Source organism: Streptomyces sp. NPDC050121 (genome assembly GCF_044460385.1).
GTDB lineage: Bacteria > Actinomycetota > Actinomycetes > Streptomycetales > Streptomycetaceae > Streptomyces > Streptomyces soliscabiei.
Genome location: NZ_JBITJV010000015.1, coordinates 1 through 57,671, shown reverse-complemented (window position 1 = coordinate 57,671; position 57,671 = coordinate 1). Strand labels below are relative to the sequence as shown.

General features: G+C 67.0%; 43 protein-coding genes, 2 tRNA genes and 8 pseudogenes (1 of these 53 running past the window's edge). 32 read left to right on the top strand and 21 right to left on the bottom strand.

What is annotated here, in order from left to right; genetic code table 11:
* The 6 genes from ACIBTS_RS23320 to ACIBTS_RS23295 form a co-directional block, all read right to left on the bottom strand.
* On the bottom strand, positions 1 to 1,775 hold the 5' portion of the coding sequence (locus ACIBTS_RS23320; RefSeq protein WP_399321810.1) for a glycosyl hydrolase family 95 catalytic domain-containing protein. The gene continues 1,111 nt to the left of window position 1, outside the view; 1,775 of the gene's 2,886 nt are visible here — the first part of the coding sequence; it begins with the start codon at positions 1,773 to 1,775; the stop codon falls past the left edge of the window.
* Positions 1,776 to 1,949: 174 nt separating this feature from the next.
* Entirely contained in the window at positions 1,950 to 3,434 is a 1,485-nt protein-coding gene (locus tag ACIBTS_RS23315; RefSeq protein WP_399321809.1) for an RICIN domain-containing protein, read from the bottom strand.
* 72 nt (positions 3,435 to 3,506) lie between these two features.
* A complete protein-coding gene (locus tag ACIBTS_RS23310; protein ID WP_399321808.1) occupies positions 3,507 to 5,042 on the bottom strand; it encodes an alpha-N-arabinofuranosidase in 1,536 nt (511 codons plus the stop codon).
* Positions 5,043 to 5,106: 64 nt separating this feature from the next.
* Complete coding sequence (locus tag ACIBTS_RS23305) at positions 5,107 to 5,979, bottom strand: carbohydrate ABC transporter permease (protein ID WP_399321806.1); 873 nt, start codon at positions 5,977 to 5,979, stop codon at positions 5,107 to 5,109.
* Positions 5,979 to 6,947, bottom strand: coding sequence for a carbohydrate ABC transporter permease (locus ACIBTS_RS23300; protein ID WP_399321804.1), 969 nt, complete (start codon positions 6,945 to 6,947; stop codon positions 5,979 to 5,981). The genes ACIBTS_RS23305 and ACIBTS_RS23300 overlap by 1 nt, the downstream gene beginning before the upstream one ends.
* Before the next feature lie 15 nt (positions 6,948 to 6,962).
* A complete protein-coding gene (locus ACIBTS_RS23295) occupies positions 6,963 to 8,234 on the bottom strand; it encodes an ABC transporter substrate-binding protein (protein WP_399321802.1) in 1,272 nt (423 codons plus the stop codon).
* A 270-nt stretch (positions 8,235 to 8,504) separates the two neighbouring features.
* Between ACIBTS_RS23295 and ACIBTS_RS23290 the strand changes: the two genes are divergently transcribed.
* The 8 genes and pseudogenes from ACIBTS_RS23290 to xerC form a co-directional block, all read left to right on the top strand.
* Entirely contained in the window at positions 8,505 to 9,737 is a 1,233-nt protein-coding gene (locus ACIBTS_RS23290) for an ROK family protein (RefSeq protein WP_399321800.1), read from the top strand.
* A gap of 134 nt (positions 9,738 to 9,871) precedes the next feature.
* Positions 9,872 to 11,845, top strand: a complete 1,974-nt coding sequence (locus ACIBTS_RS23285; RefSeq protein WP_399321798.1) for a glycoside hydrolase family 97 catalytic domain-containing protein — start codon at positions 9,872 to 9,874, stop codon at positions 11,843 to 11,845.
* Positions 11,846 to 12,285: 440 nt separating this feature from the next.
* Positions 12,286 to 14,340 (top strand): family 43 glycosylhydrolase, encoded by a 2,055-nt coding sequence (locus tag ACIBTS_RS23280; RefSeq protein ID WP_399321797.1) that lies wholly within the window; start codon positions 12,286 to 12,288, stop codon positions 14,338 to 14,340.
* Positions 14,341 to 14,351: 11 nt separating this feature from the next.
* Positions 14,352 to 14,501 (top strand): annotated as a pseudogene (locus ACIBTS_RS23275) (DUF6000 family protein); the annotation flags it as partial.
* 1,049 nt (positions 14,502 to 15,550) lie between these two features.
* Entirely contained in the window at positions 15,551 to 16,828 is a 1,278-nt protein-coding gene (locus tag ACIBTS_RS23270; RefSeq protein WP_399321795.1) for an ice-binding family protein, read from the top strand.
* A 168-nt stretch (positions 16,829 to 16,996) separates the two neighbouring features.
* Entirely contained in the window at positions 16,997 to 17,686 is a 690-nt protein-coding gene (locus ACIBTS_RS23265; RefSeq protein WP_399321793.1) for a DUF5819 family protein, read from the top strand.
* The gene (locus tag ACIBTS_RS23260; RefSeq protein ID WP_399321791.1) at positions 17,676 to 18,788 is read left to right on the top strand and encodes an HTTM domain-containing protein; all 1,113 of its coding nucleotides are present in this window, start codon (positions 17,676 to 17,678) and stop codon (positions 18,786 to 18,788) included. The genes ACIBTS_RS23265 and ACIBTS_RS23260 overlap by 11 nt, the downstream gene beginning before the upstream one ends.
* Positions 18,789 to 18,973: 185 nt before the next feature.
* Positions 18,974 to 19,375 (top strand): annotated as a pseudogene (gene xerC / locus ACIBTS_RS23255) (tyrosine recombinase XerC); the annotation flags it as partial.
* An 11-nt stretch (positions 19,376 to 19,386) separates the two neighbouring features.
* On the opposite strand, the gene ACIBTS_RS23250 reads toward xerC, so the two are convergent.
* Positions 19,387 to 19,821, bottom strand: coding sequence for a nuclear transport factor 2 family protein (locus ACIBTS_RS23250; protein WP_399321789.1), 435 nt, complete (start codon positions 19,819 to 19,821; stop codon positions 19,387 to 19,389).
* Between the two features lie 80 nt (positions 19,822 to 19,901).
* Positions 19,902 to 20,822 carry a zinc-binding dehydrogenase gene (locus ACIBTS_RS23245; RefSeq protein WP_399321994.1) on the bottom strand — a complete coding sequence of 307 codons (921 nt, stop codon included), beginning with the start codon at positions 20,820 to 20,822 and terminating at the stop codon, positions 19,902 to 19,904.
* A 126-nt stretch (positions 20,823 to 20,948) separates the two neighbouring features.
* Between ACIBTS_RS23245 and ACIBTS_RS23240 the strand changes: the two genes are divergently transcribed.
* The gene (locus tag ACIBTS_RS23240) at positions 20,949 to 21,908 is read left to right on the top strand and encodes a LysR family transcriptional regulator (protein ID WP_399321787.1); all 960 of its coding nucleotides are present in this window, start codon (positions 20,949 to 20,951) and stop codon (positions 21,906 to 21,908) included.
* A gap of 148 nt (positions 21,909 to 22,056) precedes the next feature.
* The gene (locus tag ACIBTS_RS23235) at positions 22,057 to 22,287 is read left to right on the top strand and encodes a hypothetical protein (RefSeq protein ID WP_399321786.1); all 231 of its coding nucleotides are present in this window, start codon (positions 22,057 to 22,059) and stop codon (positions 22,285 to 22,287) included.
* A 78-nt stretch (positions 22,288 to 22,365) separates the two neighbouring features.
* On the opposite strand, the gene ACIBTS_RS23230 is transcribed toward ACIBTS_RS23235, so the two are convergent.
* A complete protein-coding gene (locus ACIBTS_RS23230) occupies positions 22,366 to 23,343 on the bottom strand; it encodes a helix-turn-helix domain-containing protein (RefSeq protein WP_399321785.1) in 978 nt (325 codons plus the stop codon).
* Between the two features lie 128 nt (positions 23,344 to 23,471).
* Between ACIBTS_RS23230 and ACIBTS_RS23225 the strand changes: the two genes are divergently transcribed.
* The 4 genes and pseudogenes from ACIBTS_RS23225 to ACIBTS_RS23210 all read left to right on the top strand — a co-directional run.
* On the top strand, positions 23,472 to 24,518 hold the full coding sequence (locus ACIBTS_RS23225) for a saccharopine dehydrogenase family protein (RefSeq protein WP_399321783.1): 1,047 nt from the start codon (positions 23,472 to 23,474) through the stop codon (positions 24,516 to 24,518).
* A gap of 317 nt (positions 24,519 to 24,835) precedes the next feature.
* Positions 24,836 to 26,362, top strand: coding sequence for an SDR family oxidoreductase (locus ACIBTS_RS23220; protein WP_399321782.1), 1,527 nt, complete (start codon positions 24,836 to 24,838; stop codon positions 26,360 to 26,362).
* A 16-nt stretch (positions 26,363 to 26,378) separates the two neighbouring features.
* A pseudogene (locus ACIBTS_RS23215) lies at positions 26,379 to 27,737 on the top strand (cryptochrome/photolyase family protein); the annotation flags it as partial.
* Positions 27,738 to 27,762: 25 nt separating this feature from the next.
* Positions 27,763 to 28,109, top strand: a pseudogene (locus tag ACIBTS_RS23210) (DUF2797 domain-containing protein); the annotation flags it as partial.
* A gap of 674 nt (positions 28,110 to 28,783) precedes the next feature.
* Here the strand turns inward: ACIBTS_RS23210 and ACIBTS_RS23205 are convergent.
* Positions 28,784 to 29,056, bottom strand: a pseudogene (locus tag ACIBTS_RS23205) (transposase); the annotation flags it as partial.
* 243 nt (positions 29,057 to 29,299) lie between these two features.
* Between ACIBTS_RS23205 and ACIBTS_RS23200 the strand changes: the two are divergent.
* The 6 genes and pseudogenes from ACIBTS_RS23200 to ACIBTS_RS23175 all read left to right on the top strand — a co-directional run bounded on the left by ACIBTS_RS23200 (position 29,300) and on the right by ACIBTS_RS23175 (position 32,250).
* Positions 29,300 to 29,668 carry a hypothetical protein gene (locus ACIBTS_RS23200; protein WP_399321781.1) on the top strand — a complete coding sequence of 123 codons (369 nt, stop codon included), beginning with the start codon at positions 29,300 to 29,302 and terminating at the stop codon, positions 29,666 to 29,668.
* Positions 29,669 to 29,761: 93 nt separating this feature from the next.
* Positions 29,762 to 30,261: pseudogene (locus ACIBTS_RS23195) on the top strand (tyrosine-type recombinase/integrase); the annotation flags it as partial.
* Positions 30,262 to 30,761: 500 nt separating this feature from the next.
* The gene (locus tag ACIBTS_RS23190; RefSeq protein WP_399321779.1) at positions 30,762 to 31,043 is read left to right on the top strand and encodes a hypothetical protein; all 282 of its coding nucleotides are present in this window, start codon (positions 30,762 to 30,764) and stop codon (positions 31,041 to 31,043) included.
* Positions 31,040 to 31,438, top strand: coding sequence for a PIN domain-containing protein (locus ACIBTS_RS23185; protein ID WP_399321777.1), 399 nt, complete (start codon positions 31,040 to 31,042; stop codon positions 31,436 to 31,438). Before ACIBTS_RS23190 ends, ACIBTS_RS23185 begins: the two co-directional genes overlap by 4 nt.
* A gap of 169 nt (positions 31,439 to 31,607) precedes the next feature.
* Complete coding sequence (locus ACIBTS_RS23180; protein ID WP_399321775.1) at positions 31,608 to 31,808, top strand: hypothetical protein; 201 nt, start codon at positions 31,608 to 31,610, stop codon at positions 31,806 to 31,808.
* Positions 31,809 to 32,001: 193 nt separating this feature from the next.
* Complete coding sequence (locus tag ACIBTS_RS23175) at positions 32,002 to 32,250, top strand: hypothetical protein (protein WP_399321774.1); 249 nt, start codon at positions 32,002 to 32,004, stop codon at positions 32,248 to 32,250.
* A 561-nt stretch (positions 32,251 to 32,811) separates the two neighbouring features.
* Here ACIBTS_RS23175 and ACIBTS_RS23170 read toward each other — a convergent pair.
* Together ACIBTS_RS23170 and ACIBTS_RS23165 are read right to left on the bottom strand one after the other, a co-directional pair.
* A pseudogene (locus tag ACIBTS_RS23170) lies at positions 32,812 to 33,644 on the bottom strand (PIG-L family deacetylase).
* A 455-nt stretch (positions 33,645 to 34,099) separates the two neighbouring features.
* Positions 34,100 to 35,524 carry an aspartate ammonia-lyase gene (locus tag ACIBTS_RS23165; RefSeq protein ID WP_399321772.1) on the bottom strand — a complete coding sequence of 475 codons (1,425 nt, stop codon included), beginning with the start codon at positions 35,522 to 35,524 and terminating at the stop codon, positions 34,100 to 34,102.
* Between the two features lie 135 nt (positions 35,525 to 35,659).
* On the opposite strand from ACIBTS_RS23165, the gene ACIBTS_RS23160 reads away from it, so the two are divergent.
* The 3 genes from ACIBTS_RS23160 to ACIBTS_RS23150 are packed head-to-tail and all read left to right on the top strand — an operon-like array spanning position 35,660 to position 38,461.
* On the top strand, positions 35,660 to 37,003 hold the full coding sequence (locus ACIBTS_RS23160) for a dicarboxylate/amino acid:cation symporter (protein WP_399321771.1): 1,344 nt from the start codon (positions 35,660 to 35,662) through the stop codon (positions 37,001 to 37,003).
* Positions 37,000 to 37,740 (top strand): aspartate/glutamate racemase family protein, encoded by a 741-nt coding sequence (locus ACIBTS_RS23155; protein WP_399321769.1) that lies wholly within the window; start codon positions 37,000 to 37,002, stop codon positions 37,738 to 37,740. The genes ACIBTS_RS23160 and ACIBTS_RS23155 overlap by 4 nt, the downstream gene beginning before the upstream one ends.
* A 34-nt stretch (positions 37,741 to 37,774) precedes the next feature.
* Positions 37,775 to 38,461, top strand: coding sequence for a GntR family transcriptional regulator (locus ACIBTS_RS23150; protein ID WP_399321768.1), 687 nt, complete (start codon positions 37,775 to 37,777; stop codon positions 38,459 to 38,461).
* 924 nt (positions 38,462 to 39,385) lie between these two features.
* On the opposite strand, the gene ACIBTS_RS23145 is transcribed toward ACIBTS_RS23150, so the two are convergent.
* Entirely contained in the window at positions 39,386 to 41,338 is a 1,953-nt protein-coding gene (locus ACIBTS_RS23145; RefSeq protein WP_399321766.1) for an alpha-L-fucosidase, read from the bottom strand.
* An 878-nt stretch (positions 41,339 to 42,216) separates the two neighbouring features.
* Between ACIBTS_RS23145 and ACIBTS_RS23140 the strand changes: the two genes are divergently transcribed.
* The 4 genes and pseudogenes from ACIBTS_RS23140 to ACIBTS_RS23125 all read left to right on the top strand — a co-directional run bounded on the left by ACIBTS_RS23140 (position 42,217) and on the right by ACIBTS_RS23125 (position 45,967).
* Complete coding sequence (locus ACIBTS_RS23140; RefSeq protein ID WP_399321765.1) at positions 42,217 to 43,668, top strand: glycoside hydrolase family 43 protein; 1,452 nt, start codon at positions 42,217 to 42,219, stop codon at positions 43,666 to 43,668.
* A gap of 361 nt (positions 43,669 to 44,029) precedes the next feature.
* Positions 44,030 to 45,346, top strand: a pseudogene (locus ACIBTS_RS23135) (family 43 glycosylhydrolase); the annotation flags it as partial.
* A gap of 73 nt (positions 45,347 to 45,419) precedes the next feature.
* Positions 45,420 to 45,659 carry a hypothetical protein gene (locus ACIBTS_RS23130; RefSeq protein ID WP_399321763.1) on the top strand — a complete coding sequence of 80 codons (240 nt, stop codon included), beginning with the start codon at positions 45,420 to 45,422 and terminating at the stop codon, positions 45,657 to 45,659.
* Positions 45,653 to 45,967, top strand: coding sequence for a hypothetical protein (locus ACIBTS_RS23125; protein ID WP_399321762.1), 315 nt, complete (start codon positions 45,653 to 45,655; stop codon positions 45,965 to 45,967). Before ACIBTS_RS23130 ends, ACIBTS_RS23125 begins: the two co-directional genes overlap by 7 nt.
* A gap of 397 nt (positions 45,968 to 46,364) precedes the next feature.
* On the opposite strand, the gene ACIBTS_RS23120 is transcribed toward ACIBTS_RS23125, so the two are convergent.
* Positions 46,365 to 46,438, bottom strand: a tRNA-Gly gene (locus tag ACIBTS_RS23120).
* Positions 46,439 to 46,576: 138 nt separating this feature from the next.
* Entirely contained in the window at positions 46,577 to 48,085 is a 1,509-nt protein-coding gene (locus tag ACIBTS_RS23115) for a M1 family metallopeptidase (RefSeq protein ID WP_399321760.1), read from the bottom strand.
* Positions 48,086 to 48,696: 611 nt separating this feature from the next.
* Between ACIBTS_RS23115 and dcd the strand changes: the two genes are divergently transcribed.
* Both dcd and ACIBTS_RS23105 read left to right on the top strand, forming a co-directional pair.
* Positions 48,697 to 49,272, top strand: a complete 576-nt coding sequence (dcd, locus tag ACIBTS_RS23110) for a dCTP deaminase (protein ID WP_334578439.1) — start codon at positions 48,697 to 48,699, stop codon at positions 49,270 to 49,272.
* A 65-nt stretch (positions 49,273 to 49,337) separates the two neighbouring features.
* Positions 49,338 to 49,853, top strand: coding sequence for a phosphoribosyltransferase (locus ACIBTS_RS23105; RefSeq protein WP_399321993.1), 516 nt, complete (start codon positions 49,338 to 49,340; stop codon positions 49,851 to 49,853).
* 98 nt (positions 49,854 to 49,951) lie between these two features.
* On the opposite strand, the gene ACIBTS_RS23100 is transcribed toward ACIBTS_RS23105, so the two are convergent.
* Positions 49,952 to 50,233, bottom strand: a complete 282-nt coding sequence (locus ACIBTS_RS23100; RefSeq protein WP_399321758.1) for a hypothetical protein — start codon at positions 50,231 to 50,233, stop codon at positions 49,952 to 49,954.
* 269 nt (positions 50,234 to 50,502) lie between these two features.
* On the opposite strand from ACIBTS_RS23100, the gene ACIBTS_RS23095 reads away from it, so the two are divergent.
* Positions 50,503 to 51,201: a hypothetical protein gene (locus ACIBTS_RS23095; protein WP_399321756.1), complete on the top strand. Its 699-nt coding sequence runs from the start codon at positions 50,503 to 50,505 to the stop codon at positions 51,199 to 51,201.
* A 333-nt stretch (positions 51,202 to 51,534) separates the two neighbouring features.
* Here the strand turns inward: ACIBTS_RS23095 and ACIBTS_RS23090 are convergent, their stop codons facing one another.
* Positions 51,535 to 52,200: a hypothetical protein gene (locus ACIBTS_RS23090; RefSeq protein WP_399321991.1), complete on the bottom strand. Its 666-nt coding sequence runs from the start codon at positions 52,198 to 52,200 to the stop codon at positions 51,535 to 51,537.
* 242 nt (positions 52,201 to 52,442) lie between these two features.
* Positions 52,443 to 52,518 (bottom strand) — tRNA-Arg (locus ACIBTS_RS23085).
* A gap of 390 nt (positions 52,519 to 52,908) precedes the next feature.
* Here ACIBTS_RS23085 and ACIBTS_RS23080 point away from each other — a divergent pair.
* Complete coding sequence (locus tag ACIBTS_RS23080; protein ID WP_399321754.1) at positions 52,909 to 53,106, top strand: hypothetical protein; 198 nt, start codon at positions 52,909 to 52,911, stop codon at positions 53,104 to 53,106.
* A gap of 208 nt (positions 53,107 to 53,314) precedes the next feature.
* Positions 53,315 to 53,752, top strand: a complete 438-nt coding sequence (locus tag ACIBTS_RS23075) for a hypothetical protein (RefSeq protein WP_399321752.1) — start codon at positions 53,315 to 53,317, stop codon at positions 53,750 to 53,752.
* Between the two features lie 66 nt (positions 53,753 to 53,818).
* Here the strand turns inward: ACIBTS_RS23075 and ACIBTS_RS23070 are convergent, their stop codons facing one another.
* From ACIBTS_RS23070 to ACIBTS_RS23060, 3 genes are all read right to left on the bottom strand, one after another.
* Positions 53,819 to 55,348, bottom strand: coding sequence for a hypothetical protein (locus tag ACIBTS_RS23070; protein WP_399321750.1), 1,530 nt, complete (start codon positions 55,346 to 55,348; stop codon positions 53,819 to 53,821).
* Positions 55,349 to 56,328: 980 nt separating this feature from the next.
* Complete coding sequence (locus ACIBTS_RS23065) at positions 56,329 to 57,243, bottom strand: hypothetical protein (protein ID WP_399321748.1); 915 nt, start codon at positions 57,241 to 57,243, stop codon at positions 56,329 to 56,331.
* 303 nt (positions 57,244 to 57,546) lie between these two features.
* Positions 57,547 to 57,671, bottom strand: a 125-nt coding sequence (locus ACIBTS_RS23060; RefSeq protein WP_399321989.1) for an ATP-binding protein, incomplete at its 5' end; no start/stop codon positions are given.

Sequence of the window (57,671 nt, the reverse complement as noted above, 5' to 3'; positions counted from 1 at the left end):
GGGATCTTGTGCAGCAGGGCGGTCCAGCGGGCGACTCCCTGGCCGCTGCCCTGTTCGACGCCGAGGGTGTTGGCTGCGTCGATGGCGGCCTGCAGGGCGTGCTTGCCGGCCATGATGTCGCCGGTGGCGTTGATCGACAGGCACACGCCGGTGTTGCCGGGCGAGTTCTCCATGGAGAAGGACGGCACGAAGACCGCCTTGCCGCCCGAGTCGGTGCGGGTGAGGAAGTCCTCGTAGAACAGGGCCAGTTCCATCAGGGCGGGGCCGAGTTTGTCGCGCAGGAAGGCCTGGTCGCCGGTGACCTCGTAGTACTCCAGCATCGGATAGAGCAGCCAGTCGGCGCCGCCGGTCCAGCAGTGGCCCGGGAACGAGCCGTTGTTGAAGTGGAGCATGTGGCCGTACTCGCCGTCGGTGCGGGACGGGGCCAGGAAGCCGCGGGCGCCGTAGAGGTTGGTGGCGTTGGTGCGCCAGTCGTCGAGCTGGTCGAGGATCAGGCTGAAGTAGCCCTGCATGACGTCGGTGGTGTCGAGGATGCTGCCGCCCGCGACCTGGAGGTTGACGTTGGCGTCGGTGGTGAAGTCGTCGGCCCAGGCGCCGTTCCAGGAACCCGTCCAGATGCCGGTGAGCCGGGGTGGCAGGATGCCGCTGGAGCTGATGAAGAGGTAGCGGCCGGAGTCGTAGAGGCGCTCCAGCAGGGCGAGGTCGATGACGCTCCGGTTCGCGTTCTGGCGGGCTATCAGCTCGCTGACGGAGAGCTTGCGGTCTGCGTCGGAGACGTTCAGGTCGAGGCGGGAGCGGTCGTAGAGCTCGGTGTGGATGGCGGTGTGCGCGGAGCGCAGCGTCGTGTAGTCGGTGCCGAGCGCGGCCAACTGGGCGTGCAGTGGCTCAGAGTTCCAGGCCGTGGAGGATTCGTAGCGGTCCAGCTTGGTCAGCAGGATCACCCTGGTCGCCCTCGCCACCACGATGGTGGAGCCGCTGACGCTGACGGAGGCCCCCGATCCCATGGCCACGACCCGGGTGACTCCCTCGTAGCCGAAGGCGCCCTGCCCGGACGGGTAGGTACCGCGCAGGTTCAGGTAGCCGGATCCGTTGCTCGTGGTGGCGCGCGTGGTGAAAGCGACGCTGCTCGGCACCCCGTCGAGCGCGGTGTTGACGCTCAGGGTGGTGTCGACCGTGCGGCCGGGCGCGGGGATCAGCTCGTGGACGATCACGTTGTCGGCGCGGGAGACGAAGGCCCTGCGGGTCCAGGTGCCGTACTGGTCGGTCCAGCTGGAGCTGACCTCGCCGGTGCGGAAGTCGTTGACCCGGCCGTAGTCGTTGACCGTGGTCATGCCCGGGGTGGCGATGCGCAGTTCGTACGCGGGGTGGTAGGTCTGCGTCCAGCGCAGTGACCACCCGGAGGCGAAGTCGCTGTTGGCGCCGGAGTAGTCCCCGGCAAGTGCCTTGTCGCGTACGCCCTCCAAGCGGCCGGAGATCACGGGTGGCTTCACGGTGCGGGTGCCGTTCGGCAGCACCAGTCGGTGGTAGTTGAAGACCACCTTCTCCAGTGTGGCCGCCCCGTGGAGGATGGCTCCGTACTCGCCGTTGCCGGTGAGGAAGCCGTCGGTCCAGGAGGAGGCGGGGGAGGTGTCGTAGATGCCGCGGTCGGGGACGGTGATCTGCGGCGGGACGGCGGCCGCGGCCTTCCCCGAGAGGAAACCGCCGGGGAGGGCGGCCGCTCCGGCGGTCAGTGCGGCAGCGGTCAGGAAGCGCCTGCGATCCATGGAGTGGTCCATTACGTAAACTCCTTGTCTGCTGAGGGCTGTGCGGAATGCGGGAGTTGGGATGTAGGGGGGAGTCATTGGCGGACGAGCGGACAGCGTCCCGGTCCGCACCGGCCCGTGAGGTGATCCCCCGTATGGGACGTGCCCCGGCGGCCCGCTCGGTGTCGGGGTCGCCGGGGCACGCGGTCAGGAGAAGGTCCAGGTCTCGCTGTTGGCGCTCGCGCTGCCGCCGAGCTCCTGGTCCACCGCCGCTCCCTGGGTGGTCGAGCCCGCGACGCCGATGTTCAGGCCGCTGCCGATGCCCACAAGCATGTAGTTGCTGCCGGTCAGGTCGAGGGCCCACTGCTGGTTCGTCCCGCCGTTGCAGGTCCACTGGTGCAACTGAACGCCGGCGGTGGTCGACTGGTTCGGGACGTCCAGGCACAGGCCGCTCTTGACGCTCTTGAGCGTGTAGATGTTGTCCGCCACCCGGGTGAGGGTCCACTGCTGGTTGGTACCGCCGGCGGACGGCCACTGGATGATCTTGGCGCCGTTTGCCGTGGACCCGCTCGACACGTCCATCAGCATGGAGCTGCTGACGTTCTTCAGGGTGTGGACCCCCTCCGACGGGATCCCGCTGCCTGCCGTCCAGGTGCCCGCGTCCACGTCGAGGGACCAGGTCGGGTACTGGCCGAGGTTCACCGTCGTGCCCCGGATGGTCAGCGGCAGCCAGATCAGCTTCGACGCGCCCAGATTGGAGGTGTCCCAGCGGTCACCGGCGTAGATGTACGTGGTGCCCGCGGTGCCCTGGACGGTGATGATGTTCGCCGTCTGGCTGCCGTAGGTGCGGGTGCCGGGGGCGGCGAAGTTCCGGAACGCCGACCACGGGCCGCTCAGTGACGTGGCGGTGGCGTAGATGTTGTCGTTCAGGCTCCAGCCGGTCAGGTGGGAGCCGAAGACGTAGTACATTCCGCCGATCTTCACCATGGCGGGCGACTCGACGCTGCCACCGCTGCCGAGCACCGCCACCGCGCTGTCCACGGAGAGGTAGTCGGCGGACAGCTTGTAGATGCGCAGGCCGTTGTTGCGGTCCTCGCTCAGCAGATAGCCGGTACCGTCGGTGTCCTGGAACAGGCCGATGTCACGGCTGAGGTTGCCCATCGGCCGGAAGCTTCCCCGGTAGGTGTAGGGGCCGCACGGGGTGCTGCTGGTGGCCACGCCGACTCTGGCCTCGGCGTAGTTGGTGCTGTCGATGTGCATGTACATCACGTACGTGCTGGTCGACTTGTTGTAGATGACCTTCGGCCGCTCCACGATGCGGCTGGGGCCCAGGTCACCGCTGGCCTGCCGGCTCAGGGCCTGACCCCGGTAGGTCCAGTTCGCCAGGTCGGTCGAGGTGTAGCAAGGGATGTCCTGGAACGACGTGTCCGCCGAGGTCCTGCCGGTCTTGTCCTCGCCGAAGCCGTACCAGGTGCTGCCCACCTTGATGATGCCCAGGCCGTGCAACTGCAGTGTGTTGCCGTTCTGGTCGGTCCGGTCGGCACCCGTCGTGAACGTCACCGAGGCCGCTTGTGCCTGCGTGGCGGGTACAAGCAGGGCGGCGAGGCCGCCGAGCAGGGTCAGGAGTGTGGCGAGGGTGGTCCGCCATCGGGCGCGCGGTGGCGGTGTGCGGTGCGATGTGATGTCGGGCATGGTCTCGCCTCTCCGTTGAGGTCCGGGGATGGTGCGGGGGGTGCAGGTCGAGCGGTGGGATCCTGGGGCCGCTCAGGGGGCGAGCGGGATGGTGATGGTGTTCCAGGACATCGGTGGCAGCAGGGCGCTCAGCCGTCCGCCGTCCGTGACGGTGCCGGTCACCGGCTTCGGCGTCACGCGGTCCTGGTGCTGGAGCGTGTTGGCCGCGTGGCGGTCGGGGTCGGCCAGGGCGGTGTGCGTCACCTGCCCGGCCACCGGGTTGAACGCCCGCAGGTCGGCGGTGAGTTCGAGCGGCCTCGTGGTGTCCCGGTTGACGGCGAAGACGGTGAGCGTTCCGTCCTCCTGCTGGACGGCGGTCGCGTGCAGCAGGGGCACCTCGCCGTAGCGGGCGGTGTCGTGGACGGGGCTGTCCAGGGCGAGCCGGAGCACCTGGCCGCGGCCGTGGCGGGCCGCGTCGGCGAAGGGGTGGAAGATGGTCTGCCGCCAGGCGGGGCCGCCGGGCTCGGTCATGATGGGGGCGATGACGTTCACCAGCTGGGCGAGGCAGGCCGCGGTGACGCGGTCGCAGTGGCGCAGCAGGGTGATCAGCAGGCTGCCGACCACGACGGCGTCGGTGACCGTGTAGACGTCCTCCAGCTGGCGCGGGGCCACGCTCCAGTCCGGGGTGTCGGTGTTGTTGACCGGCCGGCTCTGGTACCAGACGTTCCACTCGTCGAAGGAGAGGTCGATCCGCTTGCCGGAGCGGCGCTTGGCCCCGATGTGGTCGGCGGTGGCGACCACCCCGTCGATGAAGGCCTCCATGTCGGCGGCCGAGGCGAGGAAGCTGTCGACGTCGCCGTCGCTCTCCTCGTAGTAGGCGTGGCAGGAGATGAAGTCGACGAGGTCGTACGTGTGCTCCAGGACCGTCGCCTCCCAGGCGCCGAAGGTCGGCATGGAGCGGTTGGAGCTTCCGCAGGCGACCAGCTCCAGACCGGGGTCGACGTCGCGCATGGCCTTGGCGGTGACGGCGGCGAGGCGGCCGTACTCGTCGGCACTCTTGTGACCGAGCTGCCAGGGGCCGTCCATCTCGTTGCCCAGGCACCACAGCCGGATGCCGTGCGGCTTGTCCACGCCGTGCGAGCGGCGCAGCTCGGAGAAGGCCGTGCCGCCGGGGTGGTTGGTGTACTCCAGGAGGTCGAGTGCCTCCTGCAGGCCGCGGGTGCCGAGGTTGACGGCCTGCATCGGCTCGAGGTCGGCCTTGGCCGCGAAGCGCATGAACTCGTTCAGCCCGAACCGGTTCGTCTCGACGGTCCGCCAGGCGCCGTCGAGCCGGCGGGGCCGCTGCTCCGCCGGGCCGACTCCGTCTTCCCAGCGGTAGCCGGAGACGAAGTTGCCCCCCGGGTAGCGGACCATGGTGACGCCCAGTTCACGGATCAGGTCCAGGACGTCGGTGCGCAGTCCGTCCTCGTCGGCGCTCGGGTGGTCCGGTTCGAAGACGCCGGTGTAGACGCAGCGGCCGAGGTGCTCGACGAACGATCCGAACAGCCGCGGATTCACCTCGCCGATGGTGAAGCCGGGGTCCAGATGTATGGCCCCTGCGAGCGGCGGATGGCTGGCGGGGTTGGGCATGAGTCACTCCGGAATGGATCGGTGCGAAGGGTGGCGTTCTGTACGGTCGCCGGCTGCTCTGCGGTCAGCCCTTGATGCCGGTGTGGGCGACGCCTTCGACCAGGTATCGCTGCAGGAAGAGGAAGACGAGCACCAGCGGCAGGATGGACACGGTGGCGGCGAGGAACAGCTCGTGGATGTTGACGGTCTGCGCGGTGGTGAAGGTCGACAGGGCCACCTGCACCGTCCAGCTGGACTGGTCCTGGCCGATGACCAGCGGCCACAGGAAGGCGTTCCAGTTGGTGATGAAGGTGATCACCGCGATCGCCGAGAAGAAGCCGGTGGAGTTGGGGACGACGATCCGCCAGTACGTGCCCCAGCTGCCGAGACCGTCGATCCGGGCGGCCTCCTCCAGTTCCTTGGGAAAGCCGAGGAAGTACTGCCGGAAGAGGAAGGCGGTGAAACCGCTGAACAGGCCGGGCACGATCAGCCCTTGCAGGCTGGAGACCCAGCCCAGTGACGACACGAGGACGAAGCTGGGCACGAAGGTGACCGCGCTGGGGATCATGAGGGTGGCCAGCACCGCATAGAAGATCTTGTTGGCGTGCCGGTACGGGACGCGGGCGAGCGCGTAGCCGGCCAGGGAGCAGACCAGCAGCTGCCCGGCGGTGCCGAGCACCCCGACGACGAGGGAGTTCCACATGCTGTGCGCCATGGGAACCGCAGGGTCGTTGAACAGCTCGGAGATGTTCTCCCAGTGCAGTGTGGTCGGGAAGAACTTCCAGTTCACCCCGGTGAGGTCGGCGTCGGTGGCCAGGCTGTTGCGGATCAGCAAATAGAACGGGACCAGGAACAGCAGCGCCGCGACGACGGCGACGGTGTAGAGGGCGACGCTGCCGGCACGTCCGCTCACTGCGCGTGGACGGCCGTGGACCTGGGTGGTGGAGGAGGTGGCCATCAGCTGTCCGCCTTTCCGAAGCCGAAGATCCTGCCCTGCAGCAGCGTCACCATCGTGATGAGTGCCGACAGCACCAGCGCTCCGGCGCTGCCGTGGCCGAAGTCCTGCCCCTGCCCGAGGGCCGTGTAGTAGAGGTAGACCAACGGCGGCCGTGCGTAGGGGGTGTTGGGCAGCAGGTTGTAGAACTCGTCGAACGCCTGGTAGGCCGCGATCAGCAGGAGGAGCACCACGGCGACCGATGTGGTGCGCAGCTGCGGCAGGGTGATGTGCCGGAAGGTCTGCCAGCCGGGCCGGGCGCCGTCCGTCCAGGCCGCTTCGTACAGTTCCTTGGGGATCTGCTGGAGGGCGGCCAGGAAGAGGATCATGTAGAAGCCCAGCTGGAGCCAGAGCCGTACGGTGACCAGCACCAGCCAGTACCAGGGCGGGGAGACGGTGCCGATCCAGGCGATGGGTTCGATCCCGAACCAGCCCAGGACGGTATTGGCGAGACCGAAGCGCACCCCGTTGAAGATCGACAGCTTCCACACCATCGAGGCCACTACGTAGGAACACGCGGTGGGTATGAAGAACACCGAACGGAAGAAGGCACGGGCGACGCGGATGCGGTGGACGAGCAGCGCGAGCGCCAGAGCCAGGCCGTAGGTGAGCGGGACGACGATCACCGCGAAGAGCGTGAAGGTCCACAGGCTGTCGGTGAACGGCCCTTCGGTGAGGATGTCCGCGTAGTTGCCCAGGCCGACGAACTTCGTCGGGGTGACCGTGTTCTGGGCCTGGAAGAGGCTCAGGTAGAAGCTCCAGCCGACCGGCACGTAGACGAACAGCAGGAGACCGGCCAGGAAGGGACCCGCGAAGAGCCAGAAGGTGCGGGTGCTGCCTCGCACCCCGTGCCTGTCACGTCTCGCCTTCGTCGCGGGGCCGGGTGGCGCGGTGGCGCCCGGACGGGCGCCACCGGTGGTGGTGGTTGTCATGCCTGTCCGGGCCCCTCAGGCGATCTTCTTGAGTTCGGCCTCGACCCGGGTGCGGGCCTTGGCCACCTCGGACTCGGGGTTCTTCCCGCTGACCACGGCGTTGTTCACCATGTCCTGGGAGATCGTCATCATGCCCTGGGTCCAGTACGGGTCGTCGTAGTGCCCGTTGGTCCCGAAGAGCTTCACCGCCTGGGCGGCGGTGCCGCTCTGCAGCTTGGTGGCCTTCGCCGCCAGGCTCTTGCGCGGGGGGATGTGGAAGCCGTAGGACGTGCACCAGTCCTCCTGGAGCTTCGTCTGCTCGATCCACAGCCACTTCACGAACGCCTTGGCCGCGTCGACGTCCTTGGCCTTGGCGCTCACGTAGGTGGACCAGCCGCCGTTGTAGACCACCGGGCGGCCGGCGCTGCCGATGCCGGGCAGGGGGATGATGCCGAAGTCGTCGCCCAGTGCCTTCTGGATGCCGGGCATCGCCCACAAGCCGCACCACTGCATCGCCGTCAGGCCCTGGATGAACGCCGACGGGTCCCACCAGTCGGTGGGGGCGCCGAGCAGCAGCGTCTTGCTGGTGTAGAGCTCGCGCATCTTCTTCAGGCCCTCGACGGTCGCCGGGGTGTCGAAGGCGACCTTGTGGTCGGCGGTCAGCAGTTCACTGCCGGTGGCCCAGACCAGTGGACTGGCCAGGATGTCGCTGCCGCCCTTCAGGCCGAGGTACAGGCCTTTGACCCCGCCCTTGTCGAGCTTGCGGGAGACCTCGATCAGCTCGTCGAAGGTGGTCGGGGGCTGGACGCCGGCCTTCTCCAGCAGGCTCTTGCGGTAGTACAGGAACTGCGGGTCGTCGATCATGCGGATGCCGTAGACCTTGCCGTCAACCGAGTTGGCGGCCAGGTCCTTGTCCGTGAAGTCGGACTTCACGTCCGCGATGATGTCGTCGAGGGGCACGATCTGCCCGGACTTGGCCATCTGGACGTCGGGGTGGAACTCGAAGACGTCGGGGCCACTGCTGGAGACCAGGCCGCTGGAGAGCTTGGAGGCGTAGTCACCGGGGATCCACTGCACCGACACGTCGGCCTTGCTGTACGCCTTCGCGTACCGCAGCGCCGCCTGCTGGGTGCCCGCCTCGCCGTACTGGTGGTACCACTGGCTGATCGCCGCCTTGCCGCCGGAGCCGCCGCCGCGACCGGTGTTCCCACCGCACGCGGCGAGGAATCCCGCCGCCGCCACGGTGCCGGAGGCGCGCAGGAAGGATCTGCGGCCGAACGATCTGCTGGGGTTCTGTTCAGGGGACATGGCCACCTCTGCTGTGAAGTACGGGTGTGGGACCGGGCCTTGGGGACGGGCCGCGATGGCGGGTGATGACGCTGTGGACGGCCGCGGAGTGCGGCCGGTGAGAGCGCGACGCGAAGCCCGCAGGGTGGGGGGGCGTGCAATCGGAGGGGGGAATTCCTGCCGCTGACGGGGTTGCAGCGAGCGGAGCGAGACGCAGGTTATGTGCGCTACACCCCTTCGTCAACAAGCCAGAAAAAGTCTGTGCACGGCAGTTCCAACGGCGCGCACCCCGTGGATACGATCAGGCGCCCCAGCCCCACCGAGCACAGGACGACGTCGTTGAAGCGGACGTACCAGGACATTCGCCGGACCAACCGTTTCGCGGTGATGCGGCATCTCATCGCCTCGGCGCCCGTCGTCAGGCGCGACATCGCGGCGGCCACGGGTCTGTCGGTGGCCACCGCCTCCGACATCGTCAACGAGTTGCACGAGTTCGGGCTTCTGGCCGAGATCGGACAGCAGGCCTCGGGCGGCGGACGCCCGCGGAACCTTCTCGCCCCCAACCCCGAGGGCCCCCGGATCATCGGCGTCGACATCGCCGAGACCTACGTCCACGCCGAGGTCTTCGACCCCGCTCTGCGGGTTCTGGCCAGAGCCGAGTGCGAACTGCACCCGCACTCCAACTCGCCGGACTACGTCGTGGACCGAATCGTCCGCGGCATCGACGACGCGATCGCACAAGCGCAGGTGGAGCGCGGCAGGATTCTCGGGGTCGGCGTAAGCATTCCCGGCCAGGTGAGGCCGGACGGAACGGCCTCCGTCTTCGCCCCGAACTGGAACTGGAACGACGTGCCACTGCTGGCCCTGCTCACCGAGCGGGTCCCTGATGTGCCGGTCATCCTCGACAACCCGTTGCGTGCGAGCACCGTCGCCGAACTCTGGTTCGGTGCCGCCCGCGGCCACGAGGACGTCGCCGTCCTCACCCTGGGAACCGGCGTCGGCGCGGGCCTGGCCGTCCAGGGGGCGCTCTACCGCGGGGCCACGAACACGGCAGGCGAATGGGGCCACACCAACCTGGTCATCGACGGCCGCAAGTGCCGCCGCGGATGCGTCGGATGCGTGGAGACCTACGTGGGCGCACCCGGCATCATGCAGCACCTCGCGGAGACCGACCCGGACAGCCCGCTCCTGCACCCCGACGACCAGACGGCGACCATCAACGCCCTGGCCACCGCCCACGCGGCCGGCGACCCCGCCGCACAGCAGGTGATCGCCACGACCGGCCGCTACCTCGGCATCGCCATCGCCAACCTGATCAACCTGTGCAACCCGCAGATCATCGTGCTCACCGGCTGGGTCGCCGACAGTCTGGGAAGCGCCGTCCTGCCGCATGTACGCGAGACCGCCGCCCGCTACGCACTCGCCGAGCCCTGGGAAGGCACCGAGATCAGTCTCTGCCCCATCGACCGCAACCCGGTCAGCCTCGGCGCGGCGACCCTCGTCCTGGAGGGATTCCTGTCCTGACTTTCCTGCTGTGAGCGGCTCCAGCTCGAGGACGGAACTCCCGGGCGGGCCCAACTGCGCCTGCGATCAGAAACGTTGAACCTTGTTCGTCCGTGCCCAAATCGACATGCATGCAACGGAGAGGTGTACGAGTCATGGCAGATTCAGCGAGCCACGCCATACCTGAACAGCCGTCGGCCGGCGCCCCGGGAGGGCTCTCGCGGCGTGGGCTCCTCAAGGGCGCCGCCGTCACCGTGGGAGCCGCGGCGCTGGGTGCCGGCGCCGCCGGGACGGCCGCGGCGGCCGACACCTCGGTCACCGCGACGGCCCCCGACGGCAGCAACACCATCACGATGTCGCTGACTTCGGGCGCGCTCAGCTGGTCGGCGAAGCGAAAAGGCGCGACACTGGCCGGCACTTCGACTCTCGGCCTCAAGCTGAGCGACGGGACGGTGCTCGGCGCCGCAGGCACGGTGATCACCAACTACCAGCACTGGACCGTCGACAACACCTGGACTCCGGTGTACGGCCGCAACGCGACCGTCCGCGACCGGTACCAGGAGATGCGCTGGAACCTCCAGGACACCGCCTCGCTGATCAATTTCAGCATCCAGATCCGCGCCTACCCGACGGGCGTCGCGTTCCGGTACGTGCTGCTCGACAAGGGCACCGCCACCATCGCCGACGAGCTGACGACGTTCGTCTTCCCCGACAGCACGCTCGTCCACAGCGCCCGGGACGAGGACGCGTACAACCCGGTCGCTCCGGGCTCGATCCCGTCCACCGGGACCTCCGGCACCGACACCGGCCCGCTGACCGACCTGCCGCTGACCGCCACGTACGCGAGCGGCGGGCTGATCGCCTGCATCTGCGAGTCGTCCCGGGTCAACTTCCCCCGCCTGATGCTGAGCTCGGTGTCCGGGCAGCCGAACACACTGGCCACCTATCTGATGGAGCACACCGCGCGCGGGAGCGGGCCGGTGCAGACGACCTCCACGGTGACCACCCCGTTCGCCACCCCCTGGCGCGCGGTGGTCACCGGCTCCACCCACGCCGAACTGGTCGACAACGCCGAGCTGGTGCTCAACCTGGCCCCGGCGAACGCCCTGGCCGACACGTCCTGGATCAAGCCGGGCAAGGTCTTCCGCTGCCAGCTGACGACCGACGCCGGTCTGGCCGGCGTCGACTTCGCCGTCGCCCGCGGCCTGCAGTACATCGAGTACGACTCCGGATGGTACGGCCCCGAGCGCGGCACCACCGATGCCACCAGGTCCATCCCCGAGATCGACCTGCCCAGGGTCCTCTCCTACGCCGCCGACAAGGGCATCGGCCTGCTGCTCTACATCAACCCCATGGCGATGGCCAACGTCGACAGCTTGTTCAGCCTCTACAAGAGCTGGGGTGTCGCGGGCGTCAAGCTCGGCTTCATCAACGACGGCACCCAGGCGATGACGAACCAGATCACCGCCTGGGTGAAGACGGCGGCCAAGTACAACCTGCTGGTCGACTCGCACGACGACGTCCGCCCGTTCGGCTACGAACGCACCTACCCGAACTGGATCAGCATGGAGGGCGTCCGCGGCAACGAGCACTTCCCGACCGCGAGCCACAACGTCACGCTGCCCTTCGCCCGCAACGTCGGCGGGCCGATGGACTACACGATCTGCTACGGCCAGTCCCGCGACCAGACGACCAACGCCCACCAGATGGCGATGGCGGCGGTCTACTACCAGCCGCTCAACTTCATCTACTGGTACGACTCTCCGTCGAAGTTCTCCAACACCGCCAACTGGCCCGGACTGCCGTGGTTCGACGCCATCCCCACCACCTGGGACGAGAGCCACACCCTCGCCGGATCGATCGGCCAGTACATCGCCGTCGCCCGCCGCCACGGCGACACCTGGTACCTCGGGGCGATGACCAACGAGACGTCCCGGACCCTGTCGCTCCCGCTGACGTTCCTGGGCGGCGGAACATACACGGCGACCGTCTACGCCGACGGCACCCCGGGCACCAGCCCCTACCAGACACCGGTCGTGGTCAGCACCCGGACGGTCACCTCGGCCACCACGCTGGACGTGGCGATGGCTCCCGCGGGCGGCCAGGCGATCATCCTCAAGCCGAGCTGATGCGACGGACGCGGGTTCAGTCGGTGATGGTGATGTACTTCCAGGCGCCGTGGGTTGTGGAGTCGCCGGAGGAGCCGTTGACGTACGACGAGCCCCGCCCGCGCCCGGGCCCCGTCTCACACGGTGGCCACGACGGGAGTACCGCTGCAGGGGCCGGGCTGGTCAGGCCCGGCCCCGCGGCACCCGGAGGCGGCTGCGGGAGACCGATCTTCCGTGTTCCGTTGTCGTGCCTCCGGAAGGAACCCGTATGCCCCTTCAGCGTTTCGCCCCCCGAACAAGACGCCTGTGCCGAGCCGTCCTCGTCCGTACCGCGGTGCTCGCGATGAGACGGCCGCCTATCGGCGGCACGTCACTAACCCCAACTACCCCAGTTACAGCTCTCGTTTGGCAGGCTCTCCGCCGGACCAGGGTCACCTCCCCTCCTCGCCAAGGACGGAATCGTGGACATCACCAGACGACAGCTCGGCCGGCTCGCCGCGGTCGGCACCGGAGCGTTCCTGCTGCCGGGCCTGCTGCCACCCAGTAGGGCGGCGGCAGCCACACCCCCGGCTGGGACGTGGGGCGACCAGGGCGACGGCACCTACGTCAACCCGATCCTCCCGGGCGACTTCAGCGACTGGGACTGCATCCGGGTCGGCTCCGACTACTACGGCATCACCAGCACGTTCGGGTACTCGCCCGGCGTGGCCGTCCTGCACTCGAAGGACCTGGTCAACTGGCGGACCCTCGGCGGCGCGGTCGGTGATCTCACCCAGATCGGACCGGAGCTGAACTGGGACCGGATGAACCGCTTCGGCCGTGGCGTGTGGGCCGGGGCGATCCGCTATCACGCGGGGCGGTACTGGGTGTACTTCAACACGCCCGACGAGGGCTTCTTCATGACGTCGGCCCTGTCGCCGGCCGGGCCGTGGGATCCGCTGACGGCGGTGTGGCGGACCACCGGCTGGGACGACCCGTGCCCGTTCTGGGACGACGACGGCCAGGGCTACCTGGTCACCACGCACTACTCGGACAGCTACAAGATCCACTTGTTCAAGCTGTCTGCGGACGGGAAGTCGCTGGTCGGCCCGTCCACGGTCATCCATCAGTCGCCTGGCAGCGAGGCCAGCAAGCTGTACAAGATCAACGGCCTCTACTACCACCTGTACAGCGAGGTGAAGTCAGAGGGCCGGGTGCTCAAGATGAACCGCGGTTCCAGCCTGTACGGCCCGTTCGAGACCCGGCAACTGCAGCACGTCAAGGCCTCGGTGGACCGCGAGCCCAACCAGGGCGGGCTGGTGCAGGCTCCGAACGGCGATTGGTACTTCGTGACCCACCACGGCACCGGCGGCTACTGGGAGGGGCGCGTGCTGTCCCTGCTGCCGGTGACCTGGGTGGACGGCTGGCCGATCATCGGCGCGGTGGGCGCAGACGGCATCGGCAACATGGTGTGGACGGGCCAGGTGCCCGCCGGCGGCACGCCCGGTGCGCCGGTCGACGCGCTGCCCGCCGTGGTGACCAGCGACCTGTTCACCGACACCCGCCTCAAGCCGCAGTGGGAGTGGTACTACCAGCCGCGCGCGGACCACTGGTCGCTGACCGAACGCCCCGGCTACCTGCGGCTGAAGGCGTTCGCACCGCTGGCGGCCGACAACCTGACCAAGACCGGGAACACCCTCACCCAACGCGTGCTGCGCACGGCGGGCGGCGCGACGGTGACCGTCCGCCTCGAACTGGCCGGCCTCGCCGACGGCCAGCACGCAGGACTGTGCCACTACGCGGCGACCTACGCAGGGTTGGGTGTCCGCCGGTCCGGGACCACCACCACGATCGCGAACAACGTCGGCGGCACCGTGACCAACGGTCCGGTGATCACGCAGAACGCCGTGTGGCTGCGCACCTCATGGGACGTCAACGGCGTCAGCCAGTTCTCCTACAGCCTCGACGGGAGCTCGTTCACCTCGTTCGGTGGCACCTACCAGCTCACGTGGGGCGGTTACCGCGGTGACCGGGTCGGCCTCTACACCTACAACCCCAACGGCACCGGCTACGTCGACGTGGACTCCGTGCAGTACACCGTCGCACCCCGCAGGGCATACAAGTGCGTTAGTGTGCGCAGCGGCAAGGTCGCCGACGTCTCCGGCGCCTCGAACGCGGACGGCGCCGCCGTGATCCAGTGGACCGACACCGGCAAACCGAACCAGCAGTGGGCCTTCCAGTCCACAGCGGACGGCTACCACACCATCACGTGCGTCGGCAGCGGCAAAGTCCTCGACGTGGCAGGGTCTTCGTTGGCGGACGGCGCGCGGGTCGTGCAGATGACCGCCGACGGCCGGACGAGCCAGCAGTGGCAGCTGCGCCCGCAGACCGGGGGCGAGTTCGTCCTGGTCAACCGCAACAGCGGCAAGGTGCTCGACGTCAGCGGGGGCAGCACGGCCGACGGCGCCGCTCTGATCCAGTACCGCGACGTCGGCAGCTCCAACCAGCGATGGACCTTCCACCGCGTCACCGGCTAGGGACCTGTACGGTTGCCATTGCTGGCAGGACAGAGTTCCGGGAAGGTCTCGGCGAACTCCTGCTCGCCAGTGAAGGGCCCTACGCCGGGCAGGCATACTGCGTCGCCCTGGCCACCTTCGGCACCTCTGCCGACATCGACCCCTTGGTCGCCTACCTCGACTGCTGTTCGACACGTAGGCTCGGTGTGACCGCTACTGACGGTTGAGGGCATCGGCCTACTTCTTCTTGCCCTGGGTCTTGCCCGGGATCTTGGTGATCTGCTGCTTCCAGCTCAGGGGCGGTGGGCTCGTGCGCCTGGCCGTCGTCGTTGGTCGTCATTGGCCGCTGTTGAGCAACCTCGGACGGCCCAGGGACGGCCCAGCTTCGGCCTGATCGGCTGACGGCCGGGACCTTCGACACGCCCCCTCCGAACCTCAGCCGACGACAGTCAGCCACGCTGCCGGTGAGCGTTCTGGCATTCATCGACGCCTCATGCGTCCTGATCTACGGCCTGATCCCCGAGACCAGCCAGGGCGTCATCCTGGACCCGCCGCTCCCGCAAGCCCCGCAGTCGGGTGCGATCGGGTCGGGCCCGCGATCGGTGCCGCGGCCGCTTACGTCCGTCGTGTCGGGAAGTGAGTGCGCCGTGAGTCGGCAGGAGTTGCTGAACTGCCGGACGGGTGGTGTGGCTCTGAGCTGCTGGGATGGTCCGTGGGTGTGCGCGGGCGTCCGCCGTTGCTCGTTGGCGTTGTCACACAGTTAGACACTCATGTGGGGTCTGGCGGGTAGGTTCGGGCGCTGACCTGGGCGAAAAGCCCTGCTGTGGGCTCGGCCGGCTTGGCTGCTTTCAGCATGGCTCCCCGCTGCTCCCCGCCATATCTGGTGCGCTTGAATCGCGTCATCTGGGACGCGGTCCCTAAACGTCCGGGCGAAGCGATTACGACCTGAGGCTTCCGATTGTATGGATTGCGCGGTGTCGCATCCTCGGCTTCATGTGATATTCCGATTAAGGTGTGACTGTGTCCGTCGAAGTCACCCGAATGCAACGCGCAATAACGCTCTCCATGGGTCCTCGCCAGTTAATCTGGAGAAAACCTCTTTCTCGAGCGCCGCCGACAAGAAGTTGAAAATCTGCGGCGTTCTTCAGGTGGGAGAGGTTCCAGCTCGCGGAAGCTCGACAAGGACAGCAAGAAATATTCACCGTACCTCCCTAGAGGAGTAGTCCCCTCGATGACGCAGAACATCTCCGGTGCGTATCAACGGCGCGCAATTCCCGCCTGGATCGCGTCGATCGTCACGATGCTGATCGCTGCTGCCGCAGTGGTAATGGTGCCGACACATGCAAGTGCCATTACAACACCCGTTCCTCTTGGTGCTGCCGACAGCTTCGCGGTGTTGGGCGGCGAGGCGGTCACCAATACCGGTTCTTCCCTGATCAGCGGAGACGTTGGGGTGTCGCCAGGGACATCGATTACCGGGTTCTGTAACCCCCCACCGCCGGGGATTCCTGCATCTCCGCCGTGTGCCAATGTGATCAACGGGACCGTTCACGTGACAGACGGGCCGGCCAACGCTGCCCATGCCGCACTGCAGAATGCGTACACCGTCGCCGCGGCCCGGGGCCCCGTCGATGGCACCCTCAACTCGGAGCTCAGTGGCGCAGGTGGCCCGACGGGGTTGGGCCCGGGCTTGTACAAGTTCGTCCCTGGTGTGGTCAAGAACTCGGGTGTTCTCACGCTAAACGGCGGCCCCGACGCCGTCTGGGTGTTCCAGGTCCCCTCCGGACTGACGCTGGCATCCGGCAGCCGAATGGAATTCACCGGCGGCGCCAACGCATGCAATGTCTTCTGGCAGATCGGAAGTTCCGCCAGCTTCGGCAGCGACTCCTTCTCCGTGGGCACCTTCATGGCCCACACCTCGATCACCATGGAGAACAGGGCGGTGGTCGAGGGTCGGGTGCTGGCCGGCGCTGTGGCCGAGTCCGGGATCGTGTCGATGATCACCAACACGATCACCCGGCCGACTTGCGGGACCGGCACCACCACCACCGGCACGACGACCGGCACCACCAGTGGGGGGCTCGTCAGCGGCGGCCTCGTCAGCGGCGGCCTGACCAGCGGCGGCCTCCTGGGCGGCCCCATCCTCTCGCCCGGCGCAACCTCGGGCAACGTCGCCGGCACCACGTCCGGGAACACCGAGGGCAATACCGCCGGGAACACGGCCGGCAACACCGCCGGGAACTCCACTTCCGGGAGCACCGTGGGCAACACGGCCGGGAACACCTCCGGCGGTAACGGCGGCGGGCACGACCACGCGCCGGGCCGGCCGGACCACGGTGGCAAGCCCGACCACGGGCAGCACGTCCACCACGGCAAGCCCGACCACGGGCAGCACGTCCACCACGGCAAGCCCGACCACGGGCAGCACGTCCACCACGGCAAGCCCGACCACGGCAAGCCCGACGAGAACTACGGCTACGACGAGGTGCCCAAGGGCTACGAGAACTAGGCATCGCACTTCGCTCAGTCCGCTCACCGGATGACGGCGCGCGGCGGAATTCACACCGAGTCCGCCTCGCGCCGTCGGTGGCAGTCAGCGAAAAAGCCATGCGCGAGCAGTTGATGAGAAAGACAGAAAGACAGGTAGGCGGTGTCGAGCGGAATTGACACAGCGGGCGTGGAGGAAATCCAGCAGTCCGACTCCGGTCCACCCACGCGGAAGCGCCCTGACGCCACGGCCGCGCCGGGGAAGTCGCGGAGGGGCGTCCGGGCACTGAAGTCCGGACTGTGCGCCGCCGTGGTCCTGTGCTTGGCGACGAGCGTTGTTCACGTGATTTTCGTATTCCTTCACGTGGCACCGACCAACACCGTCTCCAAGCGATACGGCCCGCTGATCAACGCATGGGTGTACCCCCTCTTCGAACAGAACTGGCGGCTCTTCGCTCCGGACCCCGAATCCATCAACCGGCAGATTCTGGCGAGAACCGCGCACCCCGGCTCCGACGGATCGGTTCAGGTGAGTCCCTGGTTCGACCTGACCGCCGTGGACAATTCCGCGGTCGAACATCAGCCGTTCCCGAGCCACACAGCGCAGAACATGCTGCGCCGTGCCTGGACCGGCTACGTCGACACGCACGGAGGAGACGACAAAGCACGTACGGAACGCGCCTTGATGATGCAGAAGTATCTGACCAACATCGCCGTGGACCGCGTCGCCGCCCACAACAGCGGCACCTTCGACTTCATTCAGCTCCGCGTCCTCACCCTGCCCGTCGACGCGCCCGGCCCCGCTGCCGGCAAGCGCCCGCCGACGCCGGTCGAGAACCGGCTCCTGCCCTGGTGGAAGGTGACCCGCCATGGAAAATGAGGCGCAGAAGACCGCGTCGGCCGGCGCCGACCGGTGGATCGCCGCCCGGATCAACGCAGTAGGGGATCTCCTGACCGGCCGCCCGGTGTCCTTGTACGCCGCATCGGTGCTGCGCATCGGCTACGGACTGCTCTACCTGCTTCTTCTGCTACGCGAGTTCCCGCACCGTGCCGAGATCTGGGGTCCCGGCTCCGCGTGGACGCCGGCCTTGGCGCGTCAGCTCTTCGAGCAGACGGGCTGGTTCAGCATCCTGACGCTGTCCGACAGCCGCATCTACTTCGAACTCTGCTATGTGCTGGCCCTCGTCACGGCCGCGCTGTTCATGCTGGGCTGGCGGACCCGCGTCCTGTCCATCCTGTTCGCCGTTGTAGTGACCTCGTTCCATGCCAGGGCGATCTTCATGACGGACGGGGGCGACAATTTGGTCCTGCTGATGGCCCTCTACCTCGTCCTCACGGCCTGCGGCCGGCGCTGGTCCCTGGACGCGCGCAGATACAAGTTGAAGACGGTTCGTGCGGGCAGCGTGCCGGAACGGTCGAGGAGCCCCTTCGCGAGGCAACTCCGTGATGCTCGAACCACCTTGGTCACGGTGGTGCACAACTGCGGCATGTTCGTCATCGCGGCACAGGTCTGCTTCCTCTACGGATCAGCCGGCCTGTACAAGGTCCAGGGACCTTCCTGGAGCGGTGGCACCGCGCTGCACTATGCCCTGAACCTCGAACTCTTCCGGCCCTGGCCCGCGCTCTCCCACTTCGTGGACGAGCGCACGCTCGTGGTCGCGATCGCCGGCTACCTGACCGTGCTCCTGCAGGTGGCCTTCCCGTTCGTGCTCTTCGGCAGGCTCAAGTACCCCGTTCTCGCCATGCTGCTGGGCATGCACATCGGCATCGCGGTGCTCATGGGGCTGCCTCTCTTCTCCGGCGCGATGATCGTTGCGGACGCCGTGTTCCTTCCCGACCGCTTCTACACCTCCCTGTCCCGCCTCTGTCGACAGGCGATGCGGCGGACGGACAGCTGGCGTCCGGCCCCCGGACGAGCGGCAAAATCCGGAATCGTACCTGCGCAAAGCGGGCCCGGCGGCGCATCACTAAGAGACTGGTAAGTACGCGCTATTCGGCAGCCGGCAAGGTGGGGAAGCGTGCTGCTGATGAGCTTCATATCACGACACTTCCCCCGGCGACTGTCCCCACTGATGATCATCTTCGCGTGCTGCCATAGCGAGCTGCACAATGGGCTCGAAGGTCGGCGTAGCGGCTTTGGGGTGGCGCTGCTTTGGCACGCCGTATCCACGCCGAGAAGTGGGTTGAGGAACGGGAGTTGGCTGTTCGGACGGTAGACCTGTACAAGCACCACCTCCGGGTCCACATCCTCCCGACGTTCGGTGACCTCGACCTGGACGAGATCACCGCTCCCCGGGCCCGTGAATGGCGGGCTGAGCGACTTCGGACCACCGGAGCGAAGACGGCGGTTGCCAAGGCGTACCGCTTCCTCAAGAGCGTCCTCGAAACGGCCGTTGACGACGAACTGATCAGCCGCAATCCCTGCCGCATCAAGGGCGCGGGCAAGGAGTCGGCTGCCGAGCGTCGTATCGTCACCGTCGCCCAGGTCGACGACCTCGCCGAAGCGATCGGTATCCGCTGGCGGCTCATGGTCTACCTCGGCGCGTACGGCCCGATGCGTCCCGAGGAGCCGACCGGCGATCACTCGGTGCCGGCGGGACGGTGGGCGTCGGCACCCGGGAAGAGGGCTGCGGCCACGTGCCTGGTGTCGGCGTATTCGATGACGGAGGCGATCCTGCCGTCGCGGACCGTGTAGATGCCGATGCAGCGGTTGTCGTAGGTGCCGCCGTACACGGTCGTGGCCTTGGAGGTCCATTCGGCCACCACGCGGTCGCCCTCGGCGATCGTGCTGACCAGTTCGATCTTCATGGTGCCGGGGACGAAGACCGTCCCCATGTTGCCGAGGAACTCGTTGACGATCTCGTCGCGGCCCCGCCACACCTTGGAGACGGGCAGGTCGCCCGGGTAGTGCCAGGTCGCGTCCTCGCGGAAGCTGTCGAGGATGACGTCGGCGTCGCCGTCGCGGACGGCCTCGACGTAGCGGATGACGACGGCCCTGGGGTCGTTGGTGGTCATGGTCGTACTCCTTCGGTGAGTTCTTGCGTTCGCTTGTTCTTGGGTTCTTGAGTTCTTGCGTCCGGCCGTTCCGGCGCGGGTCAGGACAGGGTGAGGACGGCCTTGCCCCGGATGCGGCGGTCGCGCAGGTCGGTGAGGGTGGTCGCGGTGTCGGCCCAGTCCGTGACACGGCCGATCTCGGGGTGCAGGCGGCCTTCGGCGGTCAGCCGGACGAGTGCCGTCAGGTCGTCGTCGAGGCGGCTGTCCGCGTCGAGGTAGTGGAAATGGCGGAGGACAGCCGATTCGGGTCCGGTGAAGAAGTCGAAGAAGTCGAGCGTCGCCGGTGTGCGGCTCGCCTGACCGAACCAGATCAGCGTGCCGCGCCTGGCGAGTTGGGCGAGCGCGAGGGAGAGGGCCGGTCCGCCGGTCGACTCCAGCACGATGTCGTAAGGGCCCCTGGCGGCGGTGACGTCGTGGACGATTTCGGCGGCGCCGAGTTCGGACAGCCGGGCGCCGCGATCGGCGTTCCTGGTCACGGCGGTGACCTGGGCCCCGGCGGCGGCCGCGAGTTCGGTGACGAAGTGGCCCACGCCTCCGGAGGCACCGGTCAGCAGAATCCGCCGCCCCAGCACCGGTCCGGCAGCGCGCAGCAGCCGCAGCGCGGTGAGCCCGGCCAGCGGCAGCGCCGCGCCCTGGAGTACGGAGACGTCGTACGGCAGTTCGGCGAGTGCGTCGGTCGGCACGGCGACGTACTCCGCCCAGCCGCCTGCCATCGGGTGGCCGACGACTCGGGTGACTCCGGACGGTCCGCTGCCGTCGGCGGCCGGCTGCACCACCAGCCCCGCGATGTCCTTGCCCGGGCGATCGCCGGAGGCGGGCTTTTCCAGCTTGAACGTCTCACCCCGGTTGACCGAGAACGCTTCGACCTTCACCAGAGCCTCGTTGGGGCGTGGTGTCGGCTCTGGGACATCGGCGAGCACGACCGGATCGGCGGGATCTCCGGTCGGCATGAAGGCCTTCATCGTGGTCATCTCCTCGGTGGTCCGCGGTGGTGTCTTCTGGGACCATCCGACCCGGTGGAGGGGCGGCTCTGCCAACAACGAAGCTGCCTGGCCGACAACTTGGGGTTGTCGCATATGGTCAGCAGCATGGACCTCGACCTCGCGCTGGTCCGGGCTTTTGTCGCGACCGCCCGGACGCTGCACTTCGGGCGGGCCGCCGCCGAGCTGAACACCAGCCAGCAGGCGCTGTCCAAGCGCATCGCGCGGCTGGAGAAGCTGCTGGCGGTGCGGTTGTTCGAGCGCCAGGGCGGCACCCGGCTGAGCGAGGCGGGGGAGCGGTTCCTGCCGGCCGCGCGTGAGGCGCTGGTGGCGGGCGAGCGCGCGATCGCGGCGGTGACGGGCGCCGGCTCGGTCGTACGGATCGACACCTGGGGGCATCTGTACGCGCCGATGCGCACTGTTGCCGACGCGGTTCAGGAGCTCGGCCCGGTACGGTGGGAGCCGAGCCCAGGACGTGACTGGTCGTCAGTCGCGGGGGCGTTGCTGCGCGGAGACACGGACCTGGGATTCGGCCGGGTGCACCCACTGCCCGACGGCCGGGAGGCAGGACTCACCCAGCGGCTGGTGCGGCTGGAACCCGTCGATGCGGTGGTCAGCCCCTCTCACCCGCTGGCCGACGCCCACGCACTGCGCCCGGCGGACCTGCGCGACAGCGTGTTGTGGTGCCCGGCCGAACTGAGTCGGCTGGACTTCCTGCGCCGCTTCGCCGACGAATTCCGGATCACCCGGCGGCACGATGGCCCCAATCTGGGCCTGGACCACCTTGTGCAGCACCTCCGCACCGAACCCGACGGCTTCACCCTCTTCCCCGCCGACGCGCCGCTGCCGGACCACACGCGCCTGCGCTGCATACCGCTCGTCGAGCCGACACCGCTGTATGCGTGGTCGCTGGCCTGGCGCGAGTCCTCCCGCCATCCCTTGCTCGACACCTTGCTACGAGGCTTCACCGAGGCCGGCCGTAGCCGACGCTGGCTGGACTACACGCCGCAGCGTGACTGGCTCCCCGACATCGACCATCCGAAACTTACGGTTCGGCAGGCCCTCTGAGCACTGTTCGGGCATGGTTCGTTCACCCGTTCGGCCCTGCACCGTACTCGTGCCGGGGGGCCAGGCGGCCGCAGCGGCCGCACCCTGGCAGCATGCATCCAGGGGCAGGGACCGGAGGAATGCGCCCGGACCGTCCGCCACGCCGGACATGGCGGCGGGAGCGGGGCGCCTGCTGTCGCACCTGATCTCGGTGAACGTGCTCGACTCGGCGACCCGGCTCGCCGCCCAGACGTTCCTGAAGGCCGTCCCCCTGCTGTTCGTGGTGGCCTCCATCGCCCCGCCGTCGCTGCGTGACCAGTTGGACACCGGGATCGCGACGGCCACCGCATCAGGGCATGAGCGGTCGGCCGCAGCCATCCATCGTCCGGCAGGACGGTGACGCTTCACCCCTCTTTCCAGATCGAGGGCTGTTTCCTCGACTGCGAGGTACGCAAGGTGTCCCCAGGCTGGGGCACCGTCAGCCTTGGCGTTGCCGGTCGTCATTCGAGTCGGTCCGGGGCCGTGAGCGGAAGGTTCGGCGGTAGGTGTCCGGAGGCACACCGACCGTGCGGTTGAAGTGTCGGCGCAGTGTCGTGGCGGTGCCCATGCCGGTGGCTGTCGCGATGGCGTCGACACCGTCGTCGGTGGTCTCCAGCAACTCCTGGGCGCGGCGGATCCGTTGGGTCAGCAGCCACTGCAGCGGAGTGGTGCCGGTCACGGCCCTGAAGTGGCGGCCCAGTTGGCGCGAGCTCATCCGTGCCTGGCGTGCCAGGTCCTCCACGGTGAGCGGGTGGTCGAGGCGTTCGATCGCCCAGGGAAACAGCGCGGCGAGCGGGTGGTCGTCACGGGCGGGCACCGGAGCGGCTACGAACTGCGCCTGTCCGCCCGCCCGATGCGGCGGCACAACCAGGCGGCGGGCGACGGCGTTGGCGACGGACGAACCGTGGTCGAGGCGGACGAGATGCAGGCACAGGTCCATCGCGGCGGCCTTGCCGGCGGAGGTGAGCACGCTGCCGTTGTCCACGTAGAGCACGTCCGGATCGACCTCCACCCGCGGGTACAGGGCGGCCAGGGCCTCGGTATGCGCCCAGTGCGTGGTCGCGCGCCTGCCGTCCAGCAGGCCGGCGGCGGCCAGCACGAAGGCGCCCGTGCACAGGGAGGCCACGCGTGCACCTGCCTCGTGGGCCGCACGCACAGCGCCGACGAGATCGGCGGGCGGGTCCTCGTCGGTGTCCGCCCAGCCGGGGACGATCACGGTGTCGGCATGCCGGAGCCGGTCGAGCCCCTGGTCGGGCTGCAGCCGGAACCGGCCGAGCCGCACGGCGTCCGGCCCGCAGACCTCGACGTCGTACCAGGGGACGGTCACGCCGACCGGAGGGGAGCCGAACACCTCGTACGCCATGGACAGTTCGAAGTGCAGCATCCCCTTGGTGACGGCCAGCGCGACAGTACCCATGTCCGAAAGTGTACGGGGCGCGTCGTTCCGGACACTCACGCTGAGGCGACCGACCTCGCCAGGATGTTCGTAGCAGATCAAGCAGATCAAGCAGATCAAGCAGATCATTCGAGCACGGGGGAGAGCCCATGGGATCGGGACAGACGGTGACGGTGTTCGGTGCGTACGGACACACCGGACGCTTTGTGGTGGCACGGCTGCGGGAGCGCGGATTCGTTCCGGTTCTCTCCGGCCGCGACGCCGGCAAGCTGCGGGCGCTGGCGGCATCCGCCCCCGGACTCGAGGTCCGGCCGGCGTCGGTCGACGACCCTGCCTCGCTCGAACGTGCCCTGGATGGTGCGGACGCTGTGATCAACTGTGCCGGGCCCTTCGCCGTGACAGCCGCTCCCGTGATCGAGGCGGCGCTGCGCGCCGGGATCCCGTACGTCGATGTGGCGGCCGAGATCGAGGCCAACCTCGACACGTTCACGCACTTCGCGGACCGCGCCCGTGCGGCGGGAGCGGTGGTCGTCCCTGCGATGGCCTTCTACGGCGGCCTCGGCGACCTGCTGGCCACCGCCGCGATGGGGGACTGGACGGCGGCCGACGAGGCGAGCATCGCGTACGGACTGAGCAGTTGGCACCCGACCCCCGGGACACGCACCGCTGGTGCGGTCTCCGGCGAGCGTCGAGGCGGCCGGCGTGTTCGCTACACGGACGGGCGGTTGGAGTACCACGACGACGCTCCGGCGCTCCTGAAGTGGCCCTTCCCCGAGCCGATGGGCATGCGGGAGGTCGTCGGGGAGTTCACGATGGCCGACGTGGTCACCATCCCCAGCCATCTCTCCATCCCCGAGGTCCGCACCCACATGGCGACCGAAGCGGCCAGGGACCTCTCGGCCCCGGACACACCGGCGCCGACCGCGGCCGATGAGAACGGGCGGTCCGACCAGACTTTCCTCGTTGACGTCGTCGTACGCTCCGGCGGCACCGAACGGCGCGCTGTGGCAAGCGGCCGGGACATCTACGCTGTCAGCGCACCGCTCGCGGTGGAGGCGGTGCACCGCATCCTCACCGGCCAGACGCGCACGGTCGGTGTCGCCTCCGCCGGCGAGATCTTCGATGCGCCCGACTTCCTCCGTGCACTGTCCCCGTACATCTCATTCGAACTGCTTCAGCAGCAGACAGCGTGCTGACCGTCGGAGTGCGCGCCGTCCACGGCTGAGGCCCGCGTCGCGGGCCGCCGCGAGGCGGGCTCCGGAACTGCCGCGTGATGACCGTGATCACGGATACGCCCCACACGGTTGGCACCCGGGCGGGCGCCGACCCTGTGGGCACACCCTCCGGCCGGGACCGGCGAGGTTGCGGTGCTCGTCCTCGGGCCCAAGCATGGGCTCAGGAGAACAGCGAACAGAGCACATCGGAGGGGAACGTCCCGGGAGGACATGAGAGCCATGACGTTTCCTACCCCCCGGTCCGTCGGCCGTCGCGGGACAAGGCGCACTCGACCGGCATGCGTGCGATCGGCATGACCGACGACGACCGGCCGCTGCGCTGCCTGGTCACCGGCGCCACCGGTTACATCGGCGGCAGGCTGGTGCCGGAGTTGCTGGCCGCCGGGCATTCCGTGCGCTGCCTGGCCCGCGCCCCCGGCAAGCTGCGGGACCATCCGTGGTCCGGGCAGGTGGAGGCGGTGCGCGCGGACGTGACGGACGAGGGGGCCGTACGCGCGGCCATGGAGGGCATGGACGTCGCGTACTACCTGGTGCACGCGCTGAACACCGGGCGGGGTTTCGAGGAGACCGACCGGCGCGCGGCCGGGATCTTCGGTGAGCAGGCGCGTGCCGCCGGAATCCGTCGCATCGTCTACCTCGGCGGTCTGAGCCCTTCCGGAGTACCCGAGAACGCACTGTCACCCCATCTGCGGTCCCGCGCCGAAGTGGGCCGCATCCTCCTGGCCTCGGGCGTGCCCACCGCCGTGCTGCGGGCCGCCGTGATCATCGGTTCGGGTTCGGCATCCTTCGAGATGCTGCGGTACCTGACCGAGCGGCTCCCCGTGATGGTGACCCCCAGCTGGGTGCGCACCCGCATCCAGCCCATCGCCGTCCGCGACGTGCTGCGCTACCTCGTGGGATGCGCGAGGCTGCCGTACGACGTGAACCGCGCCTTCGACATCGGCGGACCGGACATCGTCACGTATCAGGAGATGATGCGGCGGTACGCCGTCGTCGCCGGGCTGCCGAAGCGGGTCATCCTGCCCGTTCCGCTGCTCACCCCCCGGTTGTCCAGCCTCTGGGTCTCTCTGGTCACCCCGGTGCCGGGCGCTCTCGCGCGCCCCCTGGTGGAGTCACTGAAACACGAGGTGGTCTGCGCCGAGCGGGACATCGTCCGGTACGTGCCGGACCCGCCAGAGGGGCTGGTCACCCTCGACCGGGCGATCCGGCTGGCTCTGCGGCGCGTCCGGGACGCGGACGTGGCCACCAGGTGGTCCTCGGCATCGACTCCCCGTGCCCCCAGCGACCCGCTGCCGACCGACCCCGACTGGGCGGGCGGCAGCCTCTACACGGATTACCGCGAGCGTACGGTCGCGGCGTCGCCGCAGGCTCTGTGGCGGGTGGTGGAGGCGATCGGCGGTGAGAACGGCTGGTACTCCTCGCCGCTGGCCTGGTCCCTGCGCGGCTGGCTGGACACCCTGGTGGGCGGTGTCGGTCTGCGCCGGGGCCGCCGGGACGCGATCCGGCTGCGGGTCGGCGACAGCCTGGACTTCTGGCGGGTGGAGGAGATCGAGCCGGGCCGGCTGCTCCGGTTGCGTGCGGAGATGCGGCTGCCGGGCCTGGCCTGGCTGGAGATGGCCGTCGACCCGGATCCACAGGGGCGCACGGTCTACCGGCAGCGGGCCCTGTTCCATCCGCGCGGCCTGGCCGGGCACGTCTACTGGTGGGGCGTGGCACCCTTCCATGCCGCGGTCTTCGGCGGCATGGCCCGCAACATCGTCGCCGCGGCCGAATCGGCCGCCCCTGAACCGGCCCGTACCCGCTGAAGGAGCTCGAGGAACCGTGCGCGTCTCGGTCGCCCTGTTCACCGCCGACCTGCGGGTGCACGACAACCCGGTCCTCCAGGCCGCCCTGAAAAACGCCGAACGGGTGGTCCCGCTCTTCGTCGTCGACACCGGCATCCGCCGCACCGGATTCGCCGTGCCCAACCGCGCGGCGTTCCTCGCCGACAGCCTGGCCGACCTCGACGCGGCCCTGCGGGCTCGGGGCGGCCAGCTGGTCGTGCGCGCGGGCGATGTGGTCGAGGAGACCTGTCGGGTGGCCGCCGAGACCGGGGCCGCCGTGGTGCACATCGCGGGCGGGGTGAGCCGCTACGCGGCACGGCGGGAGGACCGGCTGCGCGCGGAGCTGGCCGGCGACCGACGCGAACTACGCGTCCACGAAGCCTCGTTGACGGTCGTACCGCCAGGAGCGCTGACACCGGCGGGCAAGGGCCACTTCGCCGTCTTCACCCCGTACTTCCGCCGATGGGAGAGCTTCCCCGCGCGCGGCGTCCTGCCCGCACCGGACGTCGTGCGGCTACCGGACGTAGGCTCGGCCGGCCTTCCTCGCGCAGAGTCCCTCGCGTCGGGCTCCACGTCGCCGGGCCTGCCCACGGGCGGGGAATGCGAGGCCCGCCGCAGGCTGCGGTCATGGCTGGCGGGCCCGCTGTCCGCATACGACGAACGGCACGACGACCTGGCCGCCGACGCGACCTCCCGACTCTCCCCCTACCTGCACTTCGGCTGCCTCTCACCCACCGAACTGCTGCACCGGGCCCGCACCCAGGACGGTCCCGGTGCGCATGCCTTCGTCCGCCAGCTCGCCTGGCGGGACTTCCATCACCAGGTCCTGGCCGCCCGCCCCGACGCGGCCGACCACGACTACCGCCCCCGGCACGACTGCTGGCGCCGTGCCACGAAGGACTTCGAAGCCTGGCGGGACGGCCGCACGGGCTACCCAGTCGTCGACGCCGCCCTGCGACAGCTCCGCCACGAGGGCTGGATGCCGGGCCGGGCCCGCCTGCTCGTGGCGAGCTTTCTCACCAAGACGCTGTACGTGGACTGGCGGGTGGGAGCCCGCCACTTCCTGGACCTCCTTGTCGACGGCGATGTGGCGAACAACCAGCTCAACTGGCAATGGGTCGCCGGGACCGGCACGGACACCCGCCCGAACCGGCTCCTCAACCCGCTCGTCCAGGCACGCAGGTACGACCCCCGCGGGGAGTACGTACGCCGCTGGCTCCCCGAGCTCCGCCACCTCGACGCCACGGCGGTCCACCGCGTCCCTCACCTCGACGCAGCCGCCCGTGCGGGCCTGGACTACCCCGCCCCGATCGTGGATCTCGCCGCGGCCGCCGCCCGGTTCAGGGAGCGACGGGGCCGCCGAGTGTCCTTATGGGCACGCTATACCGCGTCCACCTGGCATGGTCAAAGTCGGCATCACGGCGGTCGAGCGGGGCCCGGCCAGGCTGCTGGAGCAGGGCGCCGTCCACTTCACCTGGCTCGGCACCGGCCCGCTGATGGCGGCCCGGCGCACCGAGGAACTGCTGCGGGCCGCCCTCCAAGTCCCGGACCGGATCCCGTACGCCGAGAAACGGGCGGTGCGGGCGGCGCTGCCCGTCTCGGCGGCGGAAAGGGCCGCCGAGGTGAGGGCGTTGCACGCGCGAGCCGTCGTACTGACGGATGGCCCGACTCGCTGGCCCGGGAGCCCTGCCAACCGGTTGACCACCTCGGGCCGTTCGGTCTGTCCGGCGGGTCGGAGGGAGCTGCCTTCCGGCGTACTTCCTTCGGCCGGACGTGGCGACGTGCCCGCGCCGCCGCCGGCCTCCCGGACGGCCTGCGCTTCTACGACCTTCGTCACACCGGACACACGCTCTCGACCCGTTCGGGCGCCACCCTCAAGGACACGATGGTGCGCGCGGGGCAGTCATCCGAGAAGGCCGCGCTCATCTATCAGCACTCTGACGAGGAGCGGCCACGAGACGTAGCCGCCGGCCTCGACGACATGGTCCGCGCCGAGCGTGCGAAGCAGCACAAGCAGCGGAGCGAGAGCCCCGCGCAGCACAAGGAGAAGTCCACCGGAAGCTAGCCGAGTCCCTGTGGTGCGGTTATGGTGCGCGCCCCGCCCACCGGTCTAGACAACAAAGAACCCCCGGGTCTCTGAACCTCGGGGTTTCACGTGGAGCGGGTGACGAGAATCGAACTCGCGCTCTCAGCTTGGGAAGCTGCGAGCATTTGGGGCGGGTAGGGCTGCTGAACTGGGCGTTCGCCCGACACTAGGTCACATCGCCCCTGGTCGCTTTCACCGTGGTTCCCCGCTGTTCCCCGCTCTATCTGGTGCGCTTGTGGCGCGTCGGCTATGTCCTTGCCTGGTGCCGTCGGCTCCCACGTACAGATCGGCGCGGAGACGCTCCTTGGCCTTTTCAAGCGGCGGTGCCCGGTCGACTTCGATATGCCGAAGCACGGCGGCAATGCCCGCCAGGCGCAACCGGACACCAGCACGTAGACGATCGCTGCGAACGGCGTCTCATCAGGCGTGTCCTGTGTCCCGCCGCCCTGCGGCCGCAACCTCGACAGCGGGATCAGCGGCTTCGCGATCTCCCACAGCCCGTCGGGAACGATCCAACTCCATGTTCCCCGCCCCCATACCGGAGTCAACGACCGCCTCACCACGTAGGACGCGCACCGCAAATACTCCATGGACAGTACACCTAGGGGCAATCGGGACGATTGGGGGGATTGATGCCCTTCACCGTCAGACTAGGCCGACGGGCTATATCGCGAGAATTTCGCACACAATCAGGCCACGAAAATCGACACCTCAAGTTTGGCTCAAGCGGATTGCTGACGTTCTACTTTACGTGCGAGAGTTCACCTCGACCGAAAAGCGCAGGTGCAAGTAGTCTTTTCCCAGGGGGTAATTTCGCAATGAATGCTGTTCGTATGAGTGCCAAGGTCACGGCTCTTGCGGTGCTGGCTCTGCCCATGCTCGGGAGCACTGCCTACGCCGCGCCGCAGGCTGGGGCCTCTGCTACTCCGCTGGCAAGCGGCGCGGTGCACACCTCGTGGGGCTGCGACAACAACCCGACGGTGAACCGCTTCAACACGTCGTACACGCCCGGGAACAATTCCGTCACCGTCTACTACAACAACCATTGCAACCACAGCGTGAAGTACCGCGTGGAGTTCTTCGACACCAAGAACCAGGAGAACCACATGTCAAACTGCGTCACGGTCGCTGCTGGCACGAAGAGCCACAAGAAGTTCGACAAGAGCATCTTCGACAACGTCACAGGCGTCTGGAAGTGCTGACGCTAGCCTAATTTTCGCTCGCTCGTCGACGGAAATTAAATGAACGGGATAGACGGCTTTCGCCTGGTGAGTTTTGGCAAATTCACCAGGCGAAAGCCGGAAGAGCTGGCCGGCCTCCGGCGCCGGGACGTCGACCTCGACAACCTCAGGATCCGTGTCCGCCTTGCCGAGCCGGAGCGGATGAACGGGCGACGGGTCCAGGGCGACACCAAGAGCGAGGCAGGACGCGGACTGTGATTCTTCCCGCGTTCCTCCGCCGGGAGCTCCGCTGGCACCTGGAGTCGTACGCCGAGTCGGGCCCTGACGGGTTGCTCTTCGTGGGGGAGAAGGGGGCACCGTTCCGGCGCAGCACCTTTGGCCGGAAGTGGCGGAAGGCGCGGGAGATCGTCGGCATGCCCGAGGGCTTTCGGTTCTACGACCTCCGCCACACCGGACACACCCTGTCCACCCGATCCGGTGCCACCCTCAAGGACACGATGGTCCGCGCCGGCCAGTCCTCCGAGAAAGCCGCGCTGATCTACCAGCACTCCGACGACGACCGACAGCAGGAAGTTGCAGTCGGCCTCGACGCCACCGTGCGGAAGGCACGTTAGGAAATGCGGCCGTGCCAGAACAGCCCACCGCCGACCCCGACGATCAACCTTCTGGCACGAATCTGGCACGCGAGGACTGATCACGACGCACAACAAAAGGCCCGGGTCACTGACCTGGGCCTTCTTCATGGAGCGGGTGACGAGAATCGAACTCGCGCTCTCAGCTTGGGAAGCGACGGCGCTTGCACCGGCTGCATGCCTCTGACCAGCACGAATACTCGGATCTCGGAGTGGTCGTGTGCGTCGGATTGCACCGCTGTTGACCGTGGCTTTCCGCTCTTACGGGCACGCGGAGGGCACGGAATCCCAGAGGGGGGAGACCGGCGCCACTGAGAGGACAACCGGTCGCGGTCCGCCCGGTGCAGGGGCCAGTTGTCGAGGGGGGGCGTTGCGGCTGCGTAGCACCCACGAACCTCCGGCACTCGGTTGCTCCCTCATCTGGTGAGAGCCTTGTGGTGCACTTGGCCCCAGTATGCCATTTTCAATGGCATACTGGGGGGGTGGCTGATGACGACGTTGACTTCCTGCCCGGCGACGGCCCCACCAGCGGTATCTCCGTCACCCTGACCGCCGGAACTCTGCAGGCGATCCGTGAGCGGGTCGGGAAGCGGGGCGTATCGGCGTACCTGGAGAAGGCGGCCCAGCGGCAGATCGATCGGGACAATCTGGACGAGCTGATCGCGGACTTCGACAGGGTGCATGGCCCGGCCGACCCCGAGGCCGTGGCGGCCAAGCGCGCCCGGCTCACCGGCGGCGCTTCAAATGCTGGGGCGGCCGCGTGAGCGGTGCCCTGGTCCTGGACAGCGAGGGTCTGGCAAAGGCCGTTCAGCGTGATCGGGAGATCCATGAGTGGCTGACGGCTGCTCGCGACGCGGACCTGCCCGTGATCACCTCGGCGGCGGTACTGGTCGAGGTGATCCACCCGAAGATCAACGAATCCGCACTGAAGTGGACCCTGTCCCGTCTGAGTGTCGAGCCAGTGACCCAGGCCGTCGCGCAATCCGCTGCTGCTTTGCTGCGTGCAGCGGGGCTGCACGGCCACAAGTACGCTATCGACGCCATGCTGTGCGCGACCGCCCTGCAGCATCCCGGCCGGGTGACGATCCTGACTTCCGATGTAGAAGACATCGCCCTGCTCACTACCGAGCACCCACGAGTGAGTTCGGAGAAGGTCTGAGCCGAAGCGATTTGTGTACACGGTGCTTGCTGTGCGGAGATCGTCCTGAAGTTGACCGTGCTGGTTGTTCCCGCCTGTCGTCATGCTCTGCTTCAGGGCGAGCGCTTGGAAGAGGTCCTCATGACGCGCCCCACGTCGGCACCGGTGAAACCAAGCGACGATCATATGGATGCTGACTGCGGCACACGCGTCGCCGGGCATCGAAACCAAGAACCTAGCCCGCGCCGTGGAACTGCTCGGTCGACATCAACGGCTAGTTCGCCTGGGTCAGATCAGGGCTGCCGATAGCTCCTGGACGTTCATGTTGTTTCTGACCGAAGACGGCATCAGGCTGATCGCGTGCACCGGCGTACGGCGGGCCCAGGTCTGAACAGCAGCCGACAAAGGTCAGCCACGATGGTGGGTGCGCCGACCGATCAGGCACGCGCATGTGTCGCCGCACCCCTACTGGGCTCGGCCACGCTGCTGGCCCGGCCAGGGACTGGGCCGGGCGGTGAGCGGAGCGAGCCCTCGGCGTCCTCAGGGAGGAGGATGCACCGATCCGTCGGAGCACCTTCGGACGTATGTGGCGCAGGACCCGTGTTTTCGTCGGCATGCCCGAGGGCTTTCGGTTGTACGACCCTCGCCACAGCGGACACACCTTGTCGACGCGCACCGGCGCGACGCTCAAGGAGGGCGACAACTGGTCGCGTCGGACAGCAAAAAGGCCCGGGCTTCTGACCTGGGCCTTCTTCATGGAGCGGGTGACGAGAATCGAACTCGCGCTCTCAGCTTGGGAAGCGACGGCGCTTGCAGAGCCGGATAGCCTCTGACCTGGACGTACGTACTCTGGCGTGGTGCCGAGAGCGCACGATCGCACCGTAGTCGACCGTGGTTTACCGGTCTTTTGGGCACGCTATGGGCACGGAGTCGGCTTGGAGGCGTGGAGGGCTCCTTCTGGTGGCTGACGAACCGTCGAGCTCTGGGAATGAGCGCTGGGCCGCAAAGGCGAGGTTGCGGGAGCACACGGAGCGGGTCCCAGCGGTGGCCGAACAACGCGGGACGGAGATGGCTCGGAGCAGGCCCCTGCAACGCGGTCCTGCTCGGAGTGGACACCTCCGAGATGAGGGAGCGGGCCGGCATTGTGGAGAGGGTCTGCGAGGAGGTGCAGGTCATCCGGGTGCGTGAAGGCCATGACGTACGCCCGAGACCTGAGCTGTCGCGCGCCTTCCGAGTCGGCAGTGCGGGCAGGCGTACGCCGTCGGCGAGGGCCTGCCGACCTGGTCGCGGGCTGACGGAGCGGAACCCGCGTGGATAAGTCTCCGGGTGTGTGACGCGCTCGATCGCGCCGTGCGGCCGATGAGCTTTCCCGAGCTCCGCTCCGGATAGGTGGATCAGCGCAGGCCGGCGAAGAGATCGTCCTCGGGGACGGCTGCGCCGGTGGCGTCCTGGACGCGTACGAAGGTCTCCGTGCCCATCAACTCGCCGAACCTCTCCTTGCCCATCTTGAGGAAGAAGATGTTCTCGTCCTGACGGGCGTGCGCGGCCAGCGCGTCGAACTTCTGACCGCTGAACGCGGTGGTGTCCACCCACGTGGTGATCTCATCGTCGGGGAGGCCGATCTCGGCCAGCGCGGCGGCCTCGGCGGGATCCGGCTCCGGCATGTCCGGATGAAACTCGCGCATGATCTCGCCGAAACGCTGCATCCCCGAGCGGGGCATCGTGGTCCAGTACACCTTCGGTGTCAGCTCGGTCATCTCCAGCGCTGCCATCGTGATGCGGTGGGCCTGGATGTGATCGGGATGGCCGTAGAAGCCGTTCTCGTCGTAGGTGACCACCACATCAGGTCGGTAGTGCCGGATGAGTTCCGCGAGTCGGGTCGCGCCTTCCTCCACGGGGGTCTGCCAGAAGGATCCGGGGGCCTCGTTGCTCGGCCAGCCCATCATCCCGGAGTCGGCATAGTCCAGCATCTCCAGATCGCTGATCTTCAGGATGTCACGGCTAGCCTCGAGTCCTGACGACGCATCAGGGCGACCGCCGCAGGATCATGCCCGGGATCGCCCGGTTTGACACCCCCCGGTCCGTCACCGCAACCGCCGTCGGTACACGTCACGAGAACCGTGCGGATGCCTTCCGCCGCGTACCGCGCGAGGACCCCTCCGGTTCCGGTGGCCTCGTCGTCGGGGTGGGCGTGTACTGCCATGAGCGTCAAGGGCCGGTCAGTCAAGAAACAGTCCTCCTGCAGAAATACGTCTTGGCCCGACTGCGCGGCGGGCGTGCCGCTCCTGGGGCTCGGATCCCGGTGGGGTGGACGACCCTCTGGTCTCCGTGTTCCCTGCCCGTGCGGCGCGGGTCCCTCGGTCGATGCAACCGTGCCGACCGGACCGGCTGTTCCCGGCGCGGCCGCTTGGCCTTCCAGGCGTCGGCGTTTCAACGCGAACGAGGTACAGGCGTGACGTCGCTGTTGTAACGCGACGGCGGATCGACCGGGCGTTGTTCGCCGTGGCGACAGCGGCGTACCTCGGCGCCGACGGTGAAACGCATCCGCGGACGAGCCGTGTGGTGCGGTTGTGGTGCGCGGCCTCGGCACCGGTATGGACAACCAGCTTGGGAAGCGACGGCGCTCGGACGGGCTCCATGACTCTGACCTGCCCGGCACCACTTCGCAGTGCCGGGTACGCGTTACGGAGCAGCTGCCGTCGAGGGTCGGGCAGAGTGCCCGGTGAGGTTCTCGGGCCGCAGGAGCGTGTCCAGTTGGTCGGCGGTGAGCAAGCCGGCCTCGGCGGCGAGGTCCCTGACGGCGCGGCCGGTGGCCAGGGCCTGACGGGCGAGGGTGGTGCTGGCGGCGTAACCGATGTGCGGGGCGAGCGCGGTGACCAGTCCGATGGAGCGGTGGACGCTGTCGTGGAGGTGATCGCGGTTGGCGGTGATGCCGGGGACGCAGCGGGTGGCGAGGGTGTCGCAGGCGGCGCGCAGGTGGGTCAGGGAGCGCAGCAGGCTGTAGGCGATGACGGGTTCGAAGGCGTTGAGCTGGAGCTGTCCGGCTTCGGCGGCCATCGTGACGGTCAGGTCGTTGCCGATGACCTCGAAAGCCACTTGGTTGACGACTTCGGGGATGACCGGGTTGACCTTGCCGGGCATGATCGACGAACCCGCCTGCACCGGCGGCAGGTTGATCTCGCCGAGTCCGGCGGTGGGGCCGGACGAGGTCAGGCGCAGATCGTTGCAGGTCTTGGAGAGTTTCACGGCGACGCGCTTGAGGACGCCGGAGAGCTGGACGAACGCCCCGCAGTCCTGAGTGGCCTCGATGAAGTCGCCCGCGGGCCGGACGGGTTCGCCGCTGAGCTCGGCGAGATACGCGCAGGCGAGTTCGGCGTAGCGGGGGTGGCCGTTGATGCCGGTGCCGATCGCGGTGCCGCCGAGGTTGCACTCCAGCAGTAGTGCGGCGGCCTCGGTGAGGCGCTGGCGGTCCTCCTCGATCATGACGGCGTAGGTGGTGAATTCCTGGCCCAGCGTCATGGGGACGGCGTCCTGGAGCTGGGTGCGGCCCATCTTCAACACGTCGCCGAACTCCGTCGCCTTCTCGGTGAACGCCGTGGCCAGCGCCCCCAGCGAGTCGCCGAGCCGGCGCAGTGAGGTGACCAGGGCCAGGCGTACGGCGGTGGGGTAGACGTCGTTGGTGCTCTGGCCGAGGTTGACGTGGTCGAGGGGGTGGATCACGTCGTAGCGGCCGCGGGGGTGACCGAGGGCCTCCAGGGCACGGTTGGCGATGACCTCGTTGGCGTTCATGTTCGTGGAGGTGCCGGCCCCGCCCTGGACGGGGTCGACGACGAACTGCTCGGTGAACCGTCCGGCGCGGATCTCCTCGCATGCGCCGATGATCGCTCCGGCGATGTCCGGGGAGAGCAGGCCGAGGTCGCGGTTGGCCTGGGCGGCCGCCTGTTTCACCGTGGCCAGTGCGGCGATCAGGTCGGGGAACTGGGCGATGGTCGACCGGGTGATCGTGAAGTTCTCCACGGCCCGCACGGTGTGCACGCCGTAGTAGGCGTCGGCGGGCACCTCCTTGTCTCCGACCAGATCGTGCTCGATGCGTGTGGCCTGCGCCATCTGCTGCTCCTCGTCACTGCCGCCGGACGTAAGCCGGGGTTCCGGTGCGGGACCCCTTGACAGGCCACCGCGTCCGGCCTCAGTGTTGCCGACCAACACACAGAACGCAATATATTGCATATGGCAGGAGCCTTCATGAGCCCCGCTCACCCCCTCCCCACTGGCACAGACACCCCATCGACCCGCCTCCCGGGGTGGTGGCGGCGCTGTTTCCGTCTGCCGATCGGGGTCCAGTCGGTCATCGCCGTCGGCCTCGGCGCCCTCATCGGATCTCTCGCCCCGTCCGCGGGCGAGCAGATGAAGATCCTCGGAGACGTGTTCCTGAACCTGGTGCAGGTCGTCGTCCTGCCCCTGGTCTTCCCGCTCATCGTGCTGGGCATCGCCCGCATGGAGTCGGTCAAGAAGGTCGGCCGGATAGCCGGCAAGGCCATCCTCTACTTCGAGATCGTCACCACCGTCGTCCTGCTGATCGCGGTGGGGCTGGCCAAGCTCACGGGGATCGGCAAGGGCGCCCCCGTCCACGGTGCCGACGCCAAGGACCTGGACGGTCTGAGCCAGGGCATCGACTTCCACGCGCTGGTACTGCACGCCGTACCGAAGAACATCTTCGGCGCGTTCAGTGAGGGCAACCTGCTCGGCGCGATCGTCTTCGCCCTCCTCGTGGGCGTGGCGATGGCCGCGATCGGGGAGAAGTCCGAGCCCTTCGCTTCGGTCCTGGAGTCCGTCGCCGCGGTGATGTTCAAGGTCGTCGGCTACGTCATCCGGGTCGCGCCGCTGGGCGTGCTCGGCTTCATCTCGTACGACGTCGCCCACTACGGCTTCGCCAACCTGCGCAGCCTGCTGGGCTTCATCGCCGTGGTCTACGCGGGCCTGGCCATCGTCATCGGCGTGCTCTTCCCGCTCATCGCCGCGATCTACCGCATCCGCTACGTCGAGTTGCTGAAGTCGATCGCCGGGCTGGCCGGGATCGCCTTCGTCACCCGCAGCTCCGAATCAGTCCTGGCCCCTCTGATGGGCAAGCTCGAAGCATTCGGCCTCAGCCGCTCCACGACCTCCTTCGTCGTCCCCCTCGGCTACTCCTTCAACACCGACGGCTCCGTCCTCTATCAGGCGGCCGCGCTGGTCTTCCTCGCCAACGCCTACGGCGCGGACACCTCCCTGCCCGCGCTGCTGCTCATGGTCGGCGTGCTGGTGATCCTCTCCAAGGGCATGGCCGGCGTCGCCTCCGCCTCGATCGTCGTCCTCATCGCCGCGGGGAACTCCATCGGCCTGCCCGCCGAAGGCATCGCCCTGCTCCTCGGCGTCGACTTCATCGTCGACATGGCCCGCACCGGCGTGAACGTCATCGGCAACTCGCTCGCCGCCGCCGTCGTCGACAGCTCCGAGAACCGGCGCGAAGCCAAACGGGGCAGCCGCGAAACCCCCCGCACCCCGGCCGAGCCCGAGGCCACGGCCCTCCACAAGGAACCCGCACAGTGACCACCCCTGCTCCCACCACTGAGATCATCGGCATCCTCGGCGGCATGGGCCCGGCAGCCACGGCCGACTTCTACGCCAAGCTCGTCTCGACGACCCCCGGCTCCAGCGACCAGGACCACCTTCGGACGGTCATCTGGTCCGACCCGACCATCCCCGACCGCACCGAGGCCCTGCTGGGCGACGGCCCCGACCCCACCCCCTGGCTCCTCGACGGAAGCCGCGTCCTGCGCGAAGCCGGCGCCACCGTCATAGCCATCCCCTGCAACACGGCCCACGCCTTCGTCCCGCACATCGCCGACCACGTCGGCCTGCCCATCGTCCACATGATCGGCGAGGTCGCCCGGTATCTCACCACGCTCAGCCCCCGCATCCACACCGCCGGACTGCTCGCCACGACCGGCACCGTCCGGGCCGGTCTGTACCAGGAGTGGCTGGACCGCTTCGGCATCCGCCTCGTACTTCCCGACGCCACCAGCCAGGACCACGAGGTCATGACCGCCATCCGCATGGTGAAGGCGGGCACTCACGGCGACACGACGACCACGCAGCTGTCCCGCGCCGCACGACGCCTGGCCGAACAAGGCGCGCAGGCGGTCATCGCCGGGTGCACCGAAATTCCGCTCGGCCTGCCCGCCGACGCTGTGGACGTCCCCCTCGTCGACCCGGCGCTTGTCCTGGCCCGGGCCCTTGTCCGCCGGGCCACGACCGCGAGCTCGGCCGGACACGACGAGAAGTGAGAGGACGAGAAAACAGCGATGTACTGTACGCAATATGTCACTCGACCGCCCCGTCTCCCGCCGCCTCCTCAGTGACGAGGTCTTCGACCGCCTACGCGACTCCATCGTGCGTGGGGAACTCGTTCCCGGTGAGAAGGTCAAGGACGGTGAGCTCGCCGAGCGCCTCGGTCTCAGCCGCACCCCGGTGCGCGAGGCGCTCGCCCGCCTCGCCGACATCGGCCTGGTCGAAGCGAAGCCCGGCGTCTACACCCGTATCACCACCCTCAACCGCCGCGACGTCGCAAAGACCCTCGCCGTTCTGCGCTCCCTCGACCAACTCGCCGTAGAGACAGCGGTTCCGGTCATGACCGAGGAGGACCTGCAGGGCATGCGCGAGGCCAACCGCGACTTCGAACGGGCCGTCGCCGCCCAGGACACCGCCGCCGCACTCGCCGCCGACGACCGCTTCCACGCCGTCCCCATCACGGCCGCGGACAACCCCGTGCTCAGCCGGATCGTCGAGCAACTCCACCCGCAGATCCACCGCATCCTCTACCGCAAGTTCTCCACCCTGCTCGGCGGCCGCAACACCATCGAACACCACGACCAACTCATCGCCGTCTGCGCCGGCGGCGACGCCCGCGCCGCCGCCGAACTCTCCGGACGCCACTGGTCCGAACTCGGCGGACACATCAACGAGCTGTTCGACACCAACCAGTTGGCCGAACCAGCGACCGGCTGAAACACCGACGCCGACGCGAGGTGGCCGCCGGGCTGTCTGGACAACAAAGAACCCCCGGGTCCCTGACCTGGGGGTTTCGCATGGAGCGGGTGACGAGAATCGAACTCGCGCTCTCAGCTTGGGAAGCGAGGGCGCTTCCACTGCCATATGCCTGCCGACCTGCGAGGATTCACCGTGCTGGCGTCGTTCCCGGGCCTGATGGCACCGCTGTTGACCGTGGCCGTCCGCTCTTACGGGCACGGATTGGGCACGGCCTCGACTTCTGCCGTTCGGCTGCACCATCGGGCTCGTGGGAGCTGTCCCAGATATCGACCTTGTGCAAGCTGGACGAATGACCTTGCAGATGTAATCGGCAACCACTCACCTCGGTGCCATCAGAAGGGCTGGGCTGCGCTCTCCTTGCTTCCAACTCGGCGATGTGCAGTCCGGCCACTGCCGCCTGAATCACCGCCTTGGTGGTGCTCCGCAGGCGTCCGCGGTCCCTCCGGGTGCTCGGTCGAGGAGAAAGTCGAGTCCGTTCGGCTCGGGAAGTGCCGGGATGCCGTGAGCGAGCCAGAAATCTCCCGAGAGGCGGCGGCGCCGCGCCTCGGGATCGGCATCGGCATCGAGATCGGCGGTCATGGCTGCGAGGCCATCGTCGTACTCGGACACGGGACCCGGCTGCGCATGAAGTGGGGCTGTCGGCGGCCTGCCCGGCGGACAGAAGGAGGGCCATCGGTCGGCAGCGCCGGTTGGCGGATAAGTGGATCTTGCCGGTCAGCCCGCCGCGGCACCGCCCCAGCAGGGCGGCCGTCAGCCGGGCCCGCCGTCGTGAGCGGAGGGCGTACGGCGGGCGCCCGCGCCGCAGGGGGGCGCCCGCCGAGCTCCGCTCGCCTCCGCCGCCGACATGATCTGCAGGGGAAGCAACACTCGTCGGCGGGATCGTCAGACGGCGATGATCTTCCACTGCTGCCGCGTCAGTGACGCGTACGGCTGCTGTTCGATGTTGGCTCCGTCGGCGGTGCTGCCCTCGTCGACGGCGAGGCAGAGCCCGCTGAAGCGGTTGATGAGGAAGTAGTGGCCGTCACCGGTGGGCGTGACGGCCCAGTGCTGCTGGGGGGCGTTGGCGTCCCCCCAGATGGCCACGTTGCCGCCGTCGGCGCGGGACAGGCCGGCTACTTCCATGAGATTGCCGCTGCCCACACCCTTGATCTCGTAGTAGCCGTCGCCGGTCCTGGCGAAGGTCCACTTCTGGTTCGCCTTGTTGAGCCAGGGCCACTGCAGGATGTTGGTGCCGTTCGCCGTGCCCCCGCCCTTCACGTCGGCGGCCTTGCCGCTGTGCCGGGCGACCAGCCGGTAGACGGTGCCGTCACCGGGCAACGTGGTGGACAGCAGGGCCGGCTTGGCCGTCCGGCCGCCGACCTGGATGCCGCTCACGTTGGCGTAGCCGCCGGTGGCCGCTTTCGCCTGGAGCCGCACGAAGCCGACGTTCCGGGCGGGCCATTCGACCACCTTGAGGGTCTGGTTGCCGGCCCAGGTGCCGGCGGCGACCTGGGTGAAGTTCGTGCCGTCGGTGCTGGTGGAGATGGTGTACGAGGTGATGTCGCCGTCGGTCGAGTTGTTGCGGCCCCACTGCTTGGGCAGGTACTCCAGGGTGGAGACGTTGCTCCACACCCCGCCCAGGTCGATCGTGATCGAGTGAGGCAGGGGCGAGGCCAGCCCCCACGTCGACCAGCAGAATTCGTAGTCCCTGTCGCTGCGTCCGTCGATGGCGTTGAGCGGTCCCTCGCCGTCGTGGAACCCGGTCGCGTAGGCGCTGACGGGCGTCACGGGGTGCTGGGGGCGCGGCAGCTGGGCCGGCAGAGGCGGCCTGGATGTGTCGGGGCTCCATGCCGCCCCGACTTCGGCGAGCCGGTTGACGATGTTGGTGTCCAGCTTGCCGTTGCGGTTGGGCGGGCAGTTGAGGATGAACGAGGTGTACTTCGGTTCCAGGTCCGCCAGATGGGCCAGGATCGCGTCCTTGCTCATCGGGTCCTCGATCGGCGTGTGCGGATGCCAGAACCAGCCCCTGCTGATCGTCTGCCCCTGCGTGGCGGCGTAGGTGTTCCCAGCCGGCGCTTTGATGCCCATCGGCTCCTCGAAGTAGATCGCGTCGCCGAGGAACGGCTGCGACAGCGCACCGTGGTCGATCATGACGATGTTCGGCTGGAGCGACTTCACGTGCTCACGGATCCGCTGGTAGGAGACGGCCTGCTGGCCCATCTGCCATGCCCAACCGTCGGTGACGAAGAGGTCGATGGTGCCGTAGTTGGTGAGCAGCTCGGTGATCTGGCCGAGGATGAAAGTCATGTCGCTGGGCTGGATGGCATCGGTGGGCTCGAGCCCGACGTTCTTGTGCCGGGTCTCCCACGCCTCGACGCCGTAGGTGCGGTCCCATATCGAGTAGTAGAACCCGACCTTCAGCCCCTTGGCCCGGAAGGCGTCGCAGTACGCCTTCACCACGTCGTGCTTGTAGGAGCTGTTCGCGACGTTCTGGGTGCCGTAGGCGCTCGGCCATAGGGCGAAGCCGTCATGGTGCTTGGTCGTCAGCAGGCCGAAGCTCATCTTCGCCGCCGCGGCGGCGGCCGCCCACTGGGCACAGTCCACGGTCGGAGGGGCGAACTTGGCGGGGTCCTGGTTCGGGGCCGCCCACTCCTGGTCGGTGAACGTGCCCATGCTGAAGTGGTTGAACATGCCGAACCGCATGTTCACCAGGTTCTCCAGGTTGGTCTGGGGGTCCGCGGCGGCCGCCTCCGCCAGCAGGGGCGATAGCGCGGGGATCACGGGCAGCGCGGTCGCGGCCACAGCGGCGCCCGCGGCACCCAGCAGCGTGCGTCGGGACAGTCTTCCTGACGACATGGGGTTTACTCCTACGTTCAGGGGGATTCGGCGTATGCATCTACGGGAAACCGCCCGTCCGTTCGCGGGGGGATGCCGTGCGCCCGACGATGTGGGCACGGGGGCATTCCCTTGGCGGAGAGAACACACGAGTGGCGCGGTACTCCTGGGTGTCGGGTACCGGTGTTACGCATGAAGTTCGGCTATGCAACCCGTTCATGTCAACGGGCGTGCAGGGATGAACTGCCATGCACAGGAAGTCGTTCTGCCCGCTAAGAGAAGTGATATGGCGATTCGTCCATCGCTAGACATCGCATGTCTGGCGCGCTCTTGCGGGCCTCACGGACCACTGCGGTCGGAGGTATTGACGCGTCCTGATTCCCGAGCCTAACGTCTGCCCGGCCGTACGAACATCGTTCGATTTATCGAACAACTCACTTCGCGGACCGGGAGTCGGCTACGGAGGCTTCCGTCCACCGAGCACTGGGAGGCACACCGCACGGCGCGACAGCGGTCAGGACCTGGAGGCGGAGACCGGGTCGACCACCGCTGACTTCGCCGTACCCGAGGGCCGTTGGGCTTGGGCAAGAGAGAAACACAGGAGGGAAACAGGAGCCGCACGAGAACGGGACGCCGCAGCGGCACATGCGAAGAGCCGCCTCGCAGGAGCCGAAGGAAGCACCAGACCGTCGCGCCGCACCGCGCCCTCGCGCGCTCATCGCGGCGAAGTGCACCCGCACGCAGGAGACACACCGCTACCCGAATCCAGCCGGCCCCTTCCGCGTCGTGCGGCAGCCGGTCCTGTCCCGCCAACACCGAGATCGAACTTCCCCCCGCGCCACCCCGATTTGGGCAACTTTCGCCCGGTGATGGCCTTTGCAGAACGACAGGAGACGTATATGTCCGTGCTTCGTGCCCGGCTGTCGGCGGTATTGCTCGCCGTATGCCTGCTCCTCACATCCCAAGCCTTGATGACACCGGACCGGGCGGCCGCTGCCGACCCGGGCTACCTGATGCTGCACTTCACCGGGGAGGGGTCGACCGGTCAGCAGATGTACCTCGCGCACAGCACGGACGGCCTGCACTGGAACGACCTCAATGACGGAGCGTCGATCCTGCGCTCCACGGTCGGCACGAAGGGGGTCCGCGACCCCGCACTGGTGCGCTCGCCCGACGGCAGCAAGTACTGGATCCTCGCGACCGACCTGTGCTGGGGCTGCGGGTCGACCGTGGACGGCTCCATCAACAACGGCAGCCGCAGCATCGTGGTGTGGGAGTCGACGGACCTGGTCAACTGGTCGCAGCCGTGGCTGCTGAACGTCGCCGGAGCCATCCCCGACGGCCGCAACGCCTGGGCGCCGGAGGCGATCTGGAACCCCGCCACCAACGACTACGTCCTGTACTGGGCGACGAACGTGCCCAAGGACGGCAAGACGAAGCACCGCATCTTCTACGCCCGCACCAGCGACTTCCGCACCATCACTACCCCGCAGATCTACATCGACCGCCCCGGCGCCCAGGAAATCATCGACACCCAGATCGTCGAGGTGCCGTCCGGCGTCGGCAACTTCCGCTACGTACGCGCCTCAGGTGACGGCGAGATCACCATCGAAGGCAGCAACTCGATCCTCGGGACGTGGACGAACCTCGGCAACCTCTCCGGCATCGGCCTGACCGGCGCGACGGGCACGACCGGCACGGCGGTCGAGGGTCCGATGTGGATGAAGTTCCGGGACCGCAACGAGTGGGCCCTGTACCTCGACCAGTACGCCATCCGCGGCGGGTACATGCCCGTGGCGACGACCAACCCCTCCGCCCCCGGCACCTACCGGATCCCGGCATCGGGCAGCTACAACATGGGCGTCAACAAGAAGCGCCACGGCTCGATCCTGAACCTCACGGCCGCCGAGGAGGCCCGCGTCCTCGCCCGCTGGCCCAGCACCCCGGCCAACCGGCTCCAGTCGTACAACTTCCAGGACCGCTACGTCCGCCACTCCAACTTCGACGTGCGCATCGACCCCAACGTCAGCCCCGTCCAGGACTCCCAGTTCCGGCTGCGGCCCGGCCTCGCGGGCACCGGCACCGTCTCCTTCGAGTCGGTGAACTTCCCCGGCTACTTCCTGCGGCACGCCAACTACGACTTCCAACTGGTCCGCAACGACGGAACCACCCAGTTCGCCGCTGACGCCACCTTCAAACAGGTCGCCGGACTCGCCGACTCCACCTGGTCCAGCTTCCAGTCGTACAACCACCCCGACCACTACATCCGGCACTACGCCTACCAACTCCGGCTCGACCCGATCACCACCGCGACAGCACGCGGCGACGCCACCTTCCGCGTGACGAACTGACCCGACGCCGACGGGAATGCCGGCGCCTTCACGGCGAACCCCTCGCCAGCCAACCGCCCACCGGCGGAGCAGGCGCCGGCTTCCCTCCACGAGCCATCCCGGCGACCCCGACGTCCGACCACACGTCCCCCCACCGCCGACCGCACCGAGTTCAGCGGGGCCGCGTCCGGTCGACCAACTCACGGTGGTGATCGCCGAGGCCTCGCACGCCCTGCCACAGCCATGTCTTCTTCAGGGATGTGAATCCATGCACAGCGTGAGACCTTCCAGCCGCCGCAGGTTCCGGCCGGGCACTCTTGCCGCCGCGGCCGCCGCCTCACTCCTGTTGGGCCTTGCCGGCCCTGCCGTACCCGCCCAGGCGGCGGACAGCCCGGTCCTGCCAGGGCTCACCGCCGACCCGAACATCATCCGCTTCGGCGACACCTACTACATGTACCCGACGACCGACGGCTTCGCGGGCTGGAGCGGCACGCAGTTCAAGGCGTACTCCTCCAAGGACCTGGTCAACTGGAAGGACCACGGCGTCATCCTCGACCTGGGGCCCGACATCAGCTGGGCCGACATCCGGGCCTGGGCCCCGGCGATCGAGGCGAAGAACGGCAAGTACTACTTCTACTACTCCGCCGACACGAACATCGGTGTCGCGGTCTCCGACTCGCCCACCGGCCCGTTCAAGGACCCCCTGGGCAAGCCACTGATCGCCCGCGGAGCGTACACGGGCCAGATGATCGACCCGGCGGTCTTCACCGACGACGACGGCCAGTCCTACCTCTACTGGGGCCAAGGCCGCGCCCGCGTGGTGCCGCTGAACGACGACATGATCTCCTTCGATGCCTCGAAGGTCCGCGACATCACCCCGAGCGGCTACAACGAGGGCACCTTCGTCGTCAAGCGCAAGGGCATCTACTACTTCATGTGGTCGGAGAACGACACGCGGGACGAGAACTACCGCGTCGCCTACGCCACCGGCCCCTCGCCCACCGGCCCCTGGACCAAGCGGGGCGTGATCCTCGAGAAGGACCTCTCGCTCGGCATCAAGGGCACCGGCCACCACTCCGTCGTCCAGATCCCGAACACCGACGACTGGTACATCGCCTACCACCGCTTCGCCATCCCCGGCGGCGACGGCACCCACCGTGAAACCACCATCGACAAGCTGGAGTTCACCTCCGACGGCCTGATCAAGAAGGTCGTCCCCACCCTGAGCAGCATCGACCCGGTCACCATCGGCACCGCCCTGCCGATCAACACCACCCGCTCGCTCCGATCGGCCAACTTCCCCGGCCGCTACGCCGTCGTGCGCTCGGACGGCCGCGGCTACCTCGACCCGGTGACGTCCTCCAGCGCCACGGCGGTCAAGCAGAGCGCCACCTTCACCATCGTCCCCGGCCTGGCCGACTCCAAGTGTTACTCGTTCCGTGACACGTCCGGCCGCTACCTCCGCCACAAGGACCTCCGGATCCACGCCGACGCGAGCAACGGCACGACGCTCTTCAACAAGGACGCCACGTACTGCGCGCGCCCGGGCGCGACCGCCGGCTCGGTCAGCCTGGAGTCGTACAACTACCCCGGCCACTACCTGCGCCACTACAACTACGAGCTGCGCATCGACCGCTACCAGGACAACGCCACCTTCCGCGCCGACAGTTCCTTCACGGCGGTCAGCCCCTGGGCCTGACCGAGGCAACCTCCCTCCCCCACCCGGAGCGAGCGATGCGCCGCAGACCACCTCCAGCCATCCGGAAGGCCACATGAGGCTCCTCCAACGAAGCGGGATCCGAGTCGCCGGTACAGCCGCCGTCGCCGTCGTCCTCGCCGTCACCGGCTCGGTCACCGCGGTGCCCGCATCCGCCGCCACGCCGGGGAGCTGGACCTCGGTCCAGCCCGGTGTCGCACAGACCGGCTGTGACGGGGTACGCGCCACCGTGGCGCTGGACGCGAACGGCGCCCTCTCGCTCGGCGCGACCTGGAACCGGGCGCGACGGTGCTGAGCGAGGCGACGTCATTCGAACTGCCCACCGACGCCCGGCTGTCCCGGCAGGAGTTCAGCCCCGATCACGAGAAGGGCTATGTGACCTCTACGGTCACCGACGTCCCGACGGGCTCCTACGACATGGGCATGTTCGCCCAGCAGACCAACGGCGCGCGGGTGCTGCTCGCCGAGTCCGGTGTGGACGGCAACTATTCGGGCGGCCGGTTCACCCACACGCAGGGCACCGGCCGGTTGACCGCGCAGGAGGGAGAGGGGCAAGGGCGCGGCGGTGCGCACAACCGGCCGCAACTGTCTGTGGTCCGCTGACATGTCGTCCGGCGAGATCGAGGACCGGACCCGCAGCCTGCTCGTCGACCCCGGCGTGGGCCCCAGCACGTGACACCCGCGACGGCTGTGCGCCTCCCTGCGCCGCCGCCTGGCGATGAGGCTGTACTAGAGCCGTCCGCGAAGGGCCGCGCATGCCCCATCCGTGAACTGATGCTTTGCGTAAGCGACTTCGCAGCCACGGCATGCAGTAGTGGCGCAGGTCACACGAAATGCGTCTCGCCATTTGAGACGCTTGAGGGGCCGGTTGTCCAAGCAGGTCCGTGAACACCCCTGAAGTGGCCGCTTCACCTCGACTTAGGGCACACAGAGGGCACGGAGCCTCCAAAATGGTCTAGACAACAAACAAACCCCAGGCCGCTGACCTGGGGTTTCATAATGGAGCGGGTGACGAGAATCGAACTCGCGCTCTCAGCTTGGGAAGCTGATGTTCTACCATTAAACTACACCCGCGTAAGACGCCGGTGAGTGACCGGTGTCGGAATGCTCCGTCACTCTACCCCATGGCAGGCCCCGGGCGCTGAAGCCCACCCCGGCTGAGCACAAGCCCTGGCAACAGGACCCACTCCCGCTCAGTCTCTAGGAACGGTCTCAACCGGTTGCCGGGGCTGCCACCCAGTCGGGGTGGTTGGGCATTGCGGGGGTGGTGGGGCCGTAGAGCCATGGGATGAGGAACGGGGTCAGGTCCTGGCCCGAGAGCTTGGACGCCAGCTTGATGTAGTCCGCCGTGCCGGCGGTCCTCCCGCGGTACTGGGTGATCCAGGCCCGCGAGATCCTGTCGAAGACGGCCTCTCCGACCTTCTCGCGCAGCGCGTACAGCACCAGGGCCGAGCCGTCGTAGCGCATGCGCTTGAAGAGGTTGGGTTCGGTGGGCTCGGCGGGGGCTCCGTAGTCCCGTCGCCACAGGTTGTGATTCTCGTACGCCGTCTTCATGGCGGCCTCGAAGCTGCTGCCGCCGTGCGACTGCGAGTACAGGCGCTCGTAGAAGCGGGCGTATCCCTCGCTCAGCCACAGGTCCGACCAGGTGCGGATGGCGACGCTGTCGCCGAACCACTGGTGGGTCAGCTCGTGCACCAGATTGCGCTCGGCGTCGACCTGGGTGCCGAGGAGATCGGCCTTCGGGACCAGGGACAGGGTCTGGGTCTCCAGGGCGACCCCGAGGTCGGTGTCGCCGACCAGGATGCCGTAGCGGTTGAACGGGTAGGGGCCCAGGCGCTGTTCGAGCCAGGCGAGGTGCTGGGCGGTGAGGTCGCGGTAGGCCTTGGTGGGGGCGGCGAGGTCATCGGGCACGTAGTCGCGGATCGGCAGGCCGCCGGGGCCGGTGTGGTCGTCCGTGGTGAACTTGCCGATGCCCAGTTGCACCAGCTGCGGGGCGATGGGCTGTTCGGACTGGTACGTCCAGCGGACCCGGCCGTCGGGGCGCTTCTCGCGGGACTGGAGTCTGCCGTTGGCCACGGCGGTCAGGTCGTTGGGCGTGCTGATCCGGAAGGTGAACGGCGCGCGCAGGCTGGGGTGGTCGTTCGCCGGGAAGATCATTTTGGCGCCGTTGGGCTGCGGATAGAGCACGGTGCCGTCGGGCGTGGGGATCCAGCCGTAGTCCTCGATGGCGTCGTCGCGGTGCCGTATCTGGGTCGGGTCGGCCGTGTAGGTCACGGTGACGGTGAACGCCGCGTTCTTAGCGATGGCCGAACAGGGGGTGACGACGAGTTCGTCGCCCTCGCGGACGGCGTCCGCCTGGGCGCCGTTCACCGACACCGACGTGAGGGTGTTGCCGGCGAAGTCGAGGTTGAAGCGGGACAGCGTCTGGGTGGAGATGGCCTCGATGGTCGCTTTCGCCGCGAACGGCGTCTTGGGCGCCTGCCAGTCGAAGTCGAGGGTGTAGTGGCGCACCGTGTAGCCGCCGTTGCCGTCGAGCGGGAAGAGCGGGTCGCCGAGCCCGGGCGCACCGGGCGACGGGACGGGCGTTCCGTCGGCCGCCCGGGCGATCGAGCCGCCGGTGAGCGTGGCGGAGGAGATGGCTGCCGCGGTGACGGCGGCTATCAGGGCTCGGCGAGAGGGTCGTATGGAAGTGGGCCAACGCATATGCATGGGCACGGACATGGGCACGGGCATGGGCGTGGGCATGACAGATAGAGGCCTCTCAGCGGGATGATCTGCGGGTGAACCGGATCGGTGGCGGGATATCACGCCTGAAGCGGTCCCAGCTTCTCCAAGAGGCGTTCAAGGACGCAAGCAATTCAAAGCTATTCGAAGGGTCGAATCCGGCCGTATCGCGCGCATGCCCAGCGGGTGCCGAGGGGAGGGATCCGGGTGCGGGGGGCCCGAGTTGGGGCGTACGGTGGGGGAGCCGAAGAGGGGTCGGGCGGGGTCGGAGTGCCGCCTGCAGAGTCGTCCCGTTCGTCCCGTAATGTGGCTTTCGTTGTCCGGTGGAAACAGCCGGACGGGGCTCTTGGGGAAGGGACTCTAGGACTTGATGGAGCGCACCGTCGTCCGTTGTGCCGATGGGCACGTGTTCAGCACCGCTTCGTTTCCGATGCAGCAGGCCGACCGGCTCGGTCCCGGGCGGCTCGTCCGATGTCCTCGGTGCGCCCGGTTGCGGAACGCCGTGCCGGTGACTCTCGAGAAGCGGTAGCGACAGAACGACACGAGGGGCCTGGCGCGTGGAGTCGTCCGATTGTGGCGGCTCCGCGCGCCTTGCGTATCCTCGGGACGTGCTTCTCTCAGACAAGGACATCCGGGCCGAGATCGACGCCGGACGGGTCCGGATCGATCCCTACGACGAAACCATGGTGCAGCCGTCGAGCATCGATGTCCGGCTCGACCGGTACTTCCGGGTGTTCGAGAACCACCGGTACCCGCACATCGATCCGTCCGTCGAGCAGGCCGACCTGACGCGGCTCGTGGAGCCCGAGGGCGACGAGCCGTTCATCCTCCACCCCGGGGAGTTCGTGCTCGCCTCGACCTACGAGGTCATCACGCTGCCCGACGATCTGGCCTCGCGGCTGGAGGGGAAGAGTTCCCTCGGGCGGCTCGGGCTGGTCACCCACTCCACCGCGGGGTTCATCGACCCCGGGTTCTCCGGGCACGTGACCCTGGAGCTGTCCAATCTCGCCACCCTGCCGATCAAGCTCTGGCCCGGCATGAAGATCGGCCAGCTGTGCATGTTCAAGCTCAGCTCGCCGGCCGAGTCCCCGTACGGCAGTGAGCGGTACGGTTCCCGGTACCAGGGCCAGCGCGGGCCGACGGCCTCCCGGTCCTTCCTGAACTTCCATCGGACCCAGGTGTGAGCGCTGGCGTGGGAGGGGCAGAGGGCGCGGAGGATACGGAGGGCGCGGCGCCAGTGAACGCGGACGTGAGCGCGGACGTGGCTCGGGAGAATCTCACCTACGAGCAGTTCGGGACCGCTGTCCGCGAGCTCGCGCAGACCATCGCCGACGACGGGTACGTACCCGACATAGTCCTCAGCATCGCCCGCGGCGGCGTCTTCGTCGCCGGCGGGCTCGCGTACGCCCTCGACTGCAAAAATCTCCATCTGGTCAACGTCGAGTTCTACACCGGCGTGGGCACCACCCTCGAGATGCCCGTCATGCTCGCGCCTGTTCCCAACGTCATCGACTTCTCGGACAAGAAGGTCCTCATCACCGACGACGTCGCCGACACGGGCAAGACGCTCAAGCTGGTCCGCGACTTCTGCCTGGACACCGTCGCCGAGGTACGCAGCGCCGTCATCTACGAGAAGTCGCACTCGCTCGTGAAGTGCGAGTACGTGTGGAAGCGGACCGACGACTGGATCAACTTTCCGTGGAGTGTTTTGCCTGTAGTACGTAGGTCGGGGGAGCCGTTGACGCCGTCGAAGGAAGCGCTCTGACCTGCCGATTCTTGCGCCTGCTTCCGTGCAGGTAAGGCGAAGGGCTCTCGGCTGCTTGCTGAGGGCCCTTGCTGGTGGTGTAGGTGTCGAGCGACGGGTCAGCCGCCCTCGGTAGGGGACATCGGCTCATCACCTTCGCCGTAGAGGTCAACGCGGAGGCGCTGCTTTGCTGCTTCGAGCCGTGGGCCATGGTCGGGCATGAAGATCTCGCTCAGCGTCGTGTCCAGCGTGCCTGAGATCGCGTAGATCGGTGACCAGACGGCTCGGTCGGGCACGATCCCCTCAAGGTCGTCGGACCGGAACATCGCTTGGTAGAGCCAGTCCGACAGCACCAACGCTTGATCGTGCGTGAGCCTGATGATGATCGCTTCATCGTCCACGCCTTCAACCTAACCCCCTCGGCATGCGCCGTTCCGGGCTCATCAGCCACAGATCGGCAGCAACACGCTTTCCAACTGTGGTGGTGGTTCCGGGAGCCTCGGGCGGGGCCGTTCACCTGCGTTCATGGGCGGCCGGTCGAGCTAGCGGCTACTGGCTGCGGTCTCGTCTGAACGTCCGCGAACGATACTGAATGAGACGGAAACTGAGACGGAAGAGGGCCGAACCTCGCTCCTGACGCGGTGACTGTCCCGCGTGCCATCATTTGCACGTGCTCAAGATCCCCGGATACGCAGGCGGCCCCTTGGTCCGGGGCGACGCCTACCTGGACGACCCGTTGTTCTGGCCTGTGCACCTCGGCTCCTGCCTGCGTGGGGAGGACGCACAGCGAGCCGCGTTCGGCGCCGACTGGGATGCGGCCATGGAGCTGTATCGCACACTGTCCGCCGAGCATGAGTGGCCGGTGTTCAGTGTGCCGCTGCGCTCCGGTCACACCATCTACGTCGTCTACCGCAACTTCGTGGGCGAATGGGGCGTGGACTATCTGATCCATCAGCCGGCTTGGTCCGAAGCGGAAACCCTCGCTGTGGTCGATGGTCACTTCATGGGGCCCGGCATGGCCTGGCCGGAACTGCTGTCTGCTGCTCGGCAGTCGACAACAGAAGGCATTGGTGATGCTGACGCCCGTCTCTTGCTGCTCTTCCCCACGCTCGGCGACGCGCTACTTCCCGACGATGCAGCCGCGGCTCTCACCACTTCGCTCGCGGCTCTCACCCTGATCGAAGAGCCCGCCGAGGTGGCACGGATGCTCCTTGAGAACCAGGGCCAATGGGCTCCCGCTCGGTGGAGGTCGGCAGGCGGCGTCTGGACCAACGACGGTGGGCACTCCTACCGGAACCCCAGCAACGCATTCGTGCTGCCCGAGGGGCGCCTTCTGGAGATCAGTAGCGCACTACACGGCGGGAGCTGAGCACCGCTTTAGGAGAGAGGCGGGGGGATCGTGCCGCTGAGCTGGGGCTTCAATGCCTGGTCAGGCTGCCGGAAACTCGACCGCGAGACGCCCCCGTTGACCGTGGCTGACCCCTGTATCTGGCACGGCAGTGGCACGAAGCTCAGCCGATGACAGTCCGCCACGACGGTGGGTGCGCCGACTGAGCACGCACGCGTGTGCCTCGCTGCACCCCCACCGACCTCAGCCACGCTATCGGGTTTTTTCGTCGATCAGAGCAAGCGGCCACGGCCGACCCGTGACGACGGCCGGAGCCCTCAGCTTGGGAACCTCGGGTTTCCGTTGCTGAGCGTCTCAGCTCGTTGGATAGCCGGTCTCCGCAACGTCCTGCACGAGGTTGGCCAGGTCGATCTCAGCGTTCAACGCGCTGATCACTCCTTCGGTCAGAGGACGCGAAGAAAAGATGTGACGAACGGCCCCCAAGTCCACCGGGACCTCGTAGTAGTCCTGGGCCCACTGCTGAAACGCCTCTGGCGAGCGATCCAGCAATAGTTGGAAGAGGTAGCCGGCACCGTCCGGGTCTTCATTTGCCCTGTGGGGAAAGCCGATCGATCCGGCCTTCCAACCATCGTCTCCCGTCTCTCGCCACGTACACGCAGTGACGATAGGCATACCGTCCTCATCCGAGAACGCGGGCTCCTCAACGCACGGCCGGAAGACGTCGGGAACCTCGTCGAGCACTCCGGGCCATGGCCCGTCCTCTGCGTAGGGGCTCATAGGTGATTCGTGATCGAATCCACGGACGTAGGCTCCGGCGGCTGAGAAGACGATTGAGTACTCGTCGCCTGATCCGTTCCGCATCGAGGCCATCGACTCCTTCTCGGACCAGTGGTCGTTGAAGGAGTGGTAGCGGTGCTCCCACTCGGGGCTGAGGACCGCCTCCAAGATGGCCATGGAACGGCAGTGCTCGCGAAGGACTGCTATCTCGGGCAGTTGCCGAGCGACATCATGAATGGTCACCCGCTCATCCAAGCGCACACCTCTGACACCCACGCTTCGCTGCCTGGTGGCTGACGGCCGCACCGAAACCCAGAGCGGCAGAAAGCGTGACTCACCTGCGGCGATGCCCCAAGATCCTGTCCACGCCTCGTCCACGGACCCCGACATACGACCGCTTCGGGCTGCATCCGCCTGCACATACGCGAAGACCCCGGCCTCAGCGTTTCCGCTGGTGACGGGGTCTTTGGGCACCGTATGAAGGGTGCCCCCGGCAGGATTCGAACCTGCGCACACGGCTCCGGAGGCCGCGTGGTACCCGGGCAACCAGCAGGTCACGGCCCTGTACGCGGCAGATCAAGGGGGAGGAGTCCACGGATAGTCCACGGCTGGCTGAGTATCGCTGTAACGGCTCGGGTGGCGGACTGGCGCTGTACGCCTTCGATCGGCCCGCTACACACCAGGGACAATGCTGCAGCGCCTGGCACCTATCCGGATGATCACCTGTCGGCGCCAGATGCCGATCAAACGGAGGGACAACCGGATCTGACCTGTATGGATGGTGCTCTGGACGAGCATTGTCAGTGGTGTCGCGTACGGTGAGTCTCGTCGAGCGCCAGGACGTGTAAGGGTTTGGCGCCACCCCTTCTGGCGGCTGCTCGGCCTATGGGGAAGAGTGGAGCTAGACATCCGACTAGCCCGCTCTCGAAGGTGGAGGAAACTGTGACCGTTATGGACGAGCGGACCAGCCGTGAGGACGACCAGCACATCGTCTGGACGGCTGAGGAAATCCAAGCCGTCGTGCAGCATGAGCTGGCGGAATTGGGGCTGACTTACGAGGAGCTGAAAGACCAGGCACGTCGCCGTGATTTCAGTTCTGCGCAGGCGAACTCGCTGTGGGCCCTGATCGGGGACGCTGTTGATCTCTGATCCGCTGTCGCGGAAGTCTCACGAGTTCGCTCAGGAGATACAGAACCTTCTGAACGCCACGGTTACGCAACACGTCCGAATCAACTCGGCGGAGTTCCCGACGAGACAAGGCCGGTTGTTTATGGTCGCGGCCGGCTTGTCCAAGAGTCGCTTGTTTCAGACCTCTCGCTTCCTCCTGCGGACAGCCAAGGGACGGCCGGAGGTCTGGATGGAACTCAGCTTCCAGCTCCACATGGATCCGGAGGGCGAGTACCTGACCGTCTACAAGTCGTTCATCGGTGTCTTCCGAGACAAGGAGACTAAAGTCGGCCTGGTGCACTTTGACTATGAGCGTGACAAGGCTGATGGGTACCCGGATGCGCACTTGCAGGTCCAGGGCTACTCGGAGTTCCTAGCAGAACTCCTCCCGGACCGACCCCTAGCCAAGCTGCACTTCCCCGTGGGAGGTAAGCGGTTCCGGCCGTGTCTGGAAGACGTTATTGAGTTCCTTATCGTGGAGGACCTTGCCGAGGGTGCCCCGGAGTGGCGTGGAGCATTGGCACCCGGCCGCGAGCGTTTCCAACGTAACCAGCTGCGGGCGGCTATGCGACGCAACCCCGACATAGTGCGCGAATTCGTGAAGGAGTACCGCTTCGACGAGACGTGAGAGGTTCAGCCTGTGTATGAACCCAGGTCTACCGGTGGTGCGCGCTACAAATTACGCTTGTAGTGACTACAAACTGCGGGGTTTGATCAGCTTTTCACCTCGCGGGATGGATTTGATCCGGTGAGGGAGCCCGGTCAGCATGGAGGCCAAGTCGTCTTCTTCCTCACTAGTCGCAAAGATGATCTGACTTCCAGCTGCACCATTCACAGCGGCGCGACCCAAGAGCTGCTGAAAGCTGGCACGAGCTGCCTCTTGTTGTCTCGGCTCATCGAAGATCAGGATTTGCGGATGATGCCCACGGAATTCGCGAGATACCTCCATGAAGGAAAAAAGATAAGCCCAGATCACTCGGATCATATCGCTCGCTGACAAGTCAAACCCGAGATCGAATCCCTCATGAATGGGGCGATATGTTTTTTTGGAGATGTCGAGTGACTGTGGTACCAGTGAGCGAAATCCGTACGCATCAAGCTGAGAGACGAGCGATGACCTCAGGACGCGGATCTTAGCCTCATCTGGAGCCGTAAGTTCCCTACCCTTGAGTGCGGCCAATTCCTCCTTATTACGTCGCCATGTTGCAGCCAGCGAGTCAAGCTCATCAATCGAAGACTCAATCGAATCCCTGATGCTACGCAGTGCTTTGACCTTTTCTTCCAGTCGCAAGCGCTCGGCTAGAAGGGAAGAATCCGGCAGTGAGTTGGGGCTGACTAGCGCGTCCTTTTGTGACCGGATGGCTGCCCGCAACCCCTCCATCTCTTCGCGCAACCTGTAGACGCGGGCCTGGCTGATCTCTGCAGTCCGTGCGGCGTCGAGTGCCATAGAGCGGAAGGTCGCTAGTTCTCTCTCTAGATGTGCAATGTTGTCCTCAATCGCCAATGGGTAGTCGGTAATTTCAAAGCCATCGGGGAGGCTCTGTCCACATGTTGGGCAGTTTTCATAGGTGGTACCCAAGGCATCGGGTGATCCAAGGCGCTGAAGGAGAAGGGAATCCTTGTGTTTGCGTAGGTCTTCTTCCAGCGCTTCGATGCGCAGTTCAAGGGATTGCCGCTGCTTGTTCGCCTGTTCCCAGTCCTCTATTGCAGAAGCCAGCACCATACTGAGCTGGGTTACCCTCTCCTGATTCCTAGATAGGGCCCCTTCGATCTCAGGCGCGGCCTGCCCAACGGAGGTGACTGGCCGAACTTCTTGGGCATCCAACTCCCTCGCGAGTCGGTCAATCTCTTCGTCGAGCGGAATCCATCCAGATCCGGAGTCCACCTCTAGGCCAACTAGATCTTCCCTGCGCCAGGTGGTGCTCGGTTTTTTCGGGATTCCGCGCACGAGAATTCCCGCCCTAGATGCCACATCAGAGATGCTACGCTGCACGCCTTTCCAGTCGGCCTCAAGGAGCGAGATAGCCGACTCGATTCTTTGTACTTCAAGTACCATGTCCATGGCATCCATGGCCAAGATGAACTCGGCTGACCGTTTGGACACATCTTGAATCCCCAGGTATGTAGGGATTCGGGCTTGAACGCCGGACCAGCCGTGCTTCTGCTCGACAAAGAAGTACGGAAAAAGGCATTCCAGATACAGCGGCCCTTCGCTCCCGTCCATTCGGGTTACTCGTGGAGGATCCCAGCCTAGGAAACGAGCCAGTTCGTGGTGGAAGCCGGCCTCTCTCTGTGCGGCTCCGGCTCGACGGACAAAGTAATCCCGCTGTGTGTAGGCGCTGCCAGGCTGCGACAGTGTTGGCCCACTCCGTGTGCGAACGAGGCTAGTATCGTGCCGGGAGCTCTTAACGGGGCGACCAATCGTTAGAACTTCACCCCGAGAGTTCTCAATTTCCAGCGCGACGCTTGACTCGGTTACGCGGTATTCTCTCCCCTCGACCTCGATAACGTCCGTCATGGCATGAGGGAGAGGGATATCCCGACTAGGGCTCATCATGCCCTCAAGGCCCAGTGCGTAGATAATTGACTGCAGGCATGTGGACTTGCCGCTAGAGTTGTCGGCTCGCAGGATATTGAGGCCTGCCTCGAAACTCAGGTCTGTCCCACATGTGGGCCCGGAGGTACGGACATTTAGTGAAAGCCTCCTGATTTTCACGACTTAGGACCTCCACTCCAGTAGGTCGTTAACAGACTTCTGAGTGATTCTGGCTGGCAGGGTGGCTAAGAACTCTTTCTCAGGCAGTAAGATTTCTGGATGGGCCCAGAGTTTGTTAGCGAGCCGCTCTCCCTTCTCTGTGAGGGAGATGGTGGAGTTATCATTCCTCTTTGCCAGTCCTGTAGCCACGGTCAGGTTGATTGTGCGGGTTGTCGATGGATCGTGACGGATGATTAGACCGTTCGGCTTACGGTGTTCCGTAAACCACTCTTTGATCACCTTGCGTCCCTGTGCAGAGCGTAGGGCCCATGCAAGTACGTGAATCTGCTCCAGGTTGGCTGTATTGCCTCGACAGCGCTTCAGAATCAAGACAGCTGAAGCCAGCCTCCATCCCGTACGGAGATCGCCAGGGATTGGGTCGGGGCGTCGCGTAAAAACGACCCCGCTTGTGATGCCCGAGAAAGCACGCTCCAAGATGGATGTATTACTCATGACGCACTCTCAATCTCAAAGTCCAATGGGCATCGCATGAGCCAGTCAGCGATCGAACCCCACGACATGGCATCGACAAATGCATCGTCCAGAGCGGGTGCCTGGCGGGCCAACTCCTCTTTTAGTGACCTCGCGATGCTAGTGACGTCTGCGGCGCTATTGGTGCTCCCAGGGGGATACTCTAGGACTAGTTTGCGCTCCTTGCGCACTCTCGCCCCTGTTGCAGCTTCCCACTGATCGGGATACTTTTCTCGCAGGCGAGTCAAAGCGTTTTCTGAGTCAAGGAACTGATTTACCAGCTGTTCGAGATATGTCTTTTGTGCAGCCGGGGACAGTCTGAGTTTGGCGAGTTTCTTGAGCGCGACGTGAGCAAGTTGAGAATTGCCTTCCATCCAGTCATCGACCTGATCGGGAGGGGTGGGTACGACGTCGACTAGAGATGTGGGACGTTCCAGAACTTCACTTCGCTCTGCGGCGTAGATGGCATCAGTAGCAACTGTGACCTTGAAGCCATCTGCAATGAATGGAAGGCCTTTGCCGCGGATCTCATCCGACTTCGTGCTGGCATGCTGAACGAGTTGAGCAGAATCGAAGATGGGAACCAGGAAGATATAGTTGTGAATCTTCACATCTCCGAGCAGCTTGTGAAGTTCCTTCTGTTTGGTATGCAGCTTTCTGAGATCCGTTGAGAGTTTGTCCCGCTGCTTTTCGTAGCGTTCAGCAGTAGACAGTGGTTCGACTGGGGCATAGCACTGAAACGCTCGTCCACAGAAAGTGAAAGCCTCAATTCCAAGGTCTCCGCCGTGTCGAGCCGGGACCTCCTGAACCTGGTCTGCCCCATAATGGCGTCGAGCCAAAAGGAGGCAGTATTGCTCCCAGTCGTCTCCTGAGTAGTGGTGAGCTGCAACCAAGTAGACCCCCAACCTCGCGGGCTGCCGCCCAGCCCATAAAGGGCCTGCCAGTGAGGCCCTCCGCCCCAGGACATGATAGGGAGATGTTTTGCCCGGTGACCTCTGCTTTCAACCCTGGGACGGCCTCAATCTAGGTCGGTGGAGCGGGTTTGGCCGGTGGCCTGCCCGGTCTGGGGTCGAGCATGTCGGCAACGGCTGAATTTGGGACCAGTTCGAACGGTTCAATCGTGAGCCACTGTGCGGCCTCGGTGGTTCGTCAGTCGTTGTCGGTGGCGGTGGGGACGCGGCCGAGTTCGCGGCCCTTCATGCGGTAGGACTCGCCTTTGAGGGAGTGACCTCGGCGTGGTGGACGAGTCGGTCGATCATGGCGGCGGCGACGGTCTCGTCGCCGAAGGTCTCTCCCCAGCGTCCGAAGGGCTTGTTCGAGG

Coding starts and splice junctions, on each gene's coding strand:
- ACIBTS_RS23315 (WP_399321809.1), bottom strand. CDS start 3,434: ATGCCCGACATCACATCGCACCGCACACCGCCACCGCGCGCCCGATGG.
- ACIBTS_RS23310 (WP_399321808.1), bottom strand. CDS start 5,042: ATGCCCAACCCCGCCAGCCATCCGCCGCTCGCAGGGGCCATACATCTG.
- ACIBTS_RS23305 (WP_399321806.1), bottom strand. CDS start 5,979: ATGGCCACCTCCTCCACCACCCAGGTCCACGGCCGTCCACGCGCAGTG.
- ACIBTS_RS23300 (WP_399321804.1), bottom strand. CDS start 6,947: ATGACAACCACCACCACCGGTGGCGCCCGTCCGGGCGCCACCGCGCCA.
- ACIBTS_RS23295 (WP_399321802.1), bottom strand. CDS start 8,234: ATGTCCCCTGAACAGAACCCCAGCAGATCGTTCGGCCGCAGATCCTTC.
- ACIBTS_RS23285 (WP_399321798.1), top strand. CDS start 9,872: ATGGCAGATTCAGCGAGCCACGCCATACCTGAACAGCCGTCGGCCGGC.
- ACIBTS_RS23270 (WP_399321795.1), top strand. CDS start 15,551: ATGACGCAGAACATCTCCGGTGCGTATCAACGGCGCGCAATTCCCGCC.
- ACIBTS_RS23260 (WP_399321791.1), top strand. CDS start 17,676: ATGGAAAATGAGGCGCAGAAGACCGCGTCGGCCGGCGCCGACCGGTGG.
- ACIBTS_RS23250 (WP_399321789.1), bottom strand. CDS start 19,821: ATGACCACCAACGACCCCAGGGCCGTCGTCATCCGCTACGTCGAGGCC.
- ACIBTS_RS23245 (WP_399321994.1), bottom strand. CDS start 20,822: ATGAAGGCCTTCATGCCGACCGGAGATCCCGCCGATCCGGTCGTGCTC.
- ACIBTS_RS23240 (WP_399321787.1), top strand. CDS start 20,949: ATGGACCTCGACCTCGCGCTGGTCCGGGCTTTTGTCGCGACCGCCCGG.
- ACIBTS_RS23235 (WP_399321786.1), top strand. CDS start 22,057: ATGGCGGCGGGAGCGGGGCGCCTGCTGTCGCACCTGATCTCGGTGAAC.
- ACIBTS_RS23230 (WP_399321785.1), bottom strand. CDS start 23,343: ATGGGTACTGTCGCGCTGGCCGTCACCAAGGGGATGCTGCACTTCGAA.
- ACIBTS_RS23225 (WP_399321783.1), top strand. CDS start 23,472: ATGGGATCGGGACAGACGGTGACGGTGTTCGGTGCGTACGGACACACC.
- ACIBTS_RS23220 (WP_399321782.1), top strand. CDS start 24,836: ATGCGTGCGATCGGCATGACCGACGACGACCGGCCGCTGCGCTGCCTG.
- ACIBTS_RS23200 (WP_399321781.1), top strand. CDS start 29,300: ATGAGTGCCAAGGTCACGGCTCTTGCGGTGCTGGCTCTGCCCATGCTC.
- ACIBTS_RS23180 (WP_399321775.1), top strand. CDS start 31,608: ATGCTGACTGCGGCACACGCGTCGCCGGGCATCGAAACCAAGAACCTA.
- ACIBTS_RS23175 (WP_399321774.1), top strand. CDS start 32,002: ATGTGGCGCAGGACCCGTGTTTTCGTCGGCATGCCCGAGGGCTTTCGG.
- ACIBTS_RS23165 (WP_399321772.1), bottom strand. CDS start 35,524: ATGGCGCAGGCCACACGCATCGAGCACGATCTGGTCGGAGACAAGGAG.
- ACIBTS_RS23160 (WP_399321771.1), top strand. CDS start 35,660: ATGAGCCCCGCTCACCCCCTCCCCACTGGCACAGACACCCCATCGACC.
- ACIBTS_RS23150 (WP_399321768.1), top strand. CDS start 37,775: ATGTCACTCGACCGCCCCGTCTCCCGCCGCCTCCTCAGTGACGAGGTC.
- ACIBTS_RS23145 (WP_399321766.1), bottom strand. CDS start 41,338: ATGTCGTCAGGAAGACTGTCCCGACGCACGCTGCTGGGTGCCGCGGGC.
- ACIBTS_RS23140 (WP_399321765.1), top strand. CDS start 42,217: ATGTCCGTGCTTCGTGCCCGGCTGTCGGCGGTATTGCTCGCCGTATGC.
- ACIBTS_RS23130 (WP_399321763.1), top strand. CDS start 45,420: ATGAGGCTCCTCCAACGAAGCGGGATCCGAGTCGCCGGTACAGCCGCC.
- ACIBTS_RS23115 (WP_399321760.1), bottom strand. CDS start 48,085: ATGTCCGTGCCCATGCATATGCGTTGGCCCACTTCCATACGACCCTCT.
- ACIBTS_RS23080 (WP_399321754.1), top strand. CDS start 52,909: ATGGACGAGCGGACCAGCCGTGAGGACGACCAGCACATCGTCTGGACG.
- ACIBTS_RS23075 (WP_399321752.1), top strand. CDS start 53,315: ATGGAACTCAGCTTCCAGCTCCACATGGATCCGGAGGGCGAGTACCTG.
- ACIBTS_RS23070 (WP_399321750.1), bottom strand. CDS start 55,348: ATGGACGGGAGCGAAGGGCCGCTGTATCTGGAATGCCTTTTTCCGTAC.